Origin of the sequence: Microbacterium kunmingense, assembly GCF_023155745.1 — a bacterium.
In the GTDB taxonomy this organism is placed as follows: Bacteria; Actinomycetota; Actinomycetes; order Actinomycetales; family Microbacteriaceae; genus Microbacterium; species Microbacterium kunmingense.
In genome coordinates this window covers 55,847-112,386 of the sequence record NZ_JAKNUS010000011.1, presented here as the reverse complement: position 1 = coordinate 112,386, position 56,540 = coordinate 55,847, and the positions used below count along the sequence as shown (strand labels likewise).

Genomic DNA, 56,540 nt, shown 5'->3' with positions numbered 1-56,540 from the left:
CCGGCTCCAGAGCGATTCCGTCGACCACGACGACGCCGTCCTGTTCCTCCCACACGCCGGCCTTCGCACCGGCGATCACGTGCTGCACCTGCTTCCCGAGCCGCGGTCCGGCGGCCCGGGCGTTCACCGTGAGCCGCTTGCTGATGCCGTAACGCTCGGCGACGGCGTCGTCGAGCTCGGCCGTGGTGACCGACTTCACGTTCAGCTCGTCGCGCACGATGCCCTCGAAACGCGCGAGGCCCGCGGCGTCGCGCGTGACGACGGTGAGGCTCGGCAGGGGCAGGCGCACGCGCAGCCCGTGCTTCTTGCGAAGGGCGTTTGCGACGGAGGACACCTCCCGGACGGCGTCCATGGCATCTCGGATGTCGTCTGCGGCCGGGTAGGCGGCGGCGTCCGGCCAGTCCTGGAGGTGCACGCTCCTCCCCCCGGTCAGGCCCTGCCACACCCGTTCGGACACGAGTGGGATGAGGGGGGCCGCAACCCGGGTCAGGGTCTCGAGCACCGTGTACAGGGTGTCGAAGGCCTCGGTCGTCCGGGGGTCGTCCGCCGAGACGCCCGCCCAGAACCTGTCGCGCGAGCGGCGGATGTACCAGTTGGTCAGCACCTCGGCGAACTCGCGGAGCTTCGCCGCCGCGGAGGTCGAATCCAAGCCCTCGAGATCCTCGGTCACCCCGCGGACGAGGTCTCCGGTGCGCGCGAGGATGTAGCGGTCGAGCACGTCCTGCGAGTCGGTGCGCCAGGACGCCTCGTAACCGCCGGAGGCATTGGCGTACGTGGCGAAGAAGTACCAAGCGTTCCACAGCGGAAGCAGGAACTCCCGGACACCCGCCCGGATCCCCTCCTCGGTGACGACGAGGTTCCCGCCGCGCAGCACCGGGCTCGCCATGAGGAACCAGCGCATCGCGTCGGACCCGTCCCGGTCGAAGACCTCACGGACGTCGGGGTAGTTGCGCAGCGACTTCGACATCTTCTGACCGTCGTTGCCGAGCACGATGCCGTGCGCCGAGACGGCTTTGAACGCCGGTCGGTCGAACAGAGCCGTGGACAGGACGTGCATGACGTAGAACCACCCACGGGTCTGACCGATGTACTCGACGATGAAGTCGGCCGGGGCGTGCGCATCGAACCATTCGTGATTCTCGAAGGGGTAGTGCACCTGGGCGAACGGCATCGACCCGGAGTCGAACCAGACATCGAGCACGTCCTCGATCCGGCGCATCGTGCTGCGCCCGGTCGGGTCATCCGGATTCGGCCGGGTCAGCTCATCGATGTAGGGGCGGTGGAGATCCACCTCGCCGGCGGGGTTGCGCGGCAGGCGACCGAAGTCGCGTTCGAGGTCGGCGAGCGACCCGTACACGTCCACGCGGGGGTGGTCGGGGTCATCGCTCTTCCACACCGGGATCGGCGAGCCCCAGAACCGGTTGCGGCTGATCGACCAGTCGCGCGCCCCCTCCAGCCACTTGCCGAACTGCCCGTGCTTGACGTTGTCGGGTACCCACGTGATCTGCTCGTTCCCGGCGAGGAGCTGCTCCTTGATGTCGGTCACCCGGACGAACCAGCTCGACACGGCCTTGTAGATCAGCGGGTTCCGGCACCGCCAGCAGTGCGGGTAGGAGTGCTCGTAGCTGGCTTCACGCAGAAGGCGTCCGGCGTCGCGCAGCAGGCGGATGAGCGGACGGTTGGCATCCATCCACAGCTGCCCCGCGACATCGGTCACCTGCGGCAGGAAACGGCCGCCGTCGTCCAGCGACAGGATCGTCGGGATGCCGACGGCCTCGGCCACCCGCTGGTCGTCCTCACCGTAGGCGGGAGCCTGGTGGACGATGCCGGTGCCGTCACTGGTGGTGACGTAGTCGTCGACGAGGATCTGCCAGGCGTTGTGCGTTCCCCAGGTCTCGGCGTCGGCGTAGTAGTCGAACAGCCGGTCGTACGCGACGCCCTCGAGCTCTGTCCCCATGACGGCGGCATCGACCGCCGCGCGGGCCTCGTCAGCCGTCTCGTACCCGAGATCCTTGGCGTAGCCGGCCAGCAGATCCTCCGCGAGGAGGTACCGGTGAGCGCTCGATTCGACCGCGTCGTCCGGCGTCCCGTCGGGAGAGGTGTGAACATCCGCGGCGCCGCGCGGACCCGCCGGCAGGACCACGTAACGGATGTCGGGCCCCACGGCCAGGGCGAGGTTCGTCGGCAGTGTCCAGGGCGTCGTGGTCCAGGCCAGGGCTCGGACGGCGGTCAGCCCGAGCGCTTCGGCCTTCGCGCCGACCAGCGGGAAGGTCACCGTGACCGACGGGTCCTGTCGCATCTGGTAGACGTCGTCGTCCATCCGCAGCTCGTGGCTGGACAGCGGGGTCTCGTCGCGCCAGCAGTACGGAAGCACCCGGTACCCCTCGTACGCCAGCCCTTTGTCGTACAGCGTGTGGAAGGCCCACAGCACCGACTCCATGTAGGTCGTGTCGAGGGTCTTGTACCCGCGCTCGAAATCCACCCACCGCGCCTGACGGGTGACGTAGTCCTGCCACTCCCGGGTGTAGGCGAGGACCGATTCCCGGGCGCGGTCGTTGAAGACATCGATGCCCATCGCCTCGATGTCGGTCTTCTCGGTGATGCCGAGCTGCTTCATCGCCTCGAGTTCGGCCGGGAGTCCGTGGGTGTCCCAGCCGAAGACGCGGTCGACCTTCTTGCCCCGCATGGTCTGGAAGCGCGGGAAGAGGTCTTTGGCGTACCCGGTGAGGAGGTGGCCGTAGTGGGGCAGCCCGTTCGCGAACGGCGGGCCGTCGTAGAACACCCACTCCTCCGCTCCGTCGCGGTGCGCGACGGAGGCGCGGAAGGTGTCGTCCTCGCCCCAGAACGCCAGCACCTCGTTCTCGATGTCGGGGAACCGCGGGCTCGGAACGACCGCCGCGGGGCCGAAGGAGGCGCCGGAGGAAGTGGGCTTGGGGTAGGTCATGTCGTCTCGCAGTCGTCGGTCGTGCCGGACGCCGGGACGACTCCTCGCGAGCCGCGGTACCACCCTGCTTGCGGGTCTCCCCGCCCCTCTCACAGCGGCTGTGACGGGCCTGCCCCGCTCGGTTCTACTTGTCCCCGTGGGGGATGTTCTTCCGAGTGCTCCCCGGTGATGGCCGGATCGATGCGTGTGCGTCGATCATATCGCTGCCGTTCCACTCAGGGGTTGCGGGAATGCCGGAAGGGTCGGTGAGGTTTCTGGACTCGTGCCAGAATCATCCCCCGTGTCCTCTCCCACCTCAGCGCTCGCATCCGCCCCCGACCGCTCCCCCACCCGCCGCGTCGCGTGGGCGTCGATGGTCGGCACGTCGCTGGAGTCGTTCGACTTCTACCTCTTCGCGTACTTCTCGGCGTTCTTCGTCGGTCCGCTCTTCTTCGAGCCGCTCGGCGCGGTCGGCGGCACGGCGCTGTCGTTCCTCACCATCGCGGTGGCCTTCGTCGTCCGCCCGGTCGGCGCGCTGATCTTTGGGTATCTCGGCGATCGTCTCGGGCGGCGCACGACACTGCTGTGGACGGTCGGCATCATGGGTGTGGCGACCGGCCTCATCGGTCTTCTCCCCACCTACGCTCAGGCCGGCTGGATCGGCGCCGTGCTGCTCGTCGCGCTGCGCATCGCGCAGGGGCTGTCCCTGGGGGGCGAGTGGGGCGGATCGATCCTCATCGCCACCGAGCACTCCTCGCCCCTCAAGCGCGCCTTCTACGCCGCGATCCCGCAGCTGGGCTCGCCCGTGGGTTCCATCCTGTCCGCCGCGGTGTTCATCGTGCTGACCTTCGTCCTCCCCGCGGATGAGCTGGCGGCGTGGGGCTGGCGGATCCCCTTCCTTCTCGCCCTGCCGCTCTTGCTGGTGTCGCTGTACCTGCGTTGGTCGATCAGCGAGACGCCGGTCTTCGAGGGCCTCGTGGCCGAGGGGCGGCGTGACCGGACTCCGGTGCTGTCGATGCTCCGCCAGCGGCCGGGGGCTCTGGCGATCGCCATCGGCGCCGCCCTCCTGGGGATCGGGTCGTACTCGCTGATGAACACCTACACGATCAACTACGGCACGTCCGAGCTGGGGTTCAGCTATCAGGACCTCCTCGTGGCCACGACCGTCGGGGGGCTGCTGCAGCTGGTCACGATCCCGCTCTTCGGCGTGTGGGCCACCCGCGTCGGTTCCAGCCGCGTCGTCGTCGCCGGAGCGCTCGGCACGCTTCTGATCACCTTCCCCCTGTACTACCTCCTGCAGTTCTCGACGTTCCCGATCCTCGTGGCGACCATGATCGTCGGCGGCATCCTTCCCACCATGTCGTGGGCGGCCCTGGGCGGACTCATGAACGATCTGTTCCCGGATCGGTTCCGCTACTCCGCCCTGTCGTTCGCCTATGCCCTCGCCGCGACGATCAGCGGGTTCGTGCCCTACCTGACGCTCTCGCTCGGCCAGGCCACGGGCTTCGCCTGGTGGCACCCCGGCGTCATCCTCGCGTCGATGTCGGCGGTGACGCTCATCGCATCCCTGGCGGCCGGCGCGATGATCGCCCGCCGTCCGGTCGGCGACGGCGAGGTGGCCCCCGAGGTGCTCGTGTCGGCCCGATAGAATCGGGCGGACCCACACTCAGGCACGCTCACACAGTGCCGCACATAGCGCCGAGGAGACACCATGGCCACCATTCCCGACAAGCCCGCACTCGAGGGGCTGGAGAAGACCTGGGACCAGCGGTGGACCGCGGCGGGAACCTACGCGTTCGACCGGATCCGCGCCGCCGAAGTGGGGCGCGACGGCATCTACAGCATCGACACCCCGCCCCCCACCGCCTCGGGGAGCCTGCACATCGGCCACGTCTTCAGCTACACCCACACCGATGTCAAGGTGCGCTTCGAGCGGATGCGCGGCAAGGTCGTGTTCTACCCGATGGGGTGGGACGACAACGGTCTGCCCACCGAACGCCGGGTCCAGAACTACTACGGTGTCCGGTGCGACCCGAGCCTGCCCTACGACCCGGATTTCACTCCGCCGTACGAGGGCGGCGACAACAAGTCGTCGCGGGCGGCCGATCAGATCCCGATCAGCCGTCGCAACTTCATCGAGCTCTGCGAGAAGCTCACGGTCGAAGATGAGAAGCAGTTCGAGGCGCTGTGGCGAGACCTGGGTCTCAGCGTCGACTGGACTCAGACCTATCGCACGATCTCCGACGAGACGATGCGCACCAGTCAGCTCGCGTTCCTCCGCAACATCGAGCGCGGCGAGGCCTATCAGGCGCTCGCGCCCACCCTCTGGGACATCGACTTCCGCTCGGCGATCGCCCAGGCCGAGCTCGAGGATCGCGAGCAGCCGGCCGCCTACCACCGGATCGCCTTCCATCGCACGGACGGCAGCGGCGACATCCACATCGAGACCACCCGGCCCGAGCTCCTCCCCGCCTGCGTGGCGCTCGTGGCGCACCCCGACGACGAGCGCTACCGCGACGTGTTCGGCACGACGGTGCGGACGCCCCTGTTCGACGTCGAGGTGCCGGTGCTGTCCCACCCGCTCGCCCAGCCCGACAAGGGATCGGGCATCGCGATGATCTGCACCTTCGGCGACGTGACCGACATCATCTGGTGGCGCGAGCTCGATCTCCCCAACCGCACAATACTCGGCCAGGACGGCCGGGTGATCGCCGAGGCACCCGAGGTCATCAGGTCGGAGGCGGGCATGTCGGCGTATGCCGAGCTCGCCGGGAAGACCGTCTTCAGCGCGAAGAAGCGCATCGTCGAGCTCCTGCAGGAGTCGGGCGAGCTCATCGGCGAGCCGCGGCCGTTCACCCACCCGGTGAAGTTCTACGAGAAGGGCGACCGCCCGCTGGAGATCGTCTCCACGCGCCAGTGGTACATCCGCAACGGCGCCCGCGACGCGGCGCTGCGCGAGCGGCTCATCTCGCTCGGACGCGAGCTGACGTGGCATCCCGACTTCATGCGCGTGCGCTACGAGAATTGGACCAACGGCCTCACCGGCGACTGGTTGGTCTCGCGCCAGCGCTTCTTCGGCGTGCCGATCCCCGTCTGGTACGGCCTGGATGCGGACGGCAACCGCGACTACGACCGGGTGATCCTCCCCGAGGTCTCGCAGCTGCCGGTGGATCCGACGATCGATGTCCCCCCGGGTTTCGCCGCCGACCAGCGCGGCGTACCGGGCGGGTTCGAGGGAGAGCAGGACATCTTCGACACGTGGGCGACCTCCTCGCTGACACCCCAGCACGCCGGTGGATGGGAGCGCGATCCGGAGCTCTGGGATCTCGTCTCACCGTTCGACCTGCGCCCGCAGGGGCAGGACATCATCCGCACCTGGCTGTTCTCCACCATGCTGCGCAGCGCCGTCGAAGACGGCCGATCGCCCTGGCGCACGGCGGCGATCTCGGGCTTCATCGTCGACCCCGACCGCAAGAAGATGTCCAAGTCCAAGGGCAACGTCGTCACCCCCGCCGACATCCTCGCCCAACACGGGTCGGACGCGGTCCGCTACTGGGCGGCGTCCAGCAGGCTGGGCACCGATGCCGCCTTCGACCCGCAGAACCCCACGCAGATCAAGATCGGTCGGCGCCTGGCCATCAAGATCCTGAACGCGGCGAAATTCGTCCTCTCCTTCCCCGTGCCCGATTCGGCCCAGATCACCCATCCTCTGGATGCCAGCATGCTGGCGACCCTGGACAGGGTCGTCGACGAGGCGACGACGGCGTGGGAGGCCTACGACCACGCGCGGGCGCTGGAAACCACCGAATCGTTCTTCTGGACCTTCTGCGACGACTATCTGGAGTTGGTGAAGGAGCGGGCCTACGACCGTTCCACCTCGGGCGGCGCGTCTGCGGCGCTGGCTCTCAGACAGGCGCTGAGCACCCTGTTGCGACTGTTCGCGCCCGTCCTCTCCTTCGCCACGGAAGAGGCGTGGTCGTGGTTCAACGACGGCTCGGTCCACCTGGCCGACTGGCCTCGATCCCAATCGATCGACGGCGATCCGCTCGTGCTCTCAGCCGTCGGCAGCGCCCTCATCGGCATCCGCCGCGCGAAGACCGAGGCGAAGGTCTCGCAGAAGACGCCCGTGGCCGAGCTGACGATCCAGGCGTCGGCGGAGTCGGCGGCGCTCCTGCGTCTTGCCGAGGACGATCTGAAGGCCGTCGGCCGTGTCGCGCAGATCGTGTACGCCGACGGCGCGGAGACGACCGTCGTCGACATCCGCTTCGCCGAGGAGGCCTGAGATGCAATTGGGAACCCGGTGGACCTCCGGAGATGAGCCCCCCTCCTCCGTGCCGCCCGCCGTCGTGGCGGCCATCCGTTCCGTCGACGCCACCTTCGGCTCGAGTGGGCCGCGACCGCGCTGGACGCTGACGTGGCTCGAGGGTCGGCCGATCGCGGAGCTCGACAGCGGTGTCATCGTCGAGCTCGACGCGGACGGCACCGCGGTCGTGCGTCACGACGCCGAGGACGAGTTCGGCTGAGCCGCTCCCTCCCTCCCGTCGGTGGGGGGCAGGGATGTCGGGCCCGTCTGCCGGCTCGCCGCCAGGATGAGGCGCGCCGCCAGCGCGGTGGCCAGGAGCGTCACTCCTGCGGCGATCAGGTAGGGCAGCCGCAGATCGATGCGCGCGACCAGTCCCCCGGCGATCGTCGCTATCGGGAACAGGCCCCAGGTGAGGCTGCGGATGACTCCGAGGACGCGCCCGAAGATGTCGCCGGGCACGATCAGCTGCCGAAGAGCTCCCCAGGGGACATTCCAGGTGGACACCGCGAACGCCATGAGGGCGTAGAAGAGCACGGCGAGCGCGACTCCGGGCGCCGCTGCGACGAGCGCCAGGCTCATCGCGGCGAGGAGGTTCGCACTGAGCATCACGGCGCCGCGACCGAACCTGTCGACCAGGAGCGGTGCGACGAGAGAGCCCGCGAGGGCACCGACGCCGATGCCGGCCGTGACGAATCCGATCGCAGCGGGCGAGACTCCCTGGGTGTCGAGGAAGTACAGGATCGTCGCCGCCTGCGCGAAGGAGAAGGCCGAGCCCACCACCGAGGTGAAAATCACCAGAGCGCGAAGGTAACGGTGCTGCCACAGATATCCGAGTGCCGCGCGGGTGGAGATCGGCGAGGCGGGTCGAGTGTCGTCTGCAGCGCGGCGCGGTCGCGCCGCGGCGACGGGAAGAAGCAGAGCGAGGATGATCGGCACCAGGTAGCCGAGCGCGCCGAGCCACAGCGGCAGCGCCAGAGCCACGGCGAAGAGCACGCCGGCCACCGGTTGCGCGAGGAAGCTGTCGATGGTGATCTGCGCAGCCTGGACCCTGCCGTTGGCGCGATCGAGCCCACTGCGGGGAACGAGCGCGGGGATGACGGCGTTCGTCGCGTTGTCGAACAGGGTCTCCCCCGCTCCGAACACCAGCACGCCCGCGAACAGCGCCCAGATCGTCAGCTCGTCATTGACGGTCAGAAGGGCGAGTGCGACCGCGGCGCCACCGCGCAGGGTGTTGGCCGCGGCCATGATGATGCGCCGGTCGAAGCGGTCCACGAGCATGCCGGCCGGAAGGCCGAAAACCAGCCAGGGGAGGAAGGCCAGCGCGCCGAGCGTGGCGATCGCGAGCGGATCCGAGGTCAGCGTCGTCGCGATGAGCGGTACGGCGGTGCGGCCGAGCCCGTCCGCCAGGTTGCTGAAGGCCGCCGCGACCCACAGTCGACCGAAATTCCGACCGAGCGGCGGGCGCCGCGGAGCCGGTCCAAGCTCGGGCGTGACCTCGGACCTCGTGTCGGTCACCGGCTCAGCCCGGGAACAGGCCGATCGCGCCGCGCGCGACCGCGTGCCCGCGACGATCCGCGGCGGCGGCCGCGACAGCGGCGCTTCGCCGACCGACCGGGTCGGCACGGCGTTCGACGCGACGCGCGACAGCGCGTCGGGCAGCATCGGCGGCGACGAGGACGAGACGCTCGACACCGGTCGTGGCGGGTAAGGGGGTGGTGAGAGTGGTCATGAGACACCTCCGATGTCGGGCAGCGGGAAGACGTCGGCGCGGATGGTGACGGGTCGGACGTCCTCACCCTGCTGGTTGCGGTAGCGGTCGACGGTCTCGTCGATGATCGCCATGAGGCGATGGGTGAGCTCGGCGCTCTGAGCCGGTGTGAGGCGTGCGGTGGCCGTCGAGATGAGGCTCGCATGCTTCCACTCGTCGTCTTCCAGCCCGATCGCGTGATCGTGGAAGTCGAGGAGAGCCTGCTGACGGAGGCGGAAGAACTCGCTGGTGACGAGCTGGGTAACGGCGCGCGCAGCCGGCGTCTTCGCGGTGCCCGCCGCGCTCATGGACACCCCGCCTACGGGCCGCTCCCACCAGCGCTCACGGCCGGTCCCCTGCCCGGGGCGCTCACGGATGAGATCCTGCTTCGCAAGCGCGCGAAGGTGGTAGCTCGTCGAACCCGTCGATTCTCCCAGCCGCTCCGCGAGCGAACTCGCCGTCTGCGGACCGTACTGGCTGAGGATGTCGTAGATCTTCACCCGGAGCGGATGAGCGAGAGCCCGCAGAGCCGGCGCGTCGAGAACGCGGTCGTTCGCGTGCCGCGCGTCGACCCGCGCTGCGGCGTCAGCCTCGTCGTCCTGTGGGGTGCTCATGCAGCAAGGCTAGCGATGCAAAGAGTTCTTTGCAAGCACTGTTTTGCAAACATACCGTTGCACATGGTCATCCCTCACCTAGGGTGGAGGGATGACCGACGCCAACCCGCTGCTCGAACCCTCGTCCCTGCCCTATGGACTGCCGGACTATCGCCGGATCGCGGCCGCCGACTACCTTCCGGCGTTCCGCGCCGCGTTCGCGGCACACCGTGACGAGGTCGCCCGAATCGCGGCGAACCCGTCGGAAGCGACTTTCCAGAACACGCTCGTCGCCCTGGAGGAGTCAGGTCACCTCCTCGGTGACGTCGCGCGCACGTTCTACACGGTGTCCTCGGCCGATGCCACCGACGACATCCAGGTCGTGGAGGAGGAGCTCGCTCCCCTCATGGCCGCGCACCAGGACGCCATCCAGCTCGATCCCACCCTCTACGCACGCGTGCGCCACGTCTACGACGCTCTCGAGCACAGCGACCTCTCGCCCGAGGACCGCTACCTCGTAGAACGGCGCTATCGCGAGATGACCCATGCCGGCGCAGCGCTGGGAGATGACGCGAAGGAACGTCTCACACGGCTCAATCAGCGGCTGTCGACCCTGACCACGATGTTCGAGAAGAACCTCTTGGCCGACACCAACGACCTCGCCGTCGTTTTCGACGACGTGTCGGAGCTCGAGGGGCTCACCGATGGTGAACTCTCTGCGGCAGCTCGGGCCGCCGCAGACCGCGGCCTGGAGGGGAAGTTCGTCGTCACGCTCACGCTCTTCACCGGGCATCCCTATCTCTCGAGCCTGACCGACCGCGAGAGCCGCCGGCGCATCATGGCCGCGTCGCAGTCCCGCAGCTCTCGCGGCAACGCCAATGACAACACCGGGGTGCTGCGCGAGATCGTGCGCCTGCGTGCCGAGCGTGCAGAGCTTCTGGGATACGACTCGCACGCGGCCTACATCACGGCGGATGAGACGGCCGGCTCCCCCGAGGCCGTGCGGGAACTGCTGTTCCGGCTGGCGGCGCCGGCCGCTCGAAACGCGAAGAGAGAACAGGCCGCACTGCAGGGCATCATCGATTCATCCGGCGACCCGTTCCCCCTCGCCGCCCACGACTGGGCCTTCTACACCGAGAGGGTGCGCGAAGCCGAGTACGACCTCGATCGCGCGGCGCTCCGGCCGTGGTTCGAGGCGGAGCGCGTCTTGAAGGAGGGCGTGTTCCGTGCGGCCACCGAGCTCTACGGTGTGACCTTCACCGAGCGACCCGATCTTCCCGCGTACCACCCCGAGGCCCGGGTGTTCGAGGTGCACGACGCGGACGGCAGCCCGATCGGGCTGTACATCCTCGATCTGTACACCCGCGACACCAAACGCGGTGGGGCATGGATGAACTCGATCGTGGTGCAGTCGCGCCTGCGAGGAACAGCGCCCGTCGTGGTGAACAACCTCAACGTTCCGCAGCCCTCCCCCGGCAGCCCGACGCTTCTCACCCTCGACGAGGTCACCACCCTCTTCCACGAGTTCGGCCACGCCCTTCACGGTCTTTTCGCCACCGTGACCTACCCATCGTTCGGGGGGACCAACGTCTTCCGCGATTTTGTGGAATTCCCGAGCCAGGTCAACGAGATGTGGATCTACTGTCCGGAGATCCTCAGCACCTACGCCCGGCACGTCGAGACCGAGGAGCCCCTTCCCGCAGATGTGGTGGAGAAGCTCCACGCGTCGGAGGCGTTCAACCAGGGCTTCTCCACCAGCGAGTACCTCGCGGCATCCTGGATCGACCAGGCATGGCACCGACTCCGCGCTGAGGACGCTGCGGCGGAGCTCGACGTGGCGGGCTTCGAGGCGGCCGCTCTCGCCGAGATCGGACTGGACAATCCCGCCGTTCCGACCCGTTACTCCTCCACCTACTTCGCCCATGTGTTCTCGGGCGGATACAGCGCCGGGTACTACTCCTACATCTGGAGCGAGGTCCTCGATGCCGACACCGTCGAGTGGTTCCGCGAGAACGGGGGACTTACGCGCGATAACGGCGACCGGTTCCGGCAGCGGTTGCTCGGCGTCGGGGGATCCAAGGACCCGCTGGAGGCCTACCGCGACTTCCGCGGCCGCGACGCCGAGATCACTCCGCTGCTGCGTCGCCGCGGCCTCGCCGCCTGAGCCATCACACCTCGGAGGCGGACGAGCGTCCCAGCACCTCGTCCATGAGTGCACGTGTGCGCGCGAAGGTGCGCACGGCCACGTTCGCCAGGCCGGTCACCGTGGTCCCCGTGATCCGGTGGCGCCGGCTGACCGCGCTGACACCGTGGTCACCGCCCGCCAGGACCAGATCCTCGCCGTCGATCCATACTCCACGGGCATACCCGAGACCGTCACCGGCGTCCTCCGTCGTGGGAGACACCACCAGCCGCACGAGGGCAGGATCGAGGATCCGGCCCTCGAAAAGCGCCTCCCAGAACGCGTGCAGATCGGCCTCGGTCGAATGCGCACCGCCGTCCCCCGATCCCACGACGGGGAGCGCGAAGACGTTGGTCCGCCCGTCGTCCCGGTATCCGGTCGCCGTACCCGCCGGGAGTTGATCAGACCGGGGGAATCCGGAGTGCGACATGCCTGCGGCGGCGAACACCCGGGTCTCGACGAGGTCGGCGAACGCGTGACCTGCGACCCGCTCCGCGATGACCGCGAGCACGACATACCCGCTGTTGCAGTAGGAGAAGCGCTCCCCCGCCTGGAACTTCGCGGGATGACCGTCCAGGAGGGGGAGGTAGGCCGCGGTCGAGTCGAGGTCCTGGACGGGAATCGGCAGGGGTGCCAGGGCATCGATCTCCTCATCGAGGTAATCGCCGATTCCGGACGTGTGGGTGAGGAGATGGTCCACCGTCACGTCCGCGGCGATGAGAGGAAGGTCGGCCCCGAGGATGTCGCGCACGGGCGTCTTCAGCGACAGTGCGCGATCTCCGATGAGCGAGAGGATCAGGGTCGCCGTGAACGTCTTCGTGCCACTGGCCAATCCGAATCGTGTGGCGACGGTGTTCGGCGCCTGCGCGGCACGGTCGGCCATACCACCGGCCTGCGCGCCGAGCACGGCGTCCGCGCGCCGCACGCTGAGCACGCCGGGGTAGTCACCGAGCGACAGAGCCCGGATGCTCATCGCGCCCCGCGCCGCCTCAGGCGCTCTTGCGCTTCTCGCGCAGGACGAACGTCGGCGCGGCGCGCTCCTCGACGGCCGCTCGGGTCACGATGACCTTGTCGACATCCTCGCTGGACGGGATCTCGAACATGATCGGTCCGAGGACGTCCTCGAGGATGGCGCGCAGCCCGCGGGCACCGGTCTTGCGCTCCACGGCAAGGTCGGCGATCGCCTCGAGGGCCTCGGTGTCGAACTCCAGTGACACCCCGTCCAGCTCGAACATGCGCTGGTACTGCTTCACCAGGGCGTTCTTGGGCTCGGTGAGGATCTCCATGAGGGCGGCCTGGTCGAGCGGGTTGACCGATGCGACGACCGGGAGACGGCCGATGAACTCGGGAATCAGTCCGAACTTGTGGAGGTCTTCGGGGCGTACCTCGCTGAAGAGGTTCAGGTCCTGTCCCTTGCTGTGCAGCGGGGCTCCGAATCCCACGCCGTGCTTGCCGACGCGCGAGGAGATGATGTCCTCGAGTCCGGCGAAGGCGCCGGCGACGATGAACAGCACGTTGGTGGTGTCGATCTGGATGAACTCCTGGTGCGGGTGCTTGCGCCCGCCCTGCGGCGGCACCGAAGCCACGGTGCCCTCGAGGATCTTCAGCAGCGCCTGCTGCACACCCTCGCCCGAGACATCGCGGGTGATCGAGGGGTTCTCCGCCTTGCGGGCGATCTTGTCGACCTCATCGATGTAGATGATGCCGGTCTCGGCGCGCTTGGTGTCGAAGTCGGCCGCCTGCAGGAGCTTCAGCAGGATGTTCTCGACGTCTTCGCCGACGTAGCCGGCCTCGGTGAGCGCGGTGGCGTCCGCGACGGCGAAGGGCACGTTCAGGCGCTTGGCCAGGGTCTGGGCGAGGTAGGTCTTGCCGCACCCGGTCGGCCCCAGGAGCAGGATGTTGCTCTTGGCGATCTCCACCTCGTCGGCGCGCTGCTCGGCGGGCTGGAGAGTGCCCTGCGCGCGCACGCGCTTGTAGTGGTTGTAGACGGCGACCGACAGCGCGCGCTTGGCGTCTTCCTGACCGACGACGTATTCCTCGAGGAAGGAGAAGATCTCACGGGGCTTCGGGAGGTCGAATTCGGAGACGACTCCGGTGGACGACTCGGCCATCCGCTCTTCGATGATCTCGTTGCACAGCTCGACGCACTCGTCGCAGATGTACACCCCGGGACCGGCGATCAGCTGTTGCACCTGCTTCTGGCTCTTTCCGCAGAAAGAGCACTTGAACAGGTCGGCGCTTTCACCGATGCGTGCCATTGCGGCTCCTCTTCGTCGCCTCGGGGTAGCCTTCCCCGTCGTCTCCGTCGAGCCTAACCGCTGCCGGGGACATGCGCGGGGATTGAGTCGGCCTCAACGCGATGACGCCCCCGTCGCCGGAGCGCGGGGGCGTCATCGAAGGGTGTCTCAGCGAGTCAGCGCGGGTGTGCCGGCCGTCCGCTTGCGCGTGGTGAGTACCTGGTCGACCAGACCGTAGGCCACCGCATCCTCGGCCGAGAGGATCTTGTCGCGGTCGATGTCCTTGTTCACCTCGTCGACGGACTTGTTCGAATGCGCGGCGAGCGTCTGCTCGAGCCAGGTGCGCATCCGCATGATCTCCGCCGCCTGGATCTCGATGTCCGACGCCTGGCCGTGACCGGCCTCGCCCATCGCAGGCTGGTGGATGAGGATCCGGGCGTTGGGCAGCGCCAGGCGCTTGCCCGGTGCACCCGCCGCGAGCAGGACGGCGGCGGCGGAGGCCGCCTGACCGAGCACGACGGTCTGGATCTGCGGCGAGACGTACTGCATCGTGTCGTAGATCGCCGTCATCGCGGTGAACGAGCCGCCGGGCGAGTTGATGTACATGACGATGTCGCGGTCGGGGTCCTGGCTCTCGAGCACGAGGAGCTGGGCCATGACGTCGTCGGCCGACGCGTCGTCGACCTGGACACCGAGGAAGATCACACGATCCTCGAACAGCTTGTTGTACGGGTCCTGACGCTTGTAGCCGTACGCCGTGCGCTCCTCGAACTGGGGCAGGACGTAGCGGCTGCCGGGCATCTGAAGGCCCTGCGGCGCCGACGGGACGCCTCCGAAGGTGGGGGTCTGCATTCCTTCTTCTCTCTCTTTCGCCTTCGAGCTCAGCTGTCGGTGGCGGTTCCGCCGCCGCCGACGACGTCGGTTGCGGACTCGCGGATGTGGTCGACGAAGCCGTACTCCAGAGCCTCTTCGGCACCGAACCAGCGGTCGCGGTCACCGTCGGCGTTGATCTGCTCGACCGTCTTCCCGGTCTGCTTGGCGGTGATCTCGGCCAGGCGCTTCTTCATGTCGAGGATGAGCTGCGCCTGCGTCTGGATGTCGCTCGCCGTGCCACCGAAGCCGCCGTGCGGCTGGTGCAGGAGAACGCGGGCGTTGGGCGTGATGTAGCGCTTGCCCTTCGTCCCCGCGGTGAGGAGCAGCTGCCCCATCGAGGCGGCCATGCCGATGCCGACCGTGACGATGTCGTTCGGCACGAACTGCATGGTGTCGTAGATCGCCATGCCGGCCGTGATCGAGCCGCCGGGCGAGTTGATGTAGAGGTAGATGTCCTTCTCGGAGTCCTCCGCGGCGAGAAGCAGGATCTTGGCGCAGATCTCGTTGGCGTTCTCGTCACGCACCTCCGAGCCCAGCCAGATGATGCGGTCCTTGAGCAGCCTGTCGAAGACGCTGGTCGCGACAAGTGGTTCGGCCATGTGTACTCCTGATTCCGTGGTCGTGTCCTCGAATCTACCGGCGCGCGATCGGCGCCCCGCCCGTGTTCGCCGTCGGCAGATCGCGCGCGTCGCACCGGCAGGCGCGCCCGTGAGGCGGAGACGAGAGAGGGACGGATGCCGCGGCATCCGTCCCTCTCTCGTGCGTCGGCGTGTGCGCTTACTCGGCTGCGTCGGCCTTCTTCGCGCGGCTCTTGCGAGCGGGCTTCTTCGGCGCCTCGACCTCTTCGGCCGCGACCTCCTCGTCGGCGTCGGCGGCAGCGTCGGCGATCTCCTCGGCCTCGTCGACGACCTCGTCCTCAGCGGCCTCTTCGTCATCGGTCGCGACGAAGCCGGTTAGGTCCACCGTCTTGCCGTTGGTGTCGACGACCGTGACCTTGCCGAGCGCGACCGCGAGGGCCTTGTTGCGGGCGACTTCACCGACCATGGCCGGGAGCTGGTTGCCCTGCTGGAGGGCGTTGACGAAGTCCTGGGGCGACATGCCGTACTGCGCGGAGGACTGGATGAGGTACTGGGTGAGCTCGTCCTGCGAGACCTGCACCTCGTACTTCTCGACGATGGCATCCAGCAGCATCTGGGTGCGGAACTGCTTCTCACTGGCCTCGGTGACCTCGGCGCGGTGCACGTCGTCCTCCAGGCGGCCCTCGCCCTCGAGGTGATTGTGCACCTCGTCCTCGATGAGCTGCGCGGGGACGGGGATCTCGGCGCCTTCGAGCAGGGTCTCGATGAGCTTGTCGCGCGCCGACGAGCCCTGGGTGAACACGGACTGCTCGCCGGCCCGCTCGCGCAGGCTGTCGCGAAGCTCGGCGATGGTGTCGAACTCCGACGCCATCTGGGCGAAGTCGTCGTCGGCCTCGGGGAGCTCGCGCTCCTTGACGGCCTTGACGGTCACGGCGACCTCGGCTTCCTGGCCGGCGTTGTCACCACCGATCAGGGTGGAGCGGAACGTCGTCTCCTCCCCCGCGGTGAGCGATTCGACGGCCTCGTCGATGCCCTCGAGAAGCTCGCCCGAGCCGACCTCGTAGGAGACGCCGTCCGCTCGGTCGACCTCGGTGCCGTCGATGGTGGCGACGAGGTCGAGCTCGACGAAGTCGCCGGTCTCGGCGGGACGGTCCACCGTCACCAGGGTGCCGAAGCGTGAGCGGAGCTTGTCGAGCTCGGCGTCCACGGCGGCCTCGTCCACCTCGACCGCGTCGACCTCGATGGTCGTGCCCTCGAAGGCCGGAAGGTCGAACTCGGGCCGCACGTCGACCTCGACGTCCACCAGCAGGTCGCCGCTGAAGTCCTTGGCGTCGGGCCACTCCACGACGTCGGCGCTGGGGCGTCCCATCACACGGATCTCGTTGGCGGTGACGGCCTCGCGGTAGAACGTGTCGAGGCCTTCGCTGACGGCGTGCTCGAGCACCGCCGTGCGGCCCACGCGCTGGTCGATGATCGGCGGGGGCACCTTGCCCTTGCGGAACCCGGGGATCTGCACGTCCTGGGCGATGTGCTCGTAGGCGTGGGTGATGCTGGGCTTCAGCTCTTCCGGGCTGACCGCGATGCGGAGCTTCACGCGAGTCGGGCTCAGCTTCTCGACGGTGGTGGTGACCATGCCTTGTGTCTCTCCTCGTCTGCCACCGCACGCGGACGCGTGGGCGTAGGTCTTCGTGATGGGGGCCGATGGTCGGGGCGACAGGATTTGAACCTGCGGCCTCCCGCTCCCAAAGCGGGCGCTCTACCAAGCTGAGCTACGCCCCGGGCGGGTGCGCACGCACGCGTGCGCCGATCGGGCCTGTAGCAGTCTAGCCGACACTCCCGGGAGCCTCATCGACGGGCGGTGCCTCGCGCGTCCCTTAGACTGGTCGAGCCGCGGATCTTTCCGCCGCGGGGATGTAGCTCAATGGTAGAGCCTCAGTCTTCCAAACTGATGGTGCGGGTTCGATTCCCGTCATCCCCTCCATGGCCCTCAGCGGCCGCTCTCTCCGATCGACTCGGCAGCCCGGTGGGTCGCCAGGTGCTGGAGATAGATCGCCGCGTTCCGCCGGATCCCGTCGCGCTCCTCCTCGGTGAGGGGTCGGCGCACCTTGGCGGGTACGCCGGCCACGAGCGACCCGGGCGGCACCACCGTGCCCTGGAGCACGACGGCGCCGGCGGCGACGAGGCATCCCTCGCCGATCTGCGCTCCCGAGAGCACCACGCTCCCCATCCCGATGAGGGAGCCGTCGCCGATCGAGCAGCCGTGGACGACCGCGTTGTGACCGACCGACACGTTCGCGCCGAGGACGACCGGGTGACCGGCGTCGACGTGCACCGAGACGTTGTCCTGCAGATTGCTCCCCGCGCCGATGGTGATGGAGGCGCTGTCACCGCGCACCACGGCGTTGTACCAGACGCTCGCACCCTCCCCCAGCGCCACATCGCCGATCAGTCGCGCGCCCGCGGCGACGAAAGACGAATCGGGCACGGAGGGGCGCCGGTCGCCGAGGGCGAGGACGGATGCCGCGGGGTCGATGCTCATGCCTGGGAGCTTAGACGTCTCCCCCTCGCCTCACCGTGCGGCCAGGGCTTCGCGGAGGGCGGCTTCGTACCAGGGCGCGAGGGTGTCGGCGAAGGTGACCGTCAGGTGGTCCTGGTCGCGGTAGATATTGGCTCCGCCCACGACGGGCGTGCACACCTCCTCGTCGCAGAACACGTCGGTGAAGTCCAGCAGGGTGACCCCGGCCATGCCCTCCGCCGCTTCGCGGATCGGATCGTCGGCGACGAGCACCTCGGTGCGCGCACCGTCGCACTCGGCGGCGTCGCGCGTACGCAGACACTTGTTGGGGTCCGTCTCCCACACCGGGTTGTCCACCACGGTGACGACGGGCGTGCCGCGGTCGATCATCTCGCTCCACGCCTCCCGGTAGCCCGCGACCGCCGCCTCCTGAGAAGAGTCGAATCCGGCCGACGCATAGGGCGTGGTCGCAAGGGCGGAGGTGAAGACCACGTCGATCTCGCGGTCGGCGAGGGCCGAGGTGACGCCCTCTCGCCAGTCCGTGCAGGCCGCGCCGAAGGCGCCCGGCGTCGACAGCGGCGTGGTGTTCCAGGGGCACGCGCCCTTGAAGAACGTCGTCAGATGCCATCCGTTTCGCTCCGCCATCCGCTGGAAGGTCGGAAGCAGCTGGTAGGCGTGACTGTCGCCGATGAGCGCCACCCTGGGCGCGTCGTCGTCGTCGGAGCCGAACTCGCACGAGACCGGGCGCGAATCGTTCAACTGCACGAAGCACTGATCGTCCGATGGCCGGTCGGCCCCCGCGAAGCCCGGCGCGGGCAGGATCGTCTCGGATGGTGCCGAGTCCTCGCAGGCCGGATCCAGCACCGACGCCGCCCCGAAGCAGTCCGGGGGGTTCTCCCGCAGCTCGGCCAGCGCCCGCACCCCGGCGTTGTACGCGGGCGCGTTCACCGCCCAGGCGGCCCCTGCCGTGCCCGCCACGAGCAGCATCGCCGCCAGCGCCGCCCAGAGGGTGACCCGGGGCGGACGGGAGGTGAGCACCTTCCAGCTGCGGAAGGGATCCTCCACGAACCTCTTCGTCAGCCACGCCAGCACGAAACACAGGGCGAGGAGGGCGACGCGGTGGTAGATCGTCAGCCCCCAGAACGGCACGGACGGGGCGATGATGATCAGCGGCCAGTGCCAGAGATACAGGGAGTACGAGATCCCTCCCACGAACTGCGCGGGGCGAAGCGACAGCACGCGGGTCGGGTACCACCAGCGGTCGGTGTTCGACGCCGCGATGATCAGGCCGGCGCCGAGGGTCGGCACGAGGGCGGCGTACCCGGGGAAGGGTGTCTGGCCGTCGTAGGCGAACGTCGCCCAGACCAGGGCGATGATCCCCGTCCAGCCCGCGACGAAGCTCGCCGCCGCCGAGCGCAGACGCAGCAGCGGCACGAGCGCGATGAGGGCACCGACACCGAACTGCCACATCCGCCCGAAAGTCACGAAGTACGCGGGCGCAGGATCGGTGATGGTGAAGATGACGCAGAAGACGAAGGATGCTGCAGAGACGACCGCCAGCAGGGCGATCACGCTCCGGCGGACGGCCCCCTGCGCCCACTTCACGGCGGCCCACGCGGCGAGGAGCATCAGGAGCGGCCAGATCACGTAGAACTGCTCCTCGAGCGAGAGCGACCAGTAGTGCTGGACCGTCGTGGGGTCGCCGCCGTTGTTGAGGTAGTCCGCGGACGTGATGGCGAGGTACCAGTTCTCGACGTAGAAGGTCGACGCGAGGATCTCGCGCACCTCGTTCGGCAGCGCCGAGGTCGGGGTCAGGTACGGCGTCATCGCGACCAGTGCGCAGAAGAGCAGCACGAGAAGGGATGCCGGCAGCAGCCGCCGTGCTCGTCTCGCCCAGAACTGGCCGAGGCGCACGGTGCCGGTCGCGGTGAGCTCCCTCATGAGGTGCGAGGTGATGAGGAAGCCCGAGATGACGAAGAAGATGTCCACGCCGATGTAACCACCGGGGAACCGCCCCGGCCAGAAGTGGTACAGGACCACGCACAGCACGGCGATGGCGCGGAGCCCCTGCACGTGCGGGAGGAACCGGGCGGGCTCGGCGTGCTCGGGCGAGCGCTGATCTCGACGGCTGCGTCGGCCGTCGGCGTCACCGGGCAGGCGCGGCTCGAGCGCGGGATCAGCGGATGGCACGGTAAGACGGTAACCCCTGGCGATGACCACCTCGCTCAGCGACCTGCCAGTGAGGCGGGTTAGCGGAGCCTTCTCTTGCTTGCGGAATAGGGGGCGCGCACTAGCGTTGGATCCACTGGGCCGCCGCGTGGCGGTTCGAAGGGAGCCGACAGAATGACCGACATTCAGACCACCCCCGCCACCGCCGCCGATCCCACGGTCGCCGCCGGCTCGGCGCAGTTCCTCGCTCCGGTCGTGCGGGGACTGCAGGCTCTGGCCGTGAACGGCAAGCAGGCGCACTGGAATGTGCGGGGCGCGAACTTCATCGCCATCCACGAACTCCTCGACCAGATCGTGGACCACGCTCGACAGGCAGCGGATGACGCTGCCGAGCGGATCGTCGCGCTCGGGCTTCCGATCGACGCCCGCACCTCGACCATCGCCGAGAAGGTCGCCCCCACCGCGGTGCCCGCCGGATTCACTCCGTGGCAGGACATCGTCCGCGACATGATCGCGGACATGGACGCCGTGATCGTCGACGTCAAGGCCGCGATCGAGGGACTCGACGAGGTCGACCTCACCAGCCAGGATGTGGCCCTGGCCATCATGCAGACGCTGGAGAAGGACCGTTGGTTCCTCTTCGCCCACCTCGCTGAGTAACGCGACCGCGTTGCGACAGGCCCCGATTCCCCGTGAGGGAGGTCGGGGCCTTCGTCATCCGGGAGTCTCTCCCCGATGTGCTCAGCTCAGATGCGTGAGACGCCCCGCGAGCATGGTGGCGCCGACCGTCATCCCCCGAAGCTCGCTCTCCGAGGCGACCAGCGGATCGGCCTCGCACAGCACCAGATCGGCCGGGGCACCGGGACGGATGGTGGCGGGGTCGGTGGACCCCCCGCGGGTGGACGCTGCCAGTGCCGTCGCGGCATCCAGGGCCTGCTCCGGACGCCAGGCGGGACGGCCGTCGCGCGTGCGGTGCACCGCCGCGGCCATCCCCGCCCACGGGTCCAACGGCGAGACCGGGGCGTCCGAGCCGAACAGGAGTGTCGCCCCGGCGTCGGCGAGAGCGCGGAGCGGATAGGGAGTGGCCGTCTGGGCTGCCCAGACCTCATCGGTGAGGTCGCGATCGTCCACCGCATGCTCCGGCTGAACGCTCGCTCCGACACCGAGACGCGCGAACCGGGGGATGTCCGACGCGCTGACGAGCTGCGCGTGCTCGATCGTGCCGGTGGCGCCGGTCACGGCGAACGCGTCCAGCGCGTGGGAGTTGGCGACATCCCCGATCGCGTGGATGGCGCACGACAAACCGGCAGCCGTGGCACGCGTCATCACCTCCACAAGGGCTTCGGGTGCGACCGTGAGCATCCCCCGATCACCGTCGGAACCCGCGTAGGGATGGGAGCAGGCGGCCGTGCGCGTACCGAGCGATCCGTCGGTGATGACCTTCAGCGATCCGACGTGGACCAGGTCGGTTGCGTCTCGGAGCGGATCTCCCGTGCGAAGGGCCGCGGCGATGGCCCGGTCGAGGTGTTCGGGGTAGATGCCGAACGACACCCGCAGGGTGTCGAAGCCCCCCGCTACGCGGCGAGCCCACGCCTCCTCGTTCCACGCCATGTCCAGATCCACGAGGCCGACCACGCCGCGGGCGGCGGCGCGTCGCGCCATCGCGGCCACGAGGGCGTCGGCATGATCGGCGGGCACGTCGTTCAGACGTCTCGACACCTCGAACGCGGGCCCCTCCCTCAGGATGCCGCCGGCGTCGACCGGCATCGACTCCCGGCGGAGTGCGGCGGAGTTCAGCCACACGCTGTGGACGTCCGCGTTGATCAGGTAGGTGGGGACGTCGCCGGTGTGCTCGTCCAGGAGCGCCAGGCTCGGCGCGTCGCCCCACAGGGCGTCGCGGAACCCGACGCCCACGCGCCGACCGTCGGCGAGGACGGGCGACCCGGCCACCCGCCGGGCGGCCTCGACGGCGGTGGCCGCCTCGAGAACCGACACCCGCTCCGCGGCCAGGGCCCACTGCGTCACATGCACGTGGTGGTCCCAGAGACCGGGGATGAGGAATCGTCCGTCGGCGTCCAGCACCGCTCCGTCCGCGGAGAGGACCCCCGTGGGGGCGATGTCGACGATGTCGCCGTCCAGGAGGAAGACGTCCACGAGGTCGTCACCATCGGCGACCGGAAGAAGCTCCCGTCCTGGACCGCGAACACGGGCGCCGCGGATCACGCCGACCCGTTCACCGACGTTCACGCGGTCGCCCCGGCTTCCGCCCGTGTCCGGAGGGCCCGCTCCATCTCCGCCGCGAGGGCGGGATTGCGGTGCGCCCCCTCTCCGCGCAATCCGTCGATCACCGTCTGCACCACATCGACGGGCTTGTTCTGGCTGAGCTTGCGCTTGGCCGCGACACGGGTCGGCGTGAGCCGGAACCCGACAGTGCCGCGCTCGAGCCGTTCGATGAAGGCCGCGTCGTTGGGGCGCTCCCACATCAGTCGGGGCTCGGGCATCCCTGCCTCGAAACGGGCGACGAGCCGGTCGAGGACCCGCAGGTTCTCGTCGGCGTCGAGGATCTCAGGGACCCCCGCGAGGTGGACGGCGGTGAAGTTCCAGGTCGGCACCGACGGGACATCGCCGTACCACCCCGGGGACACGTATCCGTGGGGACCCTGGATCACCACGAGGAGCTCGCGCTCGCCCAGACCATGGATCAGGTCGTCCGGCTTGCCGACGTGGCCGACGATGGTGAGGTCGTCGTGGTCCTCATCGAGCAGGACGACGTAGTGCGAGGCAACCAGACCCTCGTCGGTGTGACTGACGAGGGTCGCCCAGGGGTTGAGATCGACGAGGCGACGCAGCTCCGCGACATCCGTCATCGCGAAGCTCGGATTCTGACGCATGCCTCCAGCCTAGGAGCCGCTCACGCCTGGCAGGACGGGCACCAGTAGAGCTTGCGCCCGGCCGCTTCCTCCATGACGACGGACGTGCCGCAGACGCGACACGGCAGGCCGGCGCGACCGTACACCCAGTGACGATGCTCGCGACGGGCCATCGCGCTCCGCCTCTCCTTCGCCGTGAGGCCGTCGCGCGTCATCATCTGGCCCGTCTCGACGCCGATGAGGAGGAGTCGCGACCAGTCCCGCCAGATCTCCCGCACCGTCTCCTCGGAAACCTCCCGGCCGGGCGTGTGCGGGTTGAGTCTCGCGCGGAACAGCAGCTCCGCGCGATAGACGTTGCCGATCCCGCTGACCACGCTCTGGTCCATCAGGAGAAGGCCGATGGGTGTGACGGTGCGCCGCACACGCGCGACGAAGCGCTCCTCGCCGTCTCGGGCATCGTCGACGAGCGGGTCGGGTCCGAGCTTCGCCAGCGACTGCGCCACCTCATCAGGGGTCTGGATCACGCAGGCGGTCGGTCCGCGGAGGTCGGCGCAGGTGCGTTCGGTCAAGAGCCTCAGCCTCACCTGACCGCGCACCGGCGGGGGCCACTGGCTCAGGTCGTCGGTTTCGTTGATGTCGGTGGTCTGCTCCGACATCCGCACCCTGCCTCGGGCCCGTCGTGGTGCCCCGATCGATGTCAGGGAGTTCTCGCCCGCGGCGTCGAGGATCGCCTCCTCGGGCGTCCCTCGCTGATTGGTCTGCCCCATGCGCCCGTTCGACGCGGCGATCGTCGGATCGGAGACGATCTCACCGGAGAAGTCCCACGCGCCGTAGAGACCGAGATGCACGCGCAACCACAGGTCACCGTCGAAGGCGAGGAACATCTGCTTCCCGACGGCGCGCGATTCGATCGCTTCACGCCCGTCGATCAGCGCGGCACCCTCGGCGAAGCGGCCCTGGGGGCTCGATGCCGACACCGGCCGTCCGACGAAGTTCTGCGCGATCTGTCGGGCGATGCGATGGACGGAATGGCCCTCGGGCACCGGTGTCAGCCGGCCTCGGGGTCGAACGAACTCGTCTCGTCCGCGAGCACGTCGGCCCGCGCACCGCCGGCCTCCGCTGTCTCGGAGGCGCGGGGGTCGGGGGCCAGGCTCCCGTCGCGCTCGAACGCCGCGATCTGGGCGATGCGGCGTTCGTGACGCTCCTCGCGGGAGAACGGAGTGTCGATGAAGCGGTCGATGAACGCCGACGCCTCGTCGAACGTGTGCTGCCGCGCGCCGATCGCGATCACGTTGGCGTCGTTGTGCTCACGGGCGAGTTCCGCCGTCGCGATGCTCCAGACCAGTGCCGCACGGATGCCGTCGACCTTGTTCGCCGCGATCTGCTCGCCGTTGCCCGATCCCCCGAACACCACCCCCAGCGCCTCGAGTCCTGCCGCCTGGTCGCGGACGACGGCCTGGGCCGCACGGATGCAGAACGCGGGGTAGTCATCCAGGGCGTCGTACTCGATCGGACCGTGGTCGATGACCTGGTGACCCTGCGACGCGAGGTGGTGCTGCAGCTGCGTGGAGAACTCGAGACCGGCGTGATCGGTGGCGATGTGGATGCGCATGGCCTTCATCCTAGGGAGGCGGGATCGGGCGTCGGGATCCGACGGGGAGGGCGACGCAGGGTCAGGGTGCGATGCCCGACGCCGCCGGTTTGAAACCGGCACGCACGTTCTCGCAGCATCCCGGTCGACAGACGTCGAACCAGGGTCCGAGGCCGGTGCGATGGGGTCGCTCGGCCGCGGGAGTGCCCTTGAGTCGCTCCTCGATGAGGTCGACCAGGCCTCGCACGTAGGCCGGGTCGATGCCCGGCGTCTGCGTCCGCACCGCGCGGAGCCCGGCCTCCTCCGCGGCTTCCATGGCTTCGGTGTCGAGGTCCCACATGACCTCCATATGGTCGCTGACGAACCCGAGAGGCACGATCACCACGGCCTTCGCCCCCGCCTCGGGGAGCCCCTCGATGACGTCGACGACGTCCGGTTCCAACCAGGGCTGGCTCGGCGGACCCGACCGGGACTGATACACGAGCTGCCAGGGCACGTCGGCTGCCGCCGGGATCTCGGAGGCGATGTCGGCCATCACGACCTCGGCGACTGCGAGATGCTGCGCTTCGTAAGCGCCGCCGGGGCCGAACTCGCGATCGCGTGGACCCGAGCGCTCGGCGTCGGCTGTCGGGATGCTGTGCGTGGAGAACAGCACGTGGATCCGCGAGGGCTCGATCCCGTCCTCGATCAGGTCGGCGATCGCGCCGTGGACCCCGTCGACGAACGGCCGGACGAACCCCGGGTGGTCGAAGAACTGGCGCACCTTGTCGATCGTGACGGTGTCACCCAGGCCCGTCTCGGTCAGCGCCCGGGCGAAATCCTCCCGGTACTGTCGGCAGCTCGAGAAGGAGCTGTACGCGCTGGTGGCCAGTCCCAGGAGGGTCGTGTGCCCGGCGTCTGCCGCCTGGCGGACCGCCTCGTCGAGGTAGGGTGCCCAGTTCCGGTTTCCCCAGTACACGGGAAGCTCGATGCCGCGGGAGGCGAGCTCCGCTTCGAGAGCTGCCTTCAACGCGCGGTTCTGCGCATTGATGGGGCTCATGCCCCCGAAGTGGCGGTAATGGTGGGCGACCTCCTCGAGACGCTCGTCGGGGATCCCTCGACCGCGCGTGACGTTTCGGAGGAAGGGGATGACATCGTCTTGACCTTCGGGCCCGCCGAAGCCGGCCAGCAGCACGGCGTCGTAGGCCACGGGCGTCTCGATGTGGGGCGATCCCGAGGCGGCGGCCGGGGAGGCGAACAGAACCGTGGGGGTGTCGGACCTGGTGTCCTGGGGGGTGAGATCAGTCACCCTGCCATCCTCGCATCGCGCGAGCGCACTGGCGCCGGGCGTAGGCTGGTGCAGTTGTCAGCGGTGCCGGTGCCACAGGGCCACGCCGCTTCGTCTACCCCCACAACCCCGGGAGAACAGCCGTGCCAGGAGAGAACCTCACCCGCCTCGAGGCGCAGGAGCGTCGTGCCGTCGTCGACACCGACTCCTACGAGGTCGATCTCGACCTCACCCGGGGTGCGGAGATCTTCGGTTCGCGGACGGTCGTCCGCTTCCGCGCACAGGCCGGGGGCTCGACCTTCATCGACCTGATCGCGCGGGACGTTCGCGAGATCACCCTGAACGGTCGCTCGATCGACCCCGCCACGGCCTTCGCCGACTCCCGCATCGCGCTGGCGGACCTCGCCGAGGAGAACGAGCTGGTGATCGACGCCGATTGCCTGTACACCAACACCGGCGAAGGACTGCACCGGTTCGTCGATCCCGTCGACGGCGAGGTCTACCTGTACTCGCAGTTCGAGGTCCCCGATTCCCGTCGCATGTTCGCGGTGTTCGAGCAGCCCGACCTCAAGGCGACGTTCCGATTCACGGTGACCGCTCCGGAAGCGTGGGAGGTCGTCTCCAACTCCCCCACGCCCGAGCCGGCTCGTCACGGTGACGGCACGGCGACCTGGCGGTTCGACCCGACGCCGCGGATCTCGTCCTACATCACTGCGCTCATCGCCGGACCCTACGAGAAGACCTTCTCCGAGCTGACCAGCGCGTCGGGTCGGGTCATCCCCCTCGGTGTCTATGCCCGCAAGAGCCTGTGGAACCACCTCGATGCCGACTACGTCTTCGACAAGACGCGTCAGGGGTTCGCGTACTTCGAGGAGAAGTTCGACTACCCCTACCCCTTCGCCAAGTACGACCAGCTCTTCGTTCCCGAGTTCAACGCCGGTGCCATGGAGAACGCCGGCGCGGTGACGTTCACCGAGACCTATGTGTTCCGCAGCAAGGTGACCGACGCCGTGCGGGAGCGCCGCGTGGTCACCATCCTCCACGAGCTCGCCCACATGTGGTTCGGCGATCTCGTCACGATGAAATGGTGGAACGACCTCTGGCTGAACGAGTCGTTCGCCGAATGGGCGTCCACCATCGCCACGGCCGAGGCGACGGAGTGGACCGAGGCCTGGACGACCTTCAACGCCATGGAGAAGACCTGGGCCTACCGGCAGGATCAGCTCCCCTCCACCCACCCCGTGGTCGCCGAGATCAACGACCTCGAGGACGTCCAGGTCAACTTCGACGGCATCACCTACGCCAAGGGCGGGTCGGTCCTCAAGCAGCTCGCCGCGTGGGTCGGGATCGAGGCGTTCTTCGCCGGCGTCGCGGCGTACTTCAAGAAGCACGAATGGTCCAACACCGAGCTGTCGGACCTTCTGACCGAGCTCGAGGCGACGAGTGGTCGCGAGTTGACCACCTGGTCGAAGAAGTGGCTCGAGACCGCGGGAGTGAACACCCTCTCCCCCGTCATCGACGAATCCCCCGACGGTACGATCCGTCGCTTCGCGATCATCCAGACCGCCCCGGCGGACTACCCGACGATCCGGCCCCACCGTCTGGGCGTCGGCTTCTACACCCTCCAGGGGGACGCTCTGGTCCGCACGCACGCGGTGGAGCTGGACGTCGACGGCGACCGCACCGAGGTGCCGGAGTTGGCCGGTCTCGCGCGGCCCGACCTGGTGCTGCTCAACGACGCAGACCTCGCCTACGCGAAGATCCGTTTGGACGAGCGGTCGCTGCAGACCGCGATCGATCACCTTTCGAAGATCTCCGACCCCCTGGCACGCTCGCTGGTATGGGGGGCTGCGTGGGATCAGACCCGGGATGCCGAGGCCTCGGCCACGGACTACGTCGATCTCGTGCTGCGCAACATCGCCTCCGAGACCGAGTCGACGACGGTGCGCACGACGCTCGCCCAGCTGCTGCTCGCGGCGAACTCGTACGTCGCGCCCGAGAAGCGCGACGACACGCGTCGCCGGGTCGCGGGACACCTCTGGGCCCTGGCACAGAACGCCGCTCCCGGCAGCGACAGCCAGCTGCAGTTCGTCACCGCATTCGCCGCCGCGGCGTGCACCGACGAGCAATGGGCGGCGGTGAAGAGCCTCCGCGACGGCGATGTCGTCCTGAAGGGGCTGGCCGTCGACACCGACCTGTCGTGGCAGCTGCTCGTCTCGCTGGCCGCCGGTGGGGTGGCGTCGATCGGCGACATCGAAACGGCCCTGGCAGCGGACAACACCGCCAAGGGCGGCGAGTTCGCCGCCCAGGCCCGCGCCGCCCTGCCCTTCCCCGAGGCCAAGCGGGCCGCCTGGGCGTCGCTGGTCGACCGTGACGACCTTCCCAACACCGTCGTGCGGTCCGCGTCCCTGGGATTCGTCAACCCCGCCGGGCGCGACCTGCTCGCCGACTACGTGCAGCCGTACTTTGACATGCTGCTTCCGGTCTGGGAGTCGCGCACGTACAAGATCGCGGAGTACCTCATCTCGGGCCTCTACCCGGCGCCGCTCGCGGACGTCGCACTCCGTGACGCCACGCGTGCCTGGCTCGCCGATCACGCGGATGCCCCGGCCGCCCTGCGCCGCATGGTGCAGGAGAATCTGGCCGGTGTCGAACGGGCACTGGCCGTCCAGGCGCGCGACGCGCAGTAGGCGGCATCCCTCCGACGCGGCCCCCAGGAGATCCTGGGGGCCGCGTCGTTAGGATCTGGGACGATGACTCTCCCCGTTTCCACTGCGACCGAACCGCCCGCCGAGGAGCCCCCCGCTCTCCCCGCCCCCTGGGACGCGATCGTCCCCGTCCTTCAGGACGTCGGGTGGCGGGCGTTGCAGGTCGCGATCATCGTCATAGCCGCCCTGCTGATCGCGATCATCCTCCGTGCCGTCATCCGCAGGGTCGTCGACCGCATCGTCTCCGGTGCCAAGAACCGCGCCCGCGTCGATGACACGCAGGCGCTGGAGCGCTCCCCTGTCGCGCAGGTGCGCGTCGTGCAACGGACCCGCACGCTGGGTTCGATCCTGCAGAACATCGTCGGGGTGACGATCATCGTCGTGGCGCTGCTGCTCATCGTCTCGGTGATCAACCCGAACATCCTCGGTTCGCTCACCCTCCTCACCGCGGCCATCGGCGCCGGCCTCGGCTTCGGCGCGCAGAACATCGTGAAGGACGTGCTCAACGGCATCTTCATCGTCGCGGAGGATCAGGTGGGGATCGGCGACGTCGTCGATCTCGGACTCGCGACCGGCATGGTGGAGTACGTCAGTGTGCGCGTCACGCACGTGCGAGACGTGAACGGGACCCTGTGGTACGTCCGCAACGGCGAGATCACCCGCATCGGGAACCTGTCGCAGGGATGGTCGCGGATTATCGTGGACGTCGGGGTTCCCGTCGACTCCGACATCGACGAAGTGGAGCACGCGCTGCAGGATGCCGCGGCGGGACTGGCGAAAGATCCGAAGTGGCGCTCGCGGATCGTCGACCGACCGGAGGTCTGGGGCTTGGAGGCCGTGACCGGAGAGACGCTGGTGCTGCGCGTCGTGATCCGCACACGGGCGCACTCCAAGGACGACGTCGCCAAGGAGTTGCGGGTGCGCCTGAAGCGCGCGACGGACGATCTCGATCTGGGCGTCACCACCATCTCCTCCGTGCGGCTCGAGGGGCACGACGGAGCGCATCGGGTGCGCGGCGCGAATCCGCCCAAGACCAAGCCCACCCCCGTGCCGATCGCCACAGAGCGGCCGGTGTGGCGCCCGAAGCTGCGGCCGAAGCGTTCCAGGGACACTCCCCCCGCCACGGGGAACACGCCTCCTGCGGGCAACGCCGCACCGCCCGAAGCGGACGCGTAGATTGGACGACGGCGTCGCAGGCGCGACGAGGAAAGGAGCGACCCGGTGACGGATGCCGACGCATCGCCGCGATCGTTCTACGACGAAGTGGGCGGTCACGCCACCTTCGTGCGTCTCGTCGATGTCTTCTACCGCGAGGTGGCCGCTGACGAGGTGCTCCGTCCGATGTACCCCGAGGAGGATCTCGGGCCCGCCAAAGACCGTCTGACCCTCTTCCTCGAGCAGTACTGGGGAGGCCCGACGACCTACAGCTTGGAGCGCGGACACCCTCGTCTCCGAATGCGCCACGCGCCCTTCCACGTGAACCCCGACGCACGAGACCGCTGGCTGCGGCACATGCGGACGGCCGTGGACGAGCTCGGGCTGCCGCCTCTCCACGAGGAAACGCTCTGGGACTACCTCCACCGGGCCGCTTTCGCGATGGTGAACACCTTCGAGCCGACCCCGGGGACATGATGGCCGCGACGGAGATTTCCCACACCGATGTCCTCGTCATCGGCTGGGGCCTGGCAGGCCTCGTCGCCACGGTGGAGGCTGTCAGCGCCGGCAAGCGTGTCATCCTGCTCGACCAGGAGCCGCGCACCAACGTCGGAGGCCAGGCGTGGTGGTCCTTCGGCGGGTTGTTCCTCGTCGACTCTCCCGAGCAGCGTCGCATGAAGGTGCGCGACTCGCTGGCCCTGGCGCAGCAGGATTGGTGGGGCACGGCAGGCTTCGACCGGCCCGAAGATCTCTGGCCGCGGCGCTGGGCGGAGGGATACCTCGACTTCGCCGCCGGCGAGAAGCGCGCCTGGCTGCGCGGGAAGGGGATCTCCTTCTTCCCGGTCGTCGGATGGGCGGAACGAGGCGGGTACGGGGCCACCGGGCCCGGCAACTCCGTTCCGCGGTTCCACATCACCTGGGGCACGGGCCCCGGGGTCGTCGCCCCCTTCCTCCGTGACGTGGAGCACGCCGAATCGGCGGGCTCCGTGAGGATCCTGCCCCGACACCGGGTGACCGCCCTCACCCGCAACGACGGGACGATCACCGGCGCCGAGGGAGAGATCCTCGCGCCGTCCGGCGCGGCCCGCGGGCGCCCGAGTTCCCGCGAGGTGGTGGGCGAGTTCCGAATCTCGGCGGGCGCCACCGTGATCGCCTCCGGAGGGATCGGCGGGAATCCCGACCTCGTGCGCCAGGCATGGCCCGACCGGCTGGGAGCACCGCCGGCGACCATGCTCGCGGGAGTGCCCGCCTACGTCGACGGATCCATGATGCGGACGGCCGAGGACGCCGGCGCCCGTGTCATCAACGGCGACCGGATGTGGCATTACGTCGAAGGTCTGCACAACGTCGAGCCGGTGTGGCCCGGCCACGGGATCCGCATCCTGCCGGGCCCATCCTCGCTGTGGATGGATGCCCGCGGCACGCGTCTGCCGGTGCCGCTCTTCCCCGGCTTCGACACCCTCGGGACCCTTGCACACCTCCGCCGAACAGGGTTCGACCATTCGTGGTTCGTGCTGTCCTCTCGGATCGTCGAGAAGGAGTTCACCCTGTCGGGAAGCGAGCAGAACCCCGACCTCACGGGAAAGGACCTCCCGCTTCTCCTCCGCTCACGCCTGGGCAGGGGCGCCTCGGCTCCGGTGCAGGCGTTCCTCGATCGCGGACAGGACGTCGTGGTGCGCGACACCCTCGACGAGCTGATCGCGGGAATGCAAGCCCTCCCCGGTGGCGACGTGCTGGATGCCGCGCATGTGCGACGCGAGGTCGAAGCCCGCGACCGCGAGGTCGAGAACACCTTCACCAAGGACGCGCAGATCGCGCTCCTGCGTTCCGCGCGCGCGTTCCGCGGCGACCGGTTGATCCGCACCGCCGCCCCGCACCGCCTTCTCGACCCGAAGGCCGGGCCCCTGATCGCCGTACGGTTGGGGATCGTCACGAGGAAGACGCTCGGCGGGATCGAGACCGATCTCGACGGCCGTGCGCTCGACGACACGGGCGATGCGATCCCGGGCCTGTTCGCGGCAGGCGAGGCGAGCGGTTTCGGCGGCGGCGGTGTCCACGGCTATCGAGCGCTCGAGGGCACATTCCTGGGCGGATGCCTCTTCAGCGGCCGGGCCGCGGGGCGCGGCGCTGCTGCCGCGGTGTGACAGCGCCCTCGACGCTCCCCCGCGACGGCTCAGCCCGCGACGCGCCCGGTCGACCGAACGGGAGTCAGTCCCTCCCGGGGCGGGCGACGGACGAGCACATGCCCACGCTGGAGGCTCAGCCGGGTCCACGACGGCGCGCTGAAGACGCCCACCACCTCTTCGCCGCCGATGAACCCGAGCCCGAACGCGGCGAAGGCGACGCCGAGGGGCAGATCGGCGAGCTCGGGGGCAGGTGCACCCCAGACATCCGACCGGACCACCCGCACGACATCCTCACCGGCATCGGCCGGCAGCTTGTTCGCGACCGCCGCCATTCCCCACTGCGCGCGGGATGCCAGGTCCGCCGCCGCGAGCTGACCGCCGGGAACCCAGCCGCCCTGCGGCGGCGAGATCCCCGCCCACGCGGGTGCGAGCGCCGTCGCCGGCAGGGCGAGGGCCGCATCGTCGGAGGGAACGGATGTCAGACCGGTGGCGTCCACCACGAAGTCGCACTCGAGTTCGCGATCCGCCCGGACGGCACGCATCCCGAGGATCGTCGGGGTGCTGTCGAACAGCCCCCGGGGGGCCAGCACCGCCGCCCACATCGTCAGCGTCCCTGCCGCGGCGCGAAGTCGAACGGCGCCGTCACCGAGCCGCGCGGCGCGGCCGGCGAACGTGAGGGCGTCGGCGACGGCGTCGCGATCGGCGAGGAGAAGGCGCGCGGACATCCGATCTAAACTACCAACGATCGGGCGCCGTGCCCGGACAGGAGGAGCCGCGTGACCGATTCCCCGCACCCGGCTCCCCCGGACCGTGGGCGCAGCGATTCCGACCCCGTGGCGTCGATGCTCGCGGTTCTGGACCTGGAGGACTCCTCCGCGCGGACGACGGAGGACATCTTCACCGGCGTATCCCAGCGGATGCCGCTCGGTCGCGTCTACGGCGGTCAGGTGCTCGCCCAGTCGCTCGTCGCCGCCGAGCGCACCATCCCCGAGGGTCGAACGGTCCACTCGATGCACGGCTACTTCCTTCGGCCGGGTGATGCGGATCAGGGGATCACCTTCTCGGTGGACCGCATCCACGACGGTCGGTCGTTCGCTACGCGGCGCACTCAGGCCTTCCAGGGCGGTGTTCCGATCTTCTCCGCGATCGCGTCCTTCCAGGACGACGACCCGGGACTCGAGCATCAGGCCCTCCTCCCGGGCGACCTGCCCGAGCCCGAGGATCTGCCGGACATCGAGGAGCAGTTGACGGGACTGCACCCGATGTCCAAGCGGCTGTTCACCGACCGCCCCGTGGATGTGCGGCATGTGCCGTCGTCGATCTATCTGCGCGTGGAGGGTGAGCGCGTGCCTCGGCAGGCGGTGTGGCTGCGCACCCGACGCCGTCTGCCGGATGATGCGGCCCTCCATCGCGCCGTCCTCGCCTACCTCAGCGACCTGACGATCCAGGAGTCGATCCTCCGCGCGCACGGAGTCGCCTGGGCGACCCCCGGCCTGAAGGTCGCGAGCCTCGACCACGCGATGTGGTGGCATCGTCCGGCACGGGTGGACGAGTGGCTCGTCTACGTCCAGGAATCGCCCAGCGCGCGGGGCGGGAGGGGGCTGGCCCAGGGTCGGATCTTCACGCGAGACGGCGTCCTCGTCGCGAGTGTGGGGCAGGAGGTCATGGTGCGGGTCCCCGACGCGGCGGGATGACCCCGCCGGAGCCTCTCACCGGCGGTGCGTGTAGACCAGCGGCGGGCCGACATACGGTTCCCAGGCGCTCCGCTCCTCGGCGCTCAGGCGCAGCGGGGCGCCGGTGCGGGCGTCGACTTTGACGACGACCGTCGTGGCACGCGCATAGATCGTCTGCGTGCCGTCGGGTGCGGCGCTCTCCCTGGGGCTGCACACCTCGTAGCAGACCTCGATGCTCGATCCGCCCAGCCTGCCGAACCACATTTGGATGTCGAGGGGATGGCGCTGATACGGCACCGGCGCGAGGTACTCGATCTCCTGGCGCGCGATCAAGGTCAGAACGCCGCTGGAGATACCGGAGGACAGCACCGCCGTGTCCGGGGCGGTCTCTCCCGGGTCCGGGAGCCAGAACGCGCGAACGCGCGCCTCCTCGAGGAGCTTCAGCATCGCGGTGTTGTTGACGTGATTGAAGGCGTCGAGATCGCCCCAGCGAAGCGGGATCGGGATGTGCAGTCGCCGACCCGACGGAGTCGTCTCCGCAACGACGGGGTCAGTCACGGGTGAGCTTGCGGTAGGCCGAGCGATGGGGCGTCGCCGCGTCCGGGCCGAGCCGTTCGATCTTGTTCTGCTCGTACGCGTCGAAGTTGCCCTCGAACCAGTACCACCGGTCGGGGTGCTCGTCGGTGCCTTCGTACGCGAGGATGTGGGTCGCGATCCGGTCGAGGAACCACCGGTCGTGCGTGATGACCACGGCACACCCGGGGAACTCCAGAAGTGCGTTCTCCAGGGACTGCAGCGTTTCGACGTCGAGGTCGTTGGTCGGCTCGTCGAGGAGCAGCAGGTTGCCGCCCTCCTTCAGCGTCAGAGCCAGGTTCAGCCGGTTGCGCTCACCGCCGGAGAGCACACCCGCCTTCTTCTGCTGGTCGGGGCCCTTGAACCCGAACTTCGACACGTAGGCCCGGGACGGGATCTCGGTCTTGCCCACCGTGATGATGTCCAGGCCGTCGGAGACGACCTCCCACAGGGTCTTCTCCGGGTCGATGTTCGCGCGCGACTGGTCGACGTAGCTGATCTTCACCGTCTCGCCGATCTTCAGGTTGCCGCCGTCCAGCGGCTCCAGACCGACGATGGTCTTGAACAGCGTGGTCTTGCCGACGCCGTTCGGCCCGATGACGCCGACGATTCCGTTCGGGGGCAGGCTGAAGCTCAACCCGTCGATGAGGGAACGGTCTCCGAAGCGCTTCTGCAGGTTCTTGGCCTCGATGACGATGCCCCCGAGGCGCGGGCCGGGCGGAATCTGGATCTCCTCGAAGTCGAGCTTGCGGGTGCGATCGGCTTCCGCGGCCATCTCCTCGTAACGCGCCAGTCGGGCCTTGGACTTCGCCTGGCGGCCCTTGGCGTTGGAGCGGACCCACTCGAGCTCTTCCTTCAGGCGCTTGGCGAGTTTGGCGTCCTTCTTGCCCTGCACCTCCAGGCGCTCGCCCTTCTTCTCCAGGTAGGTGGAGTAGTTGCCCTCGTACCCGATCAGGCGACCGCGGTCGACCTCTGCGATCCATTCCGCGACATTGTCGAGGAAGTACCTGTCGTGGGTGATGGCGATCACGGCGCCGGGGTACTTCTGAAGGTGCTGCTCCAGCCACAGCACGCTCTCGGCGTCGAGATGGTTGGTGGGCTCGTCCAGGAGGAGCAGGTCGGGCTTCTGCAGAAGGAGCTTGGTCAGGGCTACGCGACGCTTCTCACCACCGGAGAGCGGCGCGATCGCCGCATCGCCCGGCGGCGTGCGCAGCGCGTCCATGGCCTGTTCGAGCTGGGAGTCCAGATCCCAGGCGTCGGCAGCGTCGATCTCCTCCTGGAGCGTCCCCATCTCGGCCAACAGGGCGTCGAAGTCGGCGTCGGGATCGGCCATGAGCGCGGAGATCTCGTTGAAGCGATCGAGCTTGGCCTTGATGGCGATCCCGTCCTGGATGTTCTCCAGCACCGTCTTGGACTCGTCGAGCTCGGGCTCCTGCATGAGGATGCCCACGGAGAAACCGGGGCTGAGCTTGGCCTCACCGTTGGAGGGGGTGTCCAGCCCCGCCATGATCTTCAGGATGGTGGACTTCCCCGCCCCGTTGGGACCGACCATGCCGATCTTCGCCCCCGGAAGGAAGGCCATCGTGACGTCGTCGAGGATCAGCTTGTCGCCGACCGCCTTGCGGGCCCGGACCATCGAGTAGATGTATTCAGCCATACCGTTCGCAGCTCCCCTTCACGTCCCGATGTCAGCGTCCCAGCCTAGCCGGTCGGTCACGACGTCACCGTCGGGCCCGGTCGCCGACCCGCGGCGCGGTCTCACCAGTCGATCGGCCGGGTCTCGCCCAGCAGGCATGCACCGTCGGGGAGCGCCGCGACGACGGTCGTGACCGGCTCGCCGGTCGCCTCGCCCACCTGGCCGATGAGGCACTGCTCTCCCCAGCGAACCGAGACCTGAATGCTCTCGGCGGGGTTGCCCACTGTGGAGGTGTCGGCCGTGACCTGCATGACGCTCTTGTCGAATCCGCCGGCCACGAGTGCGTCGACGTACGCCCGGCCGGCGCCCCGCCCCTCGCTATTCCACACGGATTGGACGATCTGTGTGAACAACGGCAGATTGTCCTCCGCCGATCCCTCGGGCACGAGCGCCGGACCGGCCGGAGCGGGCGTCGCTGAGCCGGTCGGCACGGGGGCCGGCGCCGTCGGCGCCGGGGTGGGCGAGGGAGACGGCGTGCAGCCGGTCACGAGAAGCACGACGAACGCGCCGATCAGGATGCCGCGGTGCGGACCGCGCGGTGGCAGAGGGCGACGGCGGGCGTGGTGATCCTGTTTCCGCAGAGGCACGGACTGAGTCTACGTCGTGGTCCGCCGGGCTCCTGCACCGGCTCAGAAGGGGGTCTCGCCCGCCGCCACGAGGAGAGATCCGGATCGCGGGTCCTGTTCCTCCCCCTCCTCGACCGATTCGTCGCGGGCCCCGGGAACGCTCGTCGCCCACGCCTCCGACGCCGCCTCGGACGCCTGTTCCGCAGCGACTCCGGGTGCAGGCCACGCCTCGGGCTGAGCTGCGTCCGCGGGCGGGCGGGACCCGGTCGCCCGCGTGAAGCGCGACGTGCCGAACTTCAAGTCGTGCCCGATCGCGTCGGCCTCCACCTCGACGGTGGTTCCCCGGCGGGTTCCGTTGTCCCACTCGCGCACTTTGACACGACCGGTGACGATGACCCGGTCACCGCGGCTGAGCGAGAGGACCGCGTTCTCGGCGAGCTGGCGGAACAGCTGGACGGTGTAGTAGCTGGTCTCACCGTCCAGCCACTGTCCCGTCGCGCGGTCGAGCCGCCGATGCGAGGTCGCGACGCGGAAGGACGTCACCGGGATGCCGTCCAGGATCTTCTTGTGCTCGGGGATCGTGGCGATGTTGCCGGTGAGAGTGATGGTGTCGGACATGATTTCTCCTCGCTTCTTGTCGCGTGCGGATGTTCGGTTGTGCCGGTGCCCGGGTGCCCGGCGGGCACCGGCACGACCCCATCGTGGCGACGATCCGCCTTCGGGAGGTGCGCGGCCGACTCATCTGTGGAAAGCGCGGGTTGGGGACCGGTTGTGCAGGAGAGGACGTCTGCCACTTCGGTGTCGGAGGTCGGATCTATCTTCGAACAAGGAGGCAGACATGACCGTGTTCACCCACCACCCCACCCCGACCGCAGCGTCGACGACCCGGCACGGACTGCGCCTGGTCGCCGCAGGAGCGCAGCTGTGGCGGGTCATCGATCGCGCCGGCCGGATCGTCGGCCATGTCCGTGCGGACGGGGAGCCGGATGCTCTGCGGTTCCACGCACTCCGCTACTCCACGCGGGTCAGACGATTCTTCGAGGTGGGGCGTTTCTGGAGCCTGGACGATGCGGTGTCCTGCCTGCACTACGCGAGGTGACGGCGGCGCACTCCGAGGCGGGGTCGTCCCGTCTTCAGACCATCGCGTCTTCCCGCAGCGACAGGCTCGGCGGCGCGGCCCGGGAGACGGATCGCCACGACTGCGCGAGCATGTCCGCGGCGCGCACCAGCGTCTCCGGGGCCGCGGTGAAGGGCACCCTGAGGTAGCGGTCGTGACCGCCGTCCACCGAGAAACGCGGTCCGGATGTCAACAGCAGGCCCCGATGGCGAGCGTCCATGACCAACGGCGCACTCAGCGGGGCATCCATCTCGATCCAGAGCGACACACCCCCCTGTGGCCGTGGGACGATCCAGTCCGGCAGGCGCTGTCGGAGGGCTTCGATGATCACGTCGCGTCCCGCTCGAAGCGCGTGTCGGCGCTGCTCGATGACGTCTCCGAATCGATCGAGGACGGCGGCGGCGATCACCTGCTCGAACTCCGGAGTACCCAAGTCCTGGGCGCTGCGCAGCGCCACAAGACGGCGGACGAGTTCCGGTGAGGCCCGTATCCATCCGATCCGCAGTCCTCCCCAGACCGTCTTGCCGAGCGAGCCGACGCGCACGACCAGGGAGGGATCCATCCGGTCGAACCCGCGAGCCAGCGGTCCCCGGTCGATGTCGAGATCCGCTGTGGTCTCATCCAGGATCAGCGTGGTCCCCGCGCGCTCCGCCTCATTCGCCACCGTTTCGCGTTCGACCGCGGTCATCGACCGGCCCGTCGGATTGTGGAAATCGGGCATGAGGTATCCGGCGACCGGCAGCGCGCGCAGCGAGACCTGCGAGGCGCGTTCGAGATCCCACCCGTCGCGGATCGTGACCGGCACAGCGGTCAGCCGCGCACCGGCCTGACGGAGTGCGTCCGCCGCGTGCGGATAGGTGGGGGTCTCGATGAGCACGCGATCACCGCGTGCGATGAGAGCACGCGCCAGGAGGTGGATCGCACTCTGCGCGCCGGTGGTGATAAGGATCTCCTCCGGCGAGGTCGCAAGTCCGCGGCCGCTGTAGTGCGCGGCCACCCGGGCACGCAGGTCATGTCGTCCCACGATGTCGTAGCCGGTGCGGGAGACGATCGAGGGGGCGTCGGCGACCGCCTCGGCGATGAGTCCGGCCAACCCTGGCCAGGTGGCAGGGCTCGCCTGCTGCAGGTCGATGTCATCCCGCCGCACGTCGGTGATGCCGGGATCGCGTCGTGCGAGCGCGAGGGTGACGCTTCCCGATCCGCGGACGCTCTGGATGTGCCCGGTGTCGCGGAGACTCCGGTACGCCGCCGCGACCGTGCTCCGGCTCAGGCCCAGGACGGCAGCGAGTTCGCGCTCCGCCGGCAGCGTCGTGCGCGGCGGCACGCGATTGTCCAGACACAGCAGCCGAATGCCGTCGGCGAGGGCCTCGTATGTCGGTTCGCGTGTACGCCAGCCACCGAGAGCATGGGCGAGTGCCCGGGCGGAGATCCGTGAATCCATCCGTCCACTTTAGCGGAATTGGCATGTGCTACCCAGTCCAATTCTCTGGTGAAATGACGGGATGCTGGATCGCATCCTCCGACTGCTGCTCGGTCTCGTTCTGTACGGCGCGGGCTGCGCCCTGACCATCGAAGCGGGGCTGGGTGTCGATCCGTGGACGGTGTTCGCCGAGGGACTGTCCCGTCAGACCGGTCTCGGGATCGGATGGGTGACCAACCTCGTCGGCATCGGCGTCCTCCTCCTGTGGATCCCGCTGCGTCAACGACCAGGAGTGGGCACCGTCGCCAACATCCTGCTGGTCGGCACGAGCATGCAGATCGTTCTGTGGCTGATGCCGCCTGTGCCGGATCACCTTCTGGCACAGGTCGCACTCCTCGTAGGCGGCATCGTGATCGTGGCCGTGGGATGCGGCCTCTACATCGGAGCTCGTTTCGGACCTGGTCCCCGCGACGGTCTCATGACGGGAATGCATGCGCGGCTGGGGTGGCCCATCTGGCTGTGCCGCGGCGGCGTGGAACTCAGCGTGCTGGTGATGGGCTGGCTGCTCGGCGGGACGGTGGGTATCGGCACGCTGGTGTTCGCCGCGGCGATCGGTCCCCTTGTCCACCTCACGCTGCCCCTGTTCGACACGGCGCGACACCGCGACCCGCACCCGACATCTGCTGACGCCTCCCCCGCGGCCCGGCAGATCGAGGCGGCGCGCACGGTGGAGCGGCCGAGCTGAACCCCGATGCCCTCGCCGCGGCACGGACGGGGCGAGGGTCAGTGCTCCTCGAAGGTCGGCCAGGCGCTTCCCGGCCGCATGCGGGAATGCAGGGCGTTCTTGGCGACATCCATCGTCGGGTAGGTGCCTGCGGTCGTCTCTGCCCCGGCCATGGTGACCGTGTACCCGTCGGCTGCTTTGCGGATGCTGCCCACCACCCCACTGCTGCCGTAGGCCACCCAGAGGCTCGAGTGCGTGTCGGTTGTGCTCATCGTCGAACTCCTTCCGATGCCTCGACGGTACGCCTCCCCGCGGCGCGCCGCCAGATGCGCAGGGCCGATTCCCGACGATCACGTCCAGGCCGCTACCCTGGACGAGCGACCCCCAGTAGCTCAGTGGATAGAGCAGCGGCCTTCTAATCCGCCGGTCGCACGTTCGAATCGTGCCTGGGGGACCGACCGCCGCGAGGGGGCCGCGTCGCGGCCCGTCACTAGGATGGGCCCATGGTGGGTGCATCCGAGAACGACCGACTCGTCTGGATCGACTGCGAGATGACCGGACTCGACCTGGCGGTCGACGAGCTGGTCGAGATCGCCATCGTGGTCACGGATTTCGAGCTGCGACCTTTGGACCCGGGATTCCAGGTCGTCATCAAGCCCGACGCCTCCGCGATGGAGAACATGAGCGATTTCGTGCGCTCGATGCACGAGACATCCGGTCTCCTCGAAGAGATTCCCGGCGGTGTGAGCGTCGCCGACGCCGAGTTCCAGGCGTTGGAGTACATCCAGCGCTTCGCTCCTCAGGAGGGGAAAGCCCCCCTCGCCGGGAACACCATCGGCACCGACAGGATGTTCCTGGCCAAGTACATGCCCCGGGTCGATCGGTGGCTGCACTACCGCAACGTCGACGTCTCCAGCATCAAAGAGCTCTCGCGTCGCTGGTACCCCCGCGCCTACATCCACGCGCCGGCGAAGAACGGCGGTCACCGGGCGCTCGCCGACATCCGGGAGTCCATCACCGAGTTGGCCTATTACCGCCAGGCGGTCTTCGTTCCCGAGCCCGGGCCGACGAGCGACGGCGCGCGTGCAGCAGCGGCATCGGCGGTGTCGGCGTTCTCCCCCGGCGTGTGAGAGAATCGTTGGGTTGTCCCGCCGATGCGGGGCCACGGTGGCTGTAGCTCAGTCGGTAGAGCACCTGGTTGTGGTCCAGGGGGCCGCGGGTTCAAGTCCCGTCAGCCACCCCAATCTCACAGGCCCTCGCGGCCCGTATCGTGGAAGCATGCTCGAGATGGATCCGGACGCGTTCGAGCGCCTCGTGATCGAAGAGCTGGACCTCCTCCCCGACGACATGGTCGAGGGCCTCGACAACGTCGTGTTCGTGGTCGAGGACCGGCCCGAGGACGCGACCCAGGAGCTGTTCGGCCTCTACGAGGGCTGGGCCCTGACAGAGCGGGACCGGTACGGGATGGGTGAACTCCCCGACCGCATCGTGGTCTACCGCGAACCGCATCTCGCGGCGTGTGCGGACGAGCGGGAGCTGCGGGACGAGGTGCACACCACCCTGGTCCACGAGATCGCGCACTTCTACGGCATCGATGACGACAAGCTGCACGAGCTCGGGTGGGCATGATGGCGCCGGGGACACAGAGACAGGACCTCCTCGATCGACTCGCCGAGGAGCAGATCCCCGATCGCTGGCAGACCGTGGTCTGGAACGACCCGGTGAATCTGATGAGCTACGTGACCCACGTCTTCCGAGCCTATTTCGGATTCCCCCCGGCGACCGCCGAGCGCCTGATGCTCGCCGTGCACCACGACGGACACGCGGTGGTGGCCGAGGGCGCGCGGGAGCTGATGGAACTGCACACCCAGGCGATGCACGACTACGGCCTGTGGGCCACCGTGAGAAGGGCCCCCGCTCCGTGACCAGCATTCCTCTCTCGCTCCGGATCACGCGTCTCGAGGCCACCCACCTCGCCGATCTGATCGATCAGTTCGCCGACCTCGTCGCGGACGGGTCGGAGCCGGACGACGATCCCGCCGTGCTTCGGCTCGTTCCCGATGCGTACGCCGATGATCCCGAGGCGGCCCGGGAGTTCCGGGACGTCACCGAGCGCGACCTCCTCAGCCGCCGACACCACGACGCCCGACTCGTGCGTGCGAGCCTCGCGCCCGCGGCGACGTTGCCTTCGGTCACCGACGCCGGAGCTCAGGGGTGGGAGGAGGTCGAACTCGTCCTCGACCCCGACGCTGTTCAGGCGTGGATGCGCACCCTTGCCGCCGTGAGGCTCGTCATCGCGACCCGGCTCGGCATCACCGATGAGGACCAGCACGATGACGACGATCCCCGCTTCGGAGTCTACGACTGGTTGGGCTATCGCCTGGAGGGCCTCGTCCGCGCCATCGAGTCGTCGCGCACCGACGAGTGATCGCACTAGGGGATGGCGAACACGTGCGTGGCCAACTGCGCGGGAACATCCTCGGAGAGATGCCGCTCCTCCTGCCGCGCCCACCGGTCCCAGTGGGGACGGTAGGTGTCACCGTCGCGTTCGAGCGCGCGTCGCCTGCGCGTCCGCGCCGGCGATTCCAGCCAGATGCGGATGTCTCCCAGCGGCGCGGTTCCGGCGGTGAGGAGCCCTGATCCTTCGACGATGAGCGGAAGGGACGGATCGACTGCGTGGGCCTCCGCGTACACGCCGCGATCCCAATCCCACCGTTGCCAGATGCCGATCAGGCCTCGCGCATGCGGCCGGAGGACCGCCTCCTGCGCGACACGAACGCCCTCGGCGAGGCCGTCCCAACCCGGGTAGAGGGCGTCCAGGGCGACGGATTGCACGCGACCGCGAAGAGGCCATGAAGCGATGAGTTCGCGCGCGAACGTCGTCTTCCCGGCGCCGCTTCGCCCGTCGATCAGGATCACCGGATTGGCGGCGGCGATCGATGTGACCGCGTCGCGGGTCAGCGCGACCGCTCCGGCGAGTGCCTGAGCGACCGGGTCGGCGTCACTTCTTGAGCGCGCGGATGACACGGCTGAGTGCGCGGCCGGCGACCCAGACGAAGGGGATCCCGACGGCGAGGAGCGAGACGACGTTGGGCTCGAATCGCAGGTCATCGCCTCGGCGGATGTACGCACCCAACGGCACGGCGTATCCGCCCCCGCCCCCGCCGCCGTTACCGGCCTCATCGGATCCGCCTCCGAACGCGGTCCAGGTCAGGGCCACCGGGACCAGACGGACACCGTCGACGTCCTGCTGCTCGCCATAGACGGAGGTGACGCCGAAGTCCGCGGACTGCTTGCCGAGGTCGAGTGCGATGTTGGGCATGTCCCCCACGCTACCCGGCGCCGTGATCATTGCCCAGCCTGATCCCCACCCTTGACCTGACCGCCGAGAAGTGTTGCGCGGGTGATGCTTCCGCGACCGAACTTCGCCGCAGCACCGTCGAGCACCCCCTCGACTCTCCGCCAGCCCTCGTCGTCGTCCCACAGCATCGGCGACGCTGCGCCGGAGGATCGGAGCTTCTCCGCCCGGACGCCGATCAACCGGATGGGAAGCCGGCGGTCGAGGAGCTCGAACAGGTCGATGGCGGCCGCTCCTATCCGCTGTCCGACCGACGTCGGCTCGGGGAGTGTCTGGGCGCGGGTCACGGTGCTGAAGTCCGAGAAGCGGACTTTGATCGACACCGTCGCGGCCTCCCACCCCGATTCCCTGAGGCGCGCGCCGACCCGGTCGGCCAGTCGCCGCAGCTCCACGCGCAGCGCGCCGGGGTCGTCGACATCCGTGGTGAAGGTCTCCTCGTGCCCCACGCTCTTCTCTGCGCGCGTCGTCTCGACCTCCCGGGGATCGATACCACGAGCCAGCTGCCGGACGCGGTGTCCGAGCGCCGAACCGAGTGCGCGATCGATGACGCCGGGCGGCGATTCGAGGAGGTCGGCAACCGTCCGGATCCCCCGCGCCGCGAGCGTCTCGGTCGCCTTCGGGCCCACGCCCCACAGCTCGCCGACCCGACGCGACGCCAGGAATCGTGTCGTCGCCGCTTCCGGGACGATGAGCAGGCCATCGGGCTTGCTCAGCGTGGAGGCCATCTTCGCCACATGTTTGGTCGCTGCGGCGCCGACGGAGCACGGCAGGCCGAGCTCGTCCCGCACCCGCGCGCGCAGGAGTCGGGCGATCTCCCCCGGACTCCCCCACAGTCTGCGCACGCCGCGGACATCCAGAAACGCTTCGTCGATCGACAGCGGCTCGACCAGCGGCGTGATCTCACGGAAGAGCGTCATCACCTGCGCGGACAACTCGAGATAGCGCGGGAAGCGCGGCGGGATCACCAGCGCGGTCGGGCACAGCCGCAGCGCCTGGGACACCGGCATGGCCGAGCGCACCCCGTAGCGCCTCGCTTCGTAGGAGGCGCTGGACACGACGGACCGGCTTTCCGGTGCGCCGATGATCAGCGGCTTGCCGCGCAACGCGGGGTCGTCCAGCACCTCGACGGACGCGTAGAAGGCGTCCATGTCGACGTGAAGGATGCCGGCTCCCGTGTCATCCGCTCCGTCCGCAGAGACGAGCCGGCCGCTGCCGTCACCGCGACCCATGTCGCCATTGTCGGCGGTGGCGCCGACATCCGGTCACTGCGCCGCGCGTTCGAGGATCAACTCGCGCACCCGTGCCGCGTCCGCCTGGCCGCGCATCGCCTTCATGACCGCACCGATGACGGCCCCTGCCGCCTGCACCTTGCCATCACGGATCTTCTGCAGGACATCGGGCTGGGCAGCCAGGGCGTCGTCGATGGCGGCGATCAGCGCGGTGTCGTCGGAGACGACGGCCAGTCCGCGCGACGCGACGACGTCGGCCGGGTCGCCCTCGCCGGCGATCACGCCCTCGAGCACCTGTCGCGCCAGCTTGTCGGTGAGCGTCCCCTCGTCGACGAGCCGCTGCAGTTGCGCGACCTGAGCCGGGGTCACGAGTTCGCCCGGCTCGCGTCCGTCGGCGTTGGCGATACGACTGATCTCGCTCATCCACCACTTCCGAGCCGCGGCAGGCGTCGCGCCCGCAGCGACCGTCGCCTCCACCTCACCGAGGAGGCCGGCGTTGACCACGCCGCGGAACTCGATGTCAGCGAAGCCCCAATCGGCCTTGAGTCGGCGGCGACGCACCACGGGCTGCTCCGGCAGACCCGCCCTGAGCTCGTCGATGAGGGACGGCGCCGGGGCGACGGGCAGCAGATCCGGCTCGGGGAAGTACCGGTAGTCGTCCGCGTCGGACTTCGGACGCCCGGGGGACGTGGTGCCGGTGTCCTCGTGCCAGTGACGGGTTTCCTGGGTGATCATGCCCCCTGCGGCGAGGATTGCCGCCTGGCGTTGGATCTCGTAGCGGACGGCTCGTTCGACCGAGCGCATCGAATTGACGTTCTTCGTCTCGGTGCGGGTCCCCAACCTCTCCTGCCCGCGAGGGCGGAGCGAGACATTCGCATCGCAGCGCAGATTGCCCCGCTCCATCCTGGCGTCGGAGATCCCGAGCGCGAGAACGATGTCGCGAATGGTCTGCACGTAGGCCTTGGCGATGTCGGGAGCGCGATGCTCGGCCCCGAAGATCGGCTTGGTGACGATCTCCACGAGCGGCACCCCGGCGCGGTTGTAGTCGACGAGGGAGTACTCCGCCCCCTGGATGCGACCGGTGGAGCCGCCGACGTGGGTGAGCTTGCCGGCGTCCTCCTCCATGTGGGCGCGCTCGATCGCGACGGTCACGACCGTGCCGTCCTCCAGCTCGACCTCCACCGATCCTTCGAATGCGATCGGCTCGTCGTACTGGGAGATCTGATAGTTCTTGCCGAGATCGGGGTAGAAGTAGTTCTTCCGGGCGAACCGGCTCGAGGGCGCGATGCGGCAGCCGAGGGCGAGACCCAGGCTGATCGAGGCGCGAACCGCCTCCTCGTTGACGACGGGCAGGGCGCCGGGAAGACCCATGTCGACCGGGGCGACGAGCGTATTCGGCGCGGCGTCGTGGTTGGCGCTGTGGGCGGGGTTGGGCGCCGCCGAGAACATCTTCGTGCGTGTGTTCAGCTCGACGTGGACCTCGAATCCGAGGACGGGCTCGAATCGCTCCAGGGCTTCATCGAAGTCCATCAGCTTGTCGCGACCCATCAGGCCATCCCTCCCCACAGCGGCATGCGGTCCAGAAGCGGACCGCCCCATTCATCCACCAGCAGCGTCTCCACCGCTGCCCCGACCCGGTAGAGTCTGGCGTCCTCGCGCGCGGGCGCGAGGAACTGGATGCCCACCGGCAGCCCGTCCTCCGGCGCGAGCCCCGCGGGGATCGAGATCCCGGGGACGCCGGCGAGGTTCGCCGGGATCGTCGTGACGTCGTTGAGGTACATCTGCAGCGGATCATCCAGCTTCTCGCCCAGACGGAAAGCCGTCGTCGGCGCCGACGGAGTCGCGAGCACATCGACCTGCGCGAACGCAGCATCGAAGTCCGCCTGGATGAGGGTGCGCACCTTCTGCGCGCTGCCGTAGTAGGCGTCGTAGTAGCCGGCGGACAGCGCGTACGTGCCGAGGATGACGCGTCGCTTGACCTCGTCGCCGAACCCCGCCTCCCGCGTGGCAGCCATGACCTCTTCGACGGTGGCGCCGGCGTGGGGGATCACGCGCATGCCGAATCGGACCGAATCGAACTTGGCCAGGTTGCTGGACGCCTCCGCCGGGAGGATCAGGTAGTAGGCGGCGACGCCGTACTCGAAGTGCGGAGCGCTGACCTCGACGATCTCAGCGCCCTGCGCCGCCATGGCGTCCAGAGTCGCCCGGAAGCGGGCGGACACCCCGGGCTGGAACCCGCTGTCGGGCAGCTCCGAGATGACCCCGACCCGCAGGCCGCGCAGGACATCTCCCGACGCACCCTCGCGCGCCGCCGACGCGAACGACGGCCAGCTCTCCTTCAGCGAGGTCGCATCGTGGGGATCGTGACCGCCGATGACGTCATGGAGGAGCCCGGCATCGACCACCGTCCGGGTGACGGGACCGACCTGGTCGAGGCTGGAGGCCAGCGCGATGGCACCGTACCGCGAGACACCGCCATAGGTGGGCTTCATCCCCACGGTTCCGGTGACGTGTGCGGGCTGACGGATGGACCCGCCGGTGTCGGATCCGAGGGCCAGGGGCGCCTCGAACGCGGCGACCGCGGCGGCCGAACCGCCGCCGGACCCGCCGGGAATGCGCTCGAGATCCCACGGGTTCCGGGTGGGTCCGTAGGCGGAGTGCTCGGTGGAGGAGCCCATCGCGAACTCGTCCATGTTGGTCTTGCCGAGCGGAACGAGCCCGGCGGCGCGGGAACGTGCCACCACCGTGGCGTCGTAGGGCGACATGTACCCCTCGAGGATCCGTGATCCGCTGGTCGAGGGCATGTCGGTCGTGACGAGGACATCCTTGATCGCCAACGGAACGCCGGCGATCGGTCCCAGCGTCTCACCGGCTGCACGCCGCCGGTCGATGTCCGCGGCGATCTCGAGGGCGCGCTCGTTCACGTGCAGGAAGGCGTGGACGTCGCCGTCGACCTCGCGGATGCGGTCGAGATGAGCGGTGGTCGCCTCGACGCTGGAGAGCTCGCCGGCACTCAGCCGGGAGGCGAGGTCAGCGGCGGTCAGATGGATGATGTCGGCCGGAGCGGTCACTGCTCCTCCCCCAGGATGGCGGTGACGCGGAAGCGGTTGTCGGCGGCTTCGGGGGCGTTCTGGAGCACCTGCTCGACGGTCAGGACATCGGCCGCGACGTCGTCGCGGAAGACGTTCTGCAGGGGGATCGGGTGACTGGTGGCCACGACGTCGGCGGTGGCCACCTCCGACACCTTGGCGATGTTGTCGACGATCACGTCGAGCTGGCCGGTGAGGCGCGTGACCTCCTCGTCGCTCAGCTGGATGCGGGCGAGCACGCCGAGATGGCGCACGAGATCGGGTGTGATTTCAGACACCCGATCAGTTTAGGTGGTCGTCTCCAAGCCCCTCGATCGCGTACCGGTCGAGGAGAGTCCGTCGTGACGGACATAGAGTGTTGGGCGTGACGACGTACGACCCGCCCCGTCCCTGGACAGCCAGCTACGCCGAGGGGGTCCCCGCCGATCTCCCCGCGATATCAGGATCGCTGGTCAACATCATCGACACCGCCGCGCGCGAGTATCCGGATGCGCCCGCCCTGGAGTTCTTCGGCCGCGAGATGAACTATCGGCAGCTTCACGCACAGGTCCGCGCCGTCGCCGAGGGGCTGCGTCGACGGGGCGTCGAAGCGGGCGACACGGTGGCCATCGTCCTGCCGAACTGCCCTCAGCACGTCGTCGCGTTCTACGCCGTCCTCCAGCTCGGTGCGGTGGTCGTCGAGCACAACCCGCTGTACACCCCGCGCGAGCTGCGCACCCAATTCCAGGACCACGGCGCGCGCCACGCCATCGTGTGGAGCAAGGTGGTGGAGACGATCGGCTCCTTCCCCGAAGACCTTCGGGTGCACACGCTCGTGTCCGTCGAGATCCGGCGGGCGATGCCGTGGCGCACGCGCACGGCCCTGCGACTTCCGCTGACACGCGCCCGCGAGGCTCGGAGGGCGCTCGACGCACCCGTGACCCGTGCGGCGGGCTCGGTGGTCTCGTGGGAGGAGCTGACCAGGTCAGCCCCGCTCGCCGCAGACCACGTCGGACCGACGACGGAAGACCTCGCGATCCTGCAGTACACCAGCGGGACCACCGGGTCACCGAAAGGCGTGCGGCTCACTCACCGCAACCTTCTCGCAAATGCTGCGCAGGCCCGCGCCTGGGTGCCCGAGATCGTCCGGGGGGAAGGATGCGTCGTCTACGCGGTGCTCCCCCTGTTCCACGCATACGGATTGACGCTGTGCCTGACGTTCGCGATGTCGATGGGGGCACGGCTGGTGCTGTTCCCCCGGTTCGACCCTTCGCTGGTGCTCGCAGTGACGAAGAAGCGTCCCGCGACCTTTCTTCCCCTCGTTCCCCCCATCGCCGATCGCCTGCTCTCGGCGGCGGCGTCGGCCGGGGTCTCGCTGGAGGGGACACAGGTGGCGATCTCGGGAGCGATGGCCCTCCCCCACGAGCTCGTCGTGCCATTCGAGAAGGCCAGCGGCGGTTACCTCGTCGAGGGGTACGGGCTGAGTGAATGCTCGCCCGTCCTCATGGCGAACCCCGTCGCCACGAATCGCAAGCCCGGGACGGTCGGCCTGCCTCTGCCGGGCACGGAGTGCCGGGTGGTCGATCCGGACGACCCCCGTCGTGACGTCGCACCCGACGAGCCCGGCGAGCTCGTCGTCCGCGGTCCGCAGGTCTTCGACGGCTACCACGGCCGCCCCGAGGAGACCGAGCAGGTCTTCGTCGACGGGTGGTTCCGCACCGGCGACATCGTCACGATCGACGGCGAGGGGTTCGTGCGCATCGTCGACCGGATCAAGGAGCTGATCATCACGGGCGGCTTCAACGTGGCGCCCACCGAGGTGGAGAACGCGCTGCGCCAGCATCCGCGGGTGAGCGATGCGGCTGTCGTCGGTCTTCCCTCCGACCACTCCGGCGAGGACGTCGTCGCCGCGATCGTCGTGTCCAGCGGCGATCCGGTCGATCCCGAGGATGTGCGCTCGTTCGCCCGCGGAATCCTCACCGCCTACAAGGTTCCCCGGAGGGTCGTCGTCGTCGACGAGCTACCGCGATCACTGATCGGCAAGGTGCAGCGGCGTCAGGTGCGGGAGCGACTCCTCGCGGCGTCGGGTAACGGCGGCGTCGACGCCGACTGATCAGGACGGCTCGGTCGACGACGCCGGATCGTCCCCTACCGCCAGCGCGGCCGGTCCCTCGGTGACGAGGAGGTGGAATTGCCCGGCGTCGATGATGCGCACGCCGAGCTCCTCGGCCTTCGCGAGCTTCGAGCCCGCGCCCGGACCGGCTGCCACGAAATCCGTCTTCTTGGACACCGACGACGCCGCTTTCCCCCCGGCGCGCAGGATCGCCTCCTGCGCGCCCTCGCGGGTATACCCGTCCAACGTCCCCGTGGCGACGACGGTCACGCCCTCGAGCACGCCTCCCCCGGCGTTGCCGGCGCCGGGTCCCGGGTGCCCCGGAGTCGCCAGCTGCGCTCCCGCCCGCTCCCACCGGTCGATGATCTCGCCGTGCCAATCCACGGCGAACCACTCGGTCACGGCGTCGGCGATGATGCCGCCCACCCCGTCGACGGCGGCGAGCTCGTCGCGGGAGGCCTCCCGGATGGCCCTCACCGAGCCGAACCACTGCGCGAGCGCGCGCGCGGCGACGGGCCCGACATGACGGATGCTGAGTGCGACGAGGAAGCGCCAGAGCTCCTTGGTCTTGGCGCGTTCGAGGTTGGCCAGCAGCTCCTGTGCGGACCGGGAGATGATGTGGGTCTCGTCGCCGTCGAAGACGCCGTCCGGATCGAACGGCGGATCGGACTTCTTCCGCTGCCGTCGGAACGGGGAGCGCGTGTCCGCCGCCCCGTCCTCGAGGAGCCGCGGCAGTCCGGTCTCGGCGTCGCGCACCACGACATCGATCGGGAAGAGATCGGCGGCGGTCAGGTCGAACAGCCCCGCTTCGGTCACCAGGGGCGGGACCTCCGGCCGCACGGGCTGCGTGAGGGCGGCAGCCGACACCTCCCCGAGTCCTTCGATGTCGAGGGCTCCGCGGGAGCCGATGTGCTCGACGCGCCCCCTCACCTGGGCGGGACAGGACCGTGAGTTCGGGCACCGCAGATCGACATCGCCCTCCTTGGCGGGAGCGAGCGGCGAGCCGCACTCGGGGCACCGGTCGGGCATGACGAACTCGCGCTCGGTGCCGTCGCGCAGCTCCACCACCGGCCCGAGGACCTCCGGGATGACATCCCCCGCCTTGCGGAGCACGACGGTGTCGCCGATCAGCACACCCTTGGCTTTCACGACGTCCTGATTGTGCAGCGTCGCCTGACGCACGACCGAGCCGGCGACCTGCGCCGGCGCCATGACGGCGAAGGGGGTCGCGCGACCGGTGCGCCCGACGGAGACCACGATGTCCAGCAGTGTGGTGTTGACCTGTTCGGGCGGGTACTTGTACGCGATGGCCCACCGCGGGGCACGACTGGTGGCGCCGAGCTCTTCATGCAGGGCGAGGTCGTCGACCTTGACGACGATGCCGTCGATCTCGTGCTCGACATCGTGGCGATGCTGACCGTAGTGCTGGATGAAGGCCGCAGCCCCGGCAGCGTCGTCCACCACGCGGAAATAGGGGCTGACGGGGAGTCCCCAGCCCGCAAGGAGTTCATAGACCTCGCTCTGCGCGGCAACGGGCGGATCATTCCAGGCGCCGATGCCGTGCACCGTCATCCGAAGGCGCCCGAGCCGCTCGGTCATCGCGCGCAGCTGCCGCGGACTCTTCCCCTCGGCCTTCTGGCGCAGCGACCCGGAGGCGGCGTTGCGAGGATTGGCGAACAGTCGATCGCCGTGCTCCTGCTGGAAGGCGTTCAGGGCGTCGAAGTCGGCCACGGTGAAGAAGACCTCGCCGCGCACCTCCACCACGTCCGGATGACCCGAGCCGTCCAGCACCGCCGGGATCGTCCCGATGCGGCGGACGTTCTCGGTGACGTCCTCGCCCACCCGTCCGTCTCCGCGCGTCGCCGCGCTGGTCAGTCGACCCCGCTCGTATCGCAGGGAGAGCGCGAGACCGTCGATCTTGAGCTCGCAGAGGTAGCGAACGGGTCGTCCGGCGTCGCGCTCGACCCGCCCTGTCCAGGCGAGGAACTCCTCCTCGCTGAACACGTTGTCGAGGCTGAGCATGCGTTCGGCGTGCGTCACCGGCGCGAAGAGGGTGGCCGATGCGGCACCCACGCTCTGCGTGGGCGAATCCTGACCCTGCACTTCGGGATGGAGCCGCTCGATCTGTTCGAGCTCCTGCATCCACGCGTCATAGGTGGCGTCGTCGACGATCTCGGCGTCCTCACCGTAGTACGCGTCGCGGGCGCGGAGAATGCGGTCGGTCAGTTCGTCCGCTCGCGCGCGCGCCGCCTCCGGTGTCATCGACGCCTGCGCCACGTCGACGCGGAGGGGATCTGCCGAACTGCTCACCGGGTCTGCCACGCCGTCAGTCTAGGCAGTGCGTCCGACACGCCCGTCGCGAGGTCCGGTCAGGAAGCGACCGCCGGCTCCGGGGCCGCCGAGACCGTGCGTGCGATCGTGAACTGCCCGATCACCCGGGTCCCTTCGTACAGGACGGCCGTCTGTCCGGGGGCCACACCGTCGAAGGGCGCATCGGGGGTGATCTCGACTTCGGTCCCGTCGAATCGACCCCGTGCCGGCACCGGGTCGGCGTGCGCCCTGATCTGCACGTGGCAGGAGAACGGGCCGACCTCGGGCGGTCGCGTAGTCCAGCTGAAGCGGTCGCCCGCGATCCGGGCGGTGGCCAACGCCTCTCTCGGACCGACCACAACGGTGTTGGACACCGGCCGCACCTCCAGGACGAATCGGGGCTTGCCGTCCGGCGCCGGGACCCCGAGGGCCAGTCCGCGCCGCTGTCCGACCGTGAAGGCGTGCGCGCCGTCATGACGACCGACCACCGCTCCGGCGCGGTCGACGATGTCGCCCGCCGCCACCCCGACCCGCTCCTCGAGCCAACCGCGCGTGTCTCCGTCGGGGATGAAGCAGATGTCGTAGCTGTCGGGCTTGTTCGCCACCGTCAGACCCCGTCGCTCCGCTTCCGCGCGCACGACGGCCTTGGACGGCGTGTCGCCGAGGGGGAAGAGCGAGTGCGCCAGCTGATCGGGGGTCAGAACGCCCAGGACATACGACTGATCCTTCGCCGCATCCGAGGCCCGGTGCAGCTCGCGCCCCGCGGGCGTGTCGACGATCCGGGCGTAGTGCCCTGTGCACACCGCGTCGAATCCGAGCTCGACGGCGCGTTCGAGCAGGGCGGCGAATTTGATGCGCTCGTTGCAGCGCATGCACGGGTTGGGGGTGCGGCCGGCGCGGTACTCCGTCACGAAGTCCTCGATCACGTCGTCACGGAACCGCTCGGAGAAGTCCCACACGTAGAACGGGAACCCCAGCAGGTCCGCCGCCCGCCGCGCATCCATCGCATCCTCGATCGTGCAGCAGCCGCGACTGCCGGTGCGCAGCGTGCCGCCCGCGCGGGAGAGCGCCAGATGGACTCCCACCACGTCGTGGCCTGCATCGACCATCCGCGCGGCCGCGACGGCCGAATCCACGCCGCCGCTCATCGCCGCCAGTACTCGCATGCCCGCCAGTCTACGAAGGGGTCGCTGAGCGGAATCCGGATGCCGCGCGGGCGCGCTCCACCGCGGCGGGCAGGTGCCGCAGCAGAGCATCCACATCCGACGGGGCACTCGTCCTTCCCAGCGAGAACCTCAGCACCTGTCGGGCTTCAGCCGCCGTCCGGCCGAGGGCGAGGACCACATGCGAAGGCTCGGCCACACCGGCCTGGCAGGCCGACCCCGTCGACACGGCGATGCCCGCCTGATCGAGGAGGAACAGCAGCGTCTCGCCCGCCGCACCGGGGAACAGCACATGGACGTTGCCCGCAAGGCGTTCATCCGGCCCGGTCGCCGGCGGGCCGAGGATCACCGCATCGGGGACGGCCTCGCGAAGACCCTCGCGCAGACGCCCGGACAGCTCCGCCAGGCGCTCCCGCTCCGCCTCGGCCTCGGCCTCGGTCGCCGTCAGCGCCGCGGCGAAGGCGGCCGCGCCCGCGACATCCTGGGTGCCGGCCCGCAACCCCCGCTGCTGGCCGCCGCCGTGGACGAGCGGCTCGATCCGGGCCTCGCGCGAGACCACCAGCGCCCCGACCCCCGCCGGCCCTCCCACCTTGTGCGCCGCGACGCTGACCGCCACGAGGCCCGCCGGTCCGCTCGCCGACCCCCGCCAGGTGCGGAAGCGCACCGGCGTCCGTCCGAGCGCGGCGACGGCGTCGACATGGAAAGGCACCCCCGACGCGGCGGCTGTCGCGGCGAGCGTCGGGATGTCGTTCAGCGTGCCGACCTCATTGTTCGCCGCCAGCGCCGTCGCCAGCGCGGCGCCGGGGACGGCGGCGGAGAACTGGTCCACATCGATGCATCCGATCCCGTCCAGGGGCACCGCCCGCACCTCCGCGCCCGCCGCGCGCGCGAGCCATTCGACCGTGTCGAGGGTGGCGTGGTGCTCGCCGTCGGGCAACACGATGGCCCGGCCACCCGATCGTGCCCACCACAGCCCCTTCAGCGCCAGGTTCACCGCCTCGGTGCCCCCGGATGTGAAGACGACCTCGATCGGATCGGCTTCGACGATGCCCGCCACGACCTCCCGGGCATCTTCGAGGAGCCGTCGCGCCGACTGGCCCGGCGCATGGATCGAGGAGGGGTTGCCGAGGACCTCGTGAGCGCGGAGCCAGGCTTCGCGGGCCTCGGGACGCAGCGCAGTCGTGGCCGCGTGGTCGAGGTACACCGTCATCGCCGGACACCTTCCTCCCGCCGGGTCGAGCCGACATCTGCGGGACACACGCGCTCACTATCGTAGTTCGCATGGTCAGCATCGACCCCCTCGCCCCCACCTCCGCTCCCGCCTCCCTCCTGAGCCCGCACCTGGACGACCTGGGCGTGAGGCAGGGTCCCGACGGAGGGACCCTCCGGGTCTGGTCCGCGCACGCCGAGGCGATCGAGCTCGTGCTGTTCGACCGCGACGACGTCGACTGGATCGTCGCGACCGCCTCCCTCCTTCCGGAAGGGGGCGGGGTCTGGGCGGTGACCACTCCGCTGCTCCACCCCGGTGCGCGATACGCACTACGGGTGGACGGACCGCCCGGACCCGGCAACGTCTTCAACAGCGCCACTCTTCTCACCGACCCTTATGCCCGAGGGGTCGTCGGCAGCGGCCTGGAGGACTGGCGTTGCGTGGTCATCGACGGCGGTTTCGATTGGGGCGGCGTGGGAAAGCCTCGCGTGCCGCTTGATCGCACCGTGATCTACGAGGGGCACATCAAGGGTCTCACCAAGCGCCATCCGATGATCCCGGCGGCCCTTCACGGCACCTACGCGGGCCTTGCGCATCCCGCGATGATCGAGCACCTGCACCGCCTCGGTGTCACGAGCGTCGAGCTCCTTCCGATCCACGCCTTCGCCTCGGAGCCCCGCCTGCTGCAGCACGGGCTGTCGAACTACTGGGGATACAACACCGTCAACTTCTTCAGCCCCCACGCCGCCTACGCGACCCTCGAGGCGCAGCGCCAGGGACCCGAAGCGGTCCTGCGCGAAGTGAAGGGCATGGTGCGCCTGTTGCACGAGGCCGGCATCGAGGTCCTCCTCGACGTCGTCTACAACCACACCGCCGAAGAGGGCATCGGCGGACCGCGTTCGAGTCTGCGCGGCATCGACAACCGGTCGTACTACCGGCAGCAGGACGACGGCACCTACATCGACGTGACGGGATGCGGCAACAGCGTCGACACGTCGACGGATGCCGCGGCACGCCTCGTGCTGGACTCCCTGCGGTATTGGGCCCGCGAGGTACAGATCGACGGGTTCCGGTTCGACCTCGCCGTGACCCTCGGCCGCGACGCCGGTCACGAATTCACGCCGGACCATCCGCTCCTTCAGGCCATCGTGGACGATCCGGCACTCGAGGACGTCAAGAAGATCGTCGAACCGTGGGACGTGGGGATGGGCGGCTGGCAGACCGGGAACTTCGCCCCGGGCTGGCACGAGTGGAACGACCGCTACCGCGATCGGGTGCGCAATTTCTGGCTGAGCGACATCGACTACGCCCGCCGGGCATCCACGCCTCCTGTCGGCATCGGCGGATTCGCCACACGGCTGGCCGGCTCCTCGAACACCTTCAGCGAGGAACGCGGTCCTCTCGCGAGCGTCAACTTCGTCACCGCGCACGACGGCTTCACGCTGCGCGACCTGGTGTCGTACGACGTCAAGCACAACCTCGGCAACGGCGAGCAGAACCGCGACGGCGCCGACACGAACCGATCGTTCAACCACGGTGCCGAGGGTCGCACCGACGACCCGCTCATCCTCGCCACCCGTCGCCGTGCGATGCGCAACCTCCTCGGCACGCTGCTGCTGTCGGCCGGCATCCCGATGCTGACCGCGGGAGACGAGTTCGGTCGCACCCAGCGGGGCAACAACAACGCCTATTGCCACGACTCGCCCCTGACCTGGCTCTCCTGGGAGCATGCACCGTGGCAGGAGGATCTCCTCTCCCACGTCCGAACCCTCACCAGACTCCGTCGGGACAACCCCGCGCTGCGTCCGATCCGCTTCGCGCGACTCGGCGAACGGATCCCCTCCGCCTCGGTGATGGAGTGGTACGACGAGCACGGTGAGACCATGTCGCCCGAGCGATGGACCGACCCCGGCCACCGCACGCTGCAGTACGTCGCCGCCTCCACCCCCGAGAACGAGCCGTTCAACAGGGTGCTCCTCATCATCCACGGTGTCGAGCGCCCCACGACGGTGACCCTTCCCGTGCTCAAGGACGCCGAACGCCTGGTGTCGCTGTGGTCCAGCGCCGACGAGGATCCCGGGGCCCACGACGGCGTGTTCGCGCCCGGCGACGAGCTCGAGATCCCCCCGACGAGCATGCGGCTGTTCCGCGTGGAGTGATCGGACGCCTGTGCGCAAGCCCTGCGGCCCGCCGACGCTGCGCGGTAGGTTCGTGGGGTGGCCACGACGACTCGTTCCTCCCGTCCCCGTCCCTGGCGCTCGGCATCGGCGATCCCGGTGCGCGCCGTCCGCCCCACGACCGCGCCCGCGCCCACGGTGACGCCGCGCATCCCCCTCACCCTCCCCTTCCCGAGCGTCCCCGGAGGTCGGTACCGGCCGTCCGCCTACGTCGGTGACGCCGTCCCCTTCACGGTCACGGCTTTCCGCGAAGGCCATGACCTGATCGGGGTTCAGGTCAGGCTCTTCTCCCCCTCAGGCGATGAA

At 69.2% G+C, this 56,540-nt stretch carries 51 protein-coding genes and 4 tRNA genes (2 of these 55 running past the window's edge); 23 read left to right on the top strand and 32 right to left on the bottom strand.

All coding sequences use genetic code 11. The features are described from left to right. Nucleotides 1-2,944, bottom strand: the 5' portion of a protein-coding gene (gene ileS / locus MA875_RS14945; protein ID WP_248243051.1) for an isoleucine--tRNA ligase. 419 nt of this gene lie to the left of the window's left edge; the window shows 2,944 of its 3,363 coding nt (coding positions 1-2,944); its start codon is at nucleotides 2,942-2,944; the stop codon falls past the left edge of the window. Nucleotides 2,945-3,224: 280 nt separating this feature from the next. Between ileS and MA875_RS14940 the strand changes: the two genes are divergently transcribed. The 3 genes from MA875_RS14940 (at nucleotide 3,225) to MA875_RS14930 (ending at nucleotide 7,446) form a co-directional block, all read left to right on the top strand. After that, nucleotides 3,225-4,571, top strand: coding sequence for an MFS transporter (locus MA875_RS14940; protein ID WP_248243050.1), 1,347 nt, complete (start codon nucleotides 3,225-3,227; stop codon nucleotides 4,569-4,571). A 63-nt stretch (nucleotides 4,572-4,634) separates the two neighbouring features. Beyond that, entirely contained in the window at nucleotides 4,635-7,205 is a 2,571-nt protein-coding gene (valS, locus tag MA875_RS14935) for a valine--tRNA ligase (RefSeq protein WP_248243049.1), read from the top strand. 1 nt (nucleotide 7,206) lies between these two features. Beyond that, nucleotides 7,207-7,446, top strand: a complete 240-nt coding sequence (locus MA875_RS14930) for a hypothetical protein (protein ID WP_248243048.1) — start codon at nucleotides 7,207-7,209, stop codon at nucleotides 7,444-7,446. Here the strand turns inward: MA875_RS14930 and MA875_RS14925 are convergent. Next, on the bottom strand, nucleotides 7,419-8,741 hold the full coding sequence (locus tag MA875_RS14925; protein ID WP_248243047.1) for an MFS transporter: 1,323 nt from the start codon (nucleotides 8,739-8,741) through the stop codon (nucleotides 7,419-7,421). The genes MA875_RS14930 and MA875_RS14925 overlap by 28 nt on opposite strands. Here MA875_RS14925 and MA875_RS17860 point away from each other — a divergent pair. After that, nucleotides 8,716-8,934 (top strand): hypothetical protein, encoded by a 219-nt coding sequence (locus MA875_RS17860; RefSeq protein WP_248243046.1) that lies wholly within the window; start codon nucleotides 8,716-8,718, stop codon nucleotides 8,932-8,934. The genes MA875_RS14925 and MA875_RS17860 overlap by 26 nt on opposite strands. Before the next feature lie 17 nt (nucleotides 8,935-8,951). Here MA875_RS17860 and MA875_RS14915 read toward each other — a convergent pair whose 3' ends face one another. Continuing rightward, a complete protein-coding gene (locus MA875_RS14915) occupies nucleotides 8,952-9,587 on the bottom strand; it encodes an ArsR/SmtB family transcription factor (RefSeq protein WP_248243045.1) in 636 nt (211 codons plus the stop codon). Between the two features lie 91 nt (nucleotides 9,588-9,678). On the opposite strand from MA875_RS14915, the gene MA875_RS14910 reads away from it, so the two are divergent. Further along, nucleotides 9,679-11,730: a M3 family metallopeptidase gene (locus MA875_RS14910; protein ID WP_248243044.1), complete on the top strand. Its 2,052-nt coding sequence runs from the start codon at nucleotides 9,679-9,681 to the stop codon at nucleotides 11,728-11,730. 4 nt (nucleotides 11,731-11,734) lie between these two features. Here the strand turns inward: MA875_RS14910 and MA875_RS14905 are convergent, their stop codons facing one another. The 6 genes from MA875_RS14905 to MA875_RS14880 all read right to left on the bottom strand — a co-directional run bounded on the left by MA875_RS14905 (nucleotide 11,735) and on the right by MA875_RS14880 (nucleotide 17,215). Then, nucleotides 11,735-12,721, bottom strand: coding sequence for a serine hydrolase domain-containing protein (locus MA875_RS14905; protein WP_248243043.1), 987 nt, complete (start codon nucleotides 12,719-12,721; stop codon nucleotides 11,735-11,737). A gap of 16 nt (nucleotides 12,722-12,737) precedes the next feature. Further along, on the bottom strand, nucleotides 12,738-14,006 hold the full coding sequence (gene clpX, locus MA875_RS14900; RefSeq protein WP_248243042.1) for an ATP-dependent Clp protease ATP-binding subunit ClpX: 1,269 nt from the start codon (nucleotides 14,004-14,006) through the stop codon (nucleotides 12,738-12,740). 147 nt (nucleotides 14,007-14,153) lie between these two features. Then, the gene (locus MA875_RS14895) at nucleotides 14,154-14,837 is read right to left on the bottom strand and encodes an ATP-dependent Clp protease proteolytic subunit (protein WP_248243041.1); all 684 of its coding nucleotides are present in this window, start codon (nucleotides 14,835-14,837) and stop codon (nucleotides 14,154-14,156) included. A 29-nt stretch (nucleotides 14,838-14,866) separates the two neighbouring features. Further along, a complete protein-coding gene (locus MA875_RS14890) occupies nucleotides 14,867-15,457 on the bottom strand; it encodes an ATP-dependent Clp protease proteolytic subunit (protein WP_248243040.1) in 591 nt (196 codons plus the stop codon). Between the two features lie 178 nt (nucleotides 15,458-15,635). After that, nucleotides 15,636-17,069 (bottom strand): trigger factor, encoded by a 1,434-nt coding sequence (tig, locus tag MA875_RS14885; RefSeq protein ID WP_248243039.1) that lies wholly within the window; start codon nucleotides 17,067-17,069, stop codon nucleotides 15,636-15,638. Nucleotides 17,070-17,138: 69 nt separating this feature from the next. Then, nucleotides 17,139-17,215, bottom strand: a tRNA-Pro gene (locus MA875_RS14880). Between the two features lie 128 nt (nucleotides 17,216-17,343). On the opposite strand from MA875_RS14880, the gene MA875_RS14875 reads away from it, so the two are divergent. Then, nucleotides 17,344-17,417, top strand: a tRNA-Gly gene (locus MA875_RS14875). Nucleotides 17,418-17,423: 6 nt separating this feature from the next. On the opposite strand, the gene MA875_RS14870 is transcribed toward MA875_RS14875, so the two are convergent. Together MA875_RS14870 and MA875_RS14865 are read right to left on the bottom strand one after the other, a co-directional pair. Then, nucleotides 17,424-17,975, bottom strand: a complete 552-nt coding sequence (locus MA875_RS14870; RefSeq protein ID WP_248243038.1) for a gamma carbonic anhydrase family protein — start codon at nucleotides 17,973-17,975, stop codon at nucleotides 17,424-17,426. Between the two features lie 30 nt (nucleotides 17,976-18,005). Then, nucleotides 18,006-20,141 carry an acyltransferase family protein gene (locus MA875_RS14865; protein WP_248243037.1) on the bottom strand — a complete coding sequence of 712 codons (2,136 nt, stop codon included), beginning with the start codon at nucleotides 20,139-20,141 and terminating at the stop codon, nucleotides 18,006-18,008. Nucleotides 20,142-20,294: 153 nt separating this feature from the next. Between MA875_RS14865 and MA875_RS14860 the strand changes: the two genes are divergently transcribed. Continuing rightward, nucleotides 20,295-20,780, top strand: a complete 486-nt coding sequence (locus MA875_RS14860) for a Dps family protein (RefSeq protein WP_248243036.1) — start codon at nucleotides 20,295-20,297, stop codon at nucleotides 20,778-20,780. A gap of 81 nt (nucleotides 20,781-20,861) precedes the next feature. On the opposite strand, the gene MA875_RS14855 is transcribed toward MA875_RS14860, so the two are convergent. The 5 genes from MA875_RS14855 to MA875_RS14835 form a co-directional block, all read right to left on the bottom strand. Then, a complete protein-coding gene (locus tag MA875_RS14855) occupies nucleotides 20,862-22,367 on the bottom strand; it encodes an amidohydrolase family protein (RefSeq protein WP_372492592.1) in 1,506 nt (501 codons plus the stop codon). Further along, nucleotides 22,364-23,011 carry an FMN-binding negative transcriptional regulator gene (locus MA875_RS14850; protein ID WP_248243035.1) on the bottom strand — a complete coding sequence of 216 codons (648 nt, stop codon included), beginning with the start codon at nucleotides 23,009-23,011 and terminating at the stop codon, nucleotides 22,364-22,366. The genes MA875_RS14855 and MA875_RS14850 overlap by 4 nt, the downstream gene beginning before the upstream one ends. Nucleotides 23,012-23,031: 20 nt before the next feature. Continuing rightward, nucleotides 23,032-24,033, bottom strand: a complete 1,002-nt coding sequence (locus tag MA875_RS14845) for an Fpg/Nei family DNA glycosylase (protein WP_248243034.1) — start codon at nucleotides 24,031-24,033, stop codon at nucleotides 23,032-23,034. A gap of 5 nt (nucleotides 24,034-24,038) precedes the next feature. Then, nucleotides 24,039-24,602: a ribose-5-phosphate isomerase gene (locus tag MA875_RS14840; protein ID WP_248243033.1), complete on the bottom strand. Its 564-nt coding sequence runs from the start codon at nucleotides 24,600-24,602 to the stop codon at nucleotides 24,039-24,041. A 61-nt stretch (nucleotides 24,603-24,663) separates the two neighbouring features. Next, complete coding sequence (locus tag MA875_RS14835) at nucleotides 24,664-25,869, bottom strand: ferrochelatase (RefSeq protein ID WP_248243032.1); 1,206 nt, start codon at nucleotides 25,867-25,869, stop codon at nucleotides 24,664-24,666. A 122-nt stretch (nucleotides 25,870-25,991) separates the two neighbouring features. Between MA875_RS14835 and pepN the strand changes: the two genes are divergently transcribed. The 4 genes from pepN to MA875_RS14815 all read left to right on the top strand — a co-directional run bounded on the left by pepN (nucleotide 25,992) and on the right by MA875_RS14815 (nucleotide 31,855). Further along, nucleotides 25,992-28,538, top strand: a complete 2,547-nt coding sequence (gene pepN, locus MA875_RS14830; RefSeq protein WP_248243031.1) for an aminopeptidase N — start codon at nucleotides 25,992-25,994, stop codon at nucleotides 28,536-28,538. Between the two features lie 63 nt (nucleotides 28,539-28,601). Further along, the gene (locus MA875_RS14825; RefSeq protein ID WP_248243030.1) at nucleotides 28,602-29,732 is read left to right on the top strand and encodes a mechanosensitive ion channel family protein; all 1,131 of its coding nucleotides are present in this window, start codon (nucleotides 28,602-28,604) and stop codon (nucleotides 29,730-29,732) included. Nucleotides 29,733-29,777: 45 nt separating this feature from the next. Then, nucleotides 29,778-30,188, top strand: coding sequence for a globin (locus MA875_RS14820; RefSeq protein ID WP_248243029.1), 411 nt, complete (start codon nucleotides 29,778-29,780; stop codon nucleotides 30,186-30,188). After that, nucleotides 30,185-31,855, top strand: a complete 1,671-nt coding sequence (locus MA875_RS14815; RefSeq protein WP_248243028.1) for an FAD-binding dehydrogenase — start codon at nucleotides 30,185-30,187, stop codon at nucleotides 31,853-31,855. The genes MA875_RS14820 and MA875_RS14815 overlap by 4 nt, the downstream gene beginning before the upstream one ends. A gap of 29 nt (nucleotides 31,856-31,884) precedes the next feature. Here MA875_RS14815 and MA875_RS14810 read toward each other — a convergent pair whose 3' ends face one another. After that, the gene (locus tag MA875_RS14810) at nucleotides 31,885-32,562 is read right to left on the bottom strand and encodes a DUF8185 domain-containing protein (protein WP_248243027.1); all 678 of its coding nucleotides are present in this window, start codon (nucleotides 32,560-32,562) and stop codon (nucleotides 31,885-31,887) included. Between the two features lie 117 nt (nucleotides 32,563-32,679). On the opposite strand from MA875_RS14810, the gene MA875_RS14805 reads away from it, so the two are divergent. Then, nucleotides 32,680-33,531 (top strand): acyl-CoA thioesterase, encoded by an 852-nt coding sequence (locus MA875_RS14805; RefSeq protein WP_248243071.1) that lies wholly within the window; start codon nucleotides 32,680-32,682, stop codon nucleotides 33,529-33,531. Between the two features lie 15 nt (nucleotides 33,532-33,546). Here the strand turns inward: MA875_RS14805 and MA875_RS14800 are convergent, their stop codons facing one another. From MA875_RS14800 to ssb, 4 genes are all read right to left on the bottom strand, one after another. Then, nucleotides 33,547-34,068, bottom strand: coding sequence for an acyl-CoA thioesterase (locus MA875_RS14800; protein WP_248243026.1), 522 nt, complete (start codon nucleotides 34,066-34,068; stop codon nucleotides 33,547-33,549). Further along, nucleotides 34,061-35,740, bottom strand: coding sequence for an energy-dependent translational throttle protein EttA (gene ettA / locus MA875_RS14795; protein ID WP_248243025.1), 1,680 nt, complete (start codon nucleotides 35,738-35,740; stop codon nucleotides 34,061-34,063). Before ettA ends, MA875_RS14800 begins: the two co-directional genes overlap by 8 nt. 101 nt (nucleotides 35,741-35,841) lie before the next feature. Next, the gene (locus MA875_RS14790) at nucleotides 35,842-36,366 is read right to left on the bottom strand and encodes a DUF6993 domain-containing protein (protein WP_248243024.1); all 525 of its coding nucleotides are present in this window, start codon (nucleotides 36,364-36,366) and stop codon (nucleotides 35,842-35,844) included. Between the two features lie 42 nt (nucleotides 36,367-36,408). Beyond that, nucleotides 36,409-36,963 (bottom strand): single-stranded DNA-binding protein, encoded by a 555-nt coding sequence (gene ssb, locus MA875_RS14785; RefSeq protein WP_248243023.1) that lies wholly within the window; start codon nucleotides 36,961-36,963, stop codon nucleotides 36,409-36,411. 220 nt (nucleotides 36,964-37,183) lie between these two features. On the opposite strand from ssb, the gene MA875_RS14780 reads away from it, so the two are divergent. Then, nucleotides 37,184-37,444: a hypothetical protein gene (locus MA875_RS14780; protein ID WP_248243022.1), complete on the top strand. Its 261-nt coding sequence runs from the start codon at nucleotides 37,184-37,186 to the stop codon at nucleotides 37,442-37,444. 34 nt (nucleotides 37,445-37,478) lie between these two features. On the opposite strand, the gene yczR is transcribed toward MA875_RS14780, so the two are convergent. Beyond that, nucleotides 37,479-38,903: a MocR-like transcription factor YczR gene (yczR, locus tag MA875_RS14775; RefSeq protein WP_248243021.1), complete on the bottom strand. Its 1,425-nt coding sequence runs from the start codon at nucleotides 38,901-38,903 to the stop codon at nucleotides 37,479-37,481. A gap of 61 nt (nucleotides 38,904-38,964) precedes the next feature. Between yczR and yczE the strand changes: the two genes are divergently transcribed. Next, nucleotides 38,965-39,627: a membrane protein YczE gene (gene yczE, locus MA875_RS14770; protein ID WP_248243020.1), complete on the top strand. Its 663-nt coding sequence runs from the start codon at nucleotides 38,965-38,967 to the stop codon at nucleotides 39,625-39,627. Between the two features lie 38 nt (nucleotides 39,628-39,665). Here yczE and MA875_RS14765 read toward each other — a convergent pair whose 3' ends face one another. Continuing rightward, the gene (locus tag MA875_RS14765; protein ID WP_248243019.1) at nucleotides 39,666-39,878 is read right to left on the bottom strand and encodes a methyltransferase; all 213 of its coding nucleotides are present in this window, start codon (nucleotides 39,876-39,878) and stop codon (nucleotides 39,666-39,668) included. 109 nt (nucleotides 39,879-39,987) lie between these two features. Here MA875_RS14765 and MA875_RS14760 point away from each other — a divergent pair. From MA875_RS14760 to MA875_RS14735, 6 genes are all read left to right on the top strand, one after another. Then, nucleotides 39,988-40,060: transfer RNA gene (locus MA875_RS14760), tRNA-Arg, on the top strand. Nucleotides 40,061-40,109: 49 nt separating this feature from the next. Beyond that, nucleotides 40,110-40,736, top strand: a complete 627-nt coding sequence (gene orn / locus MA875_RS14755; protein ID WP_248243018.1) for an oligoribonuclease — start codon at nucleotides 40,110-40,112, stop codon at nucleotides 40,734-40,736. 37 nt (nucleotides 40,737-40,773) lie between these two features. Beyond that, nucleotides 40,774-40,849 (top strand) — tRNA-His (locus tag MA875_RS14750). Between the two features lie 35 nt (nucleotides 40,850-40,884). Beyond that, entirely contained in the window at nucleotides 40,885-41,235 is a 351-nt protein-coding gene (locus tag MA875_RS14745) for a metallopeptidase family protein (RefSeq protein ID WP_248243017.1), read from the top strand. After that, nucleotides 41,235-41,531 carry an ATP-dependent Clp protease adapter ClpS gene (clpS, locus tag MA875_RS14740; RefSeq protein ID WP_248243016.1) on the top strand — a complete coding sequence of 99 codons (297 nt, stop codon included), beginning with the start codon at nucleotides 41,235-41,237 and terminating at the stop codon, nucleotides 41,529-41,531. The genes MA875_RS14745 and clpS overlap by 1 nt, the downstream gene beginning before the upstream one ends. Next, the gene (locus MA875_RS14735) at nucleotides 41,528-42,034 is read left to right on the top strand and encodes a DUF2017 family protein (RefSeq protein ID WP_248243015.1); all 507 of its coding nucleotides are present in this window, start codon (nucleotides 41,528-41,530) and stop codon (nucleotides 42,032-42,034) included. Before clpS ends, MA875_RS14735 begins: the two co-directional genes overlap by 4 nt. Before the next feature lie 5 nt (nucleotides 42,035-42,039). Here MA875_RS14735 and MA875_RS14730 read toward each other — a convergent pair whose 3' ends face one another. From MA875_RS14730 to gatC, 6 genes are read right to left on the bottom strand one after another with little or no spacing between them, the layout of a single operon-like run. After that, complete coding sequence (locus tag MA875_RS14730; RefSeq protein ID WP_248243014.1) at nucleotides 42,040-42,633, bottom strand: nucleoside/nucleotide kinase family protein; 594 nt, start codon at nucleotides 42,631-42,633, stop codon at nucleotides 42,040-42,042. Further along, the gene (locus tag MA875_RS14725) at nucleotides 42,608-42,928 is read right to left on the bottom strand and encodes a hypothetical protein (protein ID WP_248243013.1); all 321 of its coding nucleotides are present in this window, start codon (nucleotides 42,926-42,928) and stop codon (nucleotides 42,608-42,610) included. Before MA875_RS14725 ends, MA875_RS14730 begins: the two co-directional genes overlap by 26 nt. 26 nt (nucleotides 42,929-42,954) lie before the next feature. Beyond that, nucleotides 42,955-44,193: a DNA polymerase IV gene (gene dinB, locus MA875_RS14720; RefSeq protein WP_248243012.1), complete on the bottom strand. Its 1,239-nt coding sequence runs from the start codon at nucleotides 44,191-44,193 to the stop codon at nucleotides 42,955-42,957. 33 nt (nucleotides 44,194-44,226) lie between these two features. Continuing rightward, complete coding sequence (gene gatB, locus MA875_RS14715; protein WP_248243011.1) at nucleotides 44,227-45,741, bottom strand: Asp-tRNA(Asn)/Glu-tRNA(Gln) amidotransferase subunit GatB; 1,515 nt, start codon at nucleotides 45,739-45,741, stop codon at nucleotides 44,227-44,229. Then, complete coding sequence (gatA, locus tag MA875_RS14710; protein WP_248243010.1) at nucleotides 45,741-47,264, bottom strand: Asp-tRNA(Asn)/Glu-tRNA(Gln) amidotransferase subunit GatA; 1,524 nt, start codon at nucleotides 47,262-47,264, stop codon at nucleotides 45,741-45,743. The genes gatB and gatA overlap by 1 nt, the downstream gene beginning before the upstream one ends. After that, on the bottom strand, nucleotides 47,261-47,560 hold the full coding sequence (gene gatC / locus MA875_RS14705) for an Asp-tRNA(Asn)/Glu-tRNA(Gln) amidotransferase subunit GatC (RefSeq protein WP_248243009.1): 300 nt from the start codon (nucleotides 47,558-47,560) through the stop codon (nucleotides 47,261-47,263). The genes gatA and gatC overlap by 4 nt, the downstream gene beginning before the upstream one ends. A gap of 86 nt (nucleotides 47,561-47,646) precedes the next feature. Between gatC and MA875_RS14700 the strand changes: the two genes are divergently transcribed. Next, the gene (locus MA875_RS14700; RefSeq protein WP_248243008.1) at nucleotides 47,647-49,374 is read left to right on the top strand and encodes a long-chain-fatty-acid--CoA ligase; all 1,728 of its coding nucleotides are present in this window, start codon (nucleotides 47,647-47,649) and stop codon (nucleotides 49,372-49,374) included. On the opposite strand, the gene ligA is transcribed toward MA875_RS14700, so the two are convergent. The 3 genes from ligA to MA875_RS14685 form a co-directional block, all read right to left on the bottom strand. Beyond that, the gene (ligA, locus tag MA875_RS14695) at nucleotides 49,375-51,636 is read right to left on the bottom strand and encodes an NAD-dependent DNA ligase LigA (protein WP_248243070.1); all 2,262 of its coding nucleotides are present in this window, start codon (nucleotides 51,634-51,636) and stop codon (nucleotides 49,375-49,377) included. A 107-nt stretch (nucleotides 51,637-51,743) separates the two neighbouring features. Further along, the gene (mnmA, locus tag MA875_RS14690) at nucleotides 51,744-52,850 is read right to left on the bottom strand and encodes a tRNA 2-thiouridine(34) synthase MnmA (protein ID WP_248243007.1); all 1,107 of its coding nucleotides are present in this window, start codon (nucleotides 52,848-52,850) and stop codon (nucleotides 51,744-51,746) included. A 10-nt stretch (nucleotides 52,851-52,860) separates the two neighbouring features. Further along, nucleotides 52,861-54,057, bottom strand: coding sequence for a cysteine desulfurase family protein (locus MA875_RS14685; protein ID WP_248243006.1), 1,197 nt, complete (start codon nucleotides 54,055-54,057; stop codon nucleotides 52,861-52,863). Between the two features lie 71 nt (nucleotides 54,058-54,128). Between MA875_RS14685 and glgX the strand changes: the two genes are divergently transcribed. Both glgX and MA875_RS14675 read left to right on the top strand, forming a co-directional pair. Further along, on the top strand, nucleotides 54,129-56,216 hold the full coding sequence (gene glgX, locus MA875_RS14680; protein ID WP_248243005.1) for a glycogen debranching protein GlgX: 2,088 nt from the start codon (nucleotides 54,129-54,131) through the stop codon (nucleotides 56,214-56,216). Between the two features lie 57 nt (nucleotides 56,217-56,273). Next, nucleotides 56,274-56,540, top strand: the 5' end (the start) of a protein-coding gene (locus MA875_RS14675; protein WP_372492591.1) for an alpha-1,4-glucan--maltose-1-phosphate maltosyltransferase. It continues 1,821 nt past the right edge of the window; the window shows 267 of its 2,088 coding nt (coding positions 1-267); the start codon lies at nucleotides 56,274-56,276; the stop codon falls past the right edge of the window.

Excerpts from the sequence above, each read along its gene's own strand:
- gatB (WP_248243011.1), bottom strand. The coding sequence starts at position 45,741 with ATGGGTCGCGACAAGCTGATGGACTTCGATGAAGCCCTGGAGCGATTC.
- ligA (WP_248243070.1), bottom strand. The coding sequence starts at position 51,636 with ATGACACCGGAGGCGGCGCGCGCGCGAGCGGACGAACTGACCGACCGC.
- MA875_RS14870 (WP_248243038.1), bottom strand. The coding sequence starts at position 17,975 with ATGAGCATCGACCCCGCGGCATCCGTCCTCGCCCTCGGCGACCGGCGC.
- MA875_RS14765 (WP_248243019.1), bottom strand. The coding sequence starts at position 39,878 with ATGAGCACAACCGACACGCACTCGAGCCTCTGGGTGGCCTACGGCAGC.
- MA875_RS14910 (WP_248243044.1), top strand. The coding sequence starts at position 9,679 with ATGACCGACGCCAACCCGCTGCTCGAACCCTCGTCCCTGCCCTATGGA.
- MA875_RS14915 (WP_248243045.1), bottom strand. The coding sequence starts at position 9,587 with ATGAGCACCCCACAGGACGACGAGGCTGACGCCGCAGCGCGGGTCGAC.
- clpX (WP_248243042.1), bottom strand. The coding sequence starts at position 14,006 with ATGGCACGCATCGGTGAAAGCGCCGACCTGTTCAAGTGCTCTTTCTGC.
- MA875_RS14850 (WP_248243035.1), bottom strand. The coding sequence starts at position 23,011 with ATGCGTCAGAATCCGAGCTTCGCGATGACGGATGTCGCGGAGCTGCGT.
- MA875_RS14930 (WP_248243048.1), top strand. The coding sequence starts at position 7,207 with ATGCAATTGGGAACCCGGTGGACCTCCGGAGATGAGCCCCCCTCCTCC.
- MA875_RS14825 (WP_248243030.1), top strand. The coding sequence starts at position 28,602 with ATGACTCTCCCCGTTTCCACTGCGACCGAACCGCCCGCCGAGGAGCCC.
- clpS (WP_248243016.1), top strand. The coding sequence starts at position 41,235 with ATGGCGCCGGGGACACAGAGACAGGACCTCCTCGATCGACTCGCCGAG.
- MA875_RS14805 (WP_248243071.1), top strand. The coding sequence starts at position 32,680 with ATGCTCGCGGTTCTGGACCTGGAGGACTCCTCCGCGCGGACGACGGAG.
- mnmA (WP_248243007.1), bottom strand. The coding sequence starts at position 52,850 with ATGCGAGTACTGGCGGCGATGAGCGGCGGCGTGGATTCGGCCGTCGCG.
- orn (WP_248243018.1), top strand. The coding sequence starts at position 40,110 with ATGGTGGGTGCATCCGAGAACGACCGACTCGTCTGGATCGACTGCGAG.
- yczE (WP_248243020.1), top strand. The coding sequence starts at position 38,965 with ATGCTGGATCGCATCCTCCGACTGCTGCTCGGTCTCGTTCTGTACGGC.
- MA875_RS14745 (WP_248243017.1), top strand. The coding sequence starts at position 40,885 with ATGCTCGAGATGGATCCGGACGCGTTCGAGCGCCTCGTGATCGAAGAG.
- glgX (WP_248243005.1), top strand. The coding sequence starts at position 54,129 with ATGGTCAGCATCGACCCCCTCGCCCCCACCTCCGCTCCCGCCTCCCTC.
- yczR (WP_248243021.1), bottom strand. The coding sequence starts at position 38,903 with ATGGATTCACGGATCTCCGCCCGGGCACTCGCCCATGCTCTCGGTGGC.
- MA875_RS14840 (WP_248243033.1), bottom strand. The coding sequence starts at position 24,602 with ATGCGCATCCACATCGCCACCGATCACGCCGGTCTCGAGTTCTCCACG.
- MA875_RS14810 (WP_248243027.1), bottom strand. The coding sequence starts at position 32,562 with ATGTCCGCGCGCCTTCTCCTCGCCGATCGCGACGCCGTCGCCGACGCC.
- MA875_RS14780 (WP_248243022.1), top strand. The coding sequence starts at position 37,184 with ATGACCGTGTTCACCCACCACCCCACCCCGACCGCAGCGTCGACGACC.
- ssb (WP_248243023.1), bottom strand. The coding sequence starts at position 36,963 with ATGTCCGACACCATCACTCTCACCGGCAACATCGCCACGATCCCCGAG.
- MA875_RS14725 (WP_248243013.1), bottom strand. The coding sequence starts at position 42,928 with ATGCCCAACATCGCACTCGACCTCGGCAAGCAGTCCGCGGACTTCGGC.
- ettA (WP_248243025.1), bottom strand. The coding sequence starts at position 35,740 with ATGGCTGAATACATCTACTCGATGGTCCGGGCCCGCAAGGCGGTCGGC.
- MA875_RS14890 (WP_248243040.1), bottom strand. The coding sequence starts at position 15,457 with ATGGCCGAACCACTTGTCGCGACCAGCGTCTTCGACAGGCTGCTCAAG.
- MA875_RS14685 (WP_248243006.1), bottom strand. The coding sequence starts at position 54,057 with ATGACGGTGTACCTCGACCACGCGGCCACGACTGCGCTGCGTCCCGAG.
- MA875_RS14895 (WP_248243041.1), bottom strand. The coding sequence starts at position 14,837 with ATGCAGACCCCCACCTTCGGAGGCGTCCCGTCGGCGCCGCAGGGCCTT.
- MA875_RS14815 (WP_248243028.1), top strand. The coding sequence starts at position 30,185 with ATGATGGCCGCGACGGAGATTTCCCACACCGATGTCCTCGTCATCGGC.
- MA875_RS14905 (WP_248243043.1), bottom strand. The coding sequence starts at position 12,721 with ATGAGCATCCGGGCTCTGTCGCTCGGTGACTACCCCGGCGTGCTCAGC.
- valS (WP_248243049.1), top strand. The coding sequence starts at position 4,635 with ATGGCCACCATTCCCGACAAGCCCGCACTCGAGGGGCTGGAGAAGACC.
- tig (WP_248243039.1), bottom strand. The coding sequence starts at position 17,069 with ATGGTCACCACCACCGTCGAGAAGCTGAGCCCGACTCGCGTGAAGCTC.
- MA875_RS14860 (WP_248243036.1), top strand. The coding sequence starts at position 20,295 with ATGACCGACATTCAGACCACCCCCGCCACCGCCGCCGATCCCACGGTC.
- dinB (WP_248243012.1), bottom strand. The coding sequence starts at position 44,193 with ATGGGTCGCGGTGACGGCAGCGGCCGGCTCGTCTCTGCGGACGGAGCG.